Genomic DNA, 53,519 nt, shown 5'->3' on the forward strand with positions numbered 1-53,519 from the left:
GTGCTGGAGCGCATGGTCGATGGCCACCCCATCAACCGCCTCGACGAGCTGCTGCCTTGGGCCTGGAAGAGCGGAAATCACGTCAACACCTGACCGACGTGCAGCGGCCGGACGCTTACCTTCCTTCCCCCTCCCGTCCCTGCAACCCGACCGCCATCACGGCGTCTCCCGGCCCCGCGCCGACCGGGGGACAAACAGCCCGGCCGACGGCGCGGGCGCGGCGTCCGGTCCAGCCGCTTGCAGCGGGAAGAACAGCCGCGTTCCCGACAGCACGGCGGGCGGCAAGGCCGCTTCGCCGGGGATCTGGGCGAGGGTTTCGATATAGCGGCGGGTCTCGGCCGGAAGCGGCGCGCCGGTCTCCAAGTGGGCGGCGTAGCGGGCGGGTCCGGCGTTGTAGGCGGCCAGCAAACCGGGGTAGCCGAACCGCGCGCGCAAGGCGGAAAGATAGGCCGCGCCCGCCAGTATGTTGTCGCGCGGATCGTAGGGATCGGGACCCAGACCATGGGTCTTGGCCAGCTCCCGATAGGTCGCGGGCATCAGCTGCATGAGCCCCATCGCCCCCGCCCGCGAGGTGATCGGCACGCCGTCCAGGTGGGTTCGCCCGCCGCTTTCGGCGCGCATCACCGCCACGATCCAGGCCTGCGGAATGTCGAACCGCCGGGCCGCTTCGGCGATCCACGGACGCCATGGCTCGATGCGCGCGGGCGTCGCCGGGCTCGCCGCGACGACCGCCACGACGGCGATCAGGGCAGCCATAGCGGGGTCGCCCGGCCGATGATCGCGCCCTTGCTCACCGGCCCGAAATAGCGCCCGTCGAACGAGTCCGGCGAGGGATTGAGCAGCAGGACCGCGCCGCCTGACAGCCGCTGGCACCCCGACCACCATGGCAACTTCCGTCCCCGCCGATCGGCCGCGCGGCGCATGGCGACGGGCCGGTCATTGACCGCGATCGAGGTCCCGACCGCGCAGACCTTGTCGCCCGACACGGCGGCCACGGCCTTGATCATCGGCACATTGGCGGGGAGATAGCGGCGCTGGGCGGCCAGGCGCCGCGCGGCGGGCGGCGGCTCGGCCAGCACGTGATCGCCGACGCGGATCGCCGCGCCCGGCCTGATCCGCCACAGTCCCACCGAGGCGCTGGCGCTGGCGTTCCAGACCAGGCGCGGGGCGGGATCGAAGACCAGCGGCGCGGCCAGGGCGACCAGCGCGCCGGCGGAAAGACCGGCCAGGATCTGGCCGCGCGTGGTGAGCCAGCGGCTAAACATGGCGGTCCCCGCGCTCGGCGTCGCGGCGCGAGCCGTTGCGCCGCGACCAGGCGTCCAGCTCGTCAATGTGGTATCGGATGAACCGCCCGTGGCGCCGGAAGGCCGGGCCTTGGCCCTGACCGCGCATGGTCTCCAGCGTGCGTTCGGCCAGCCCTATATAATGCGCGGCCTGGGCGGTATTGAGGAACGGGCTGCCCTTGCGCGCGCGGGCGGCCCGGTTGATCGCGTCGTCTTCGTCCATCATCGCCGTGCTCCCTTTCTCGGAGGGCGCGGCGGTGGCTGGATCGGGTTGGGCCGCGCTGGAGCGAGCAGACCGCGCCCAGCGCGCGGGCGGGACGTACGCAAACGCGCCTTTGAATTTCGTTCCCCCCTCTCCTTGGGCGGGCGGTGGCCCCCGCGCCTGGCGGCGCGAGGGCGGGGCCGGTCAGTCCTCGGGGTTCCAGATCAGGGCGAAGACATCGTCGTCGTCCTGGCCGGCGGCGCGACCGAGTTTGACCTTGTAGGTGCGCGGGCCGATGTCGGGATGGGCCAGGGTCAGGCCGACATATTCCTGGCCCTTGACCTGACCGACGTTGTTCCAGCCGGCGCCGATCTCGATCCCGGACGCCACGACCCGGTAGTCGGGATAGGCGGGCGAGGGCTTGTCGCGGACGGGCACGATCTCGATGTCGGCGCGGATGTTGAGCGTGCGGAGCTGGCCCTTGAAGGCGCCGGTTTCCGAGCGGGTGACGTGGCCGAGGGTGGCGGTCATGGCGGGGGTCCTTTCAGCGATCCGCCGGGGCCGATCCCCGGCGACAGGCGCCCGTCATGGGCGGCCCGGCCCGCCTTGACCCGCAGGACCCTTGAGGGTCCGGAGGGCCGCAGCGCAGCGCAGGACCCGAGCGACGGGCTTTTTTGCAGCGAAGCGGGCGCGAGGAGCCGCGCCCTCTTGTCTTGGGCGCGGCGGGGAAAAAAGTTCGGCGCGACGGTTCGAGGCGGGACGGGACGCCCATAGGGTCCAAGCCATCGTCGTGGGGTCGTGTCCGGCGGTTTGCTGCAAGGCCCCCCGCCATGACCGCCCGCTCGGCCACGCCGCCCGCGCGGGAAACCGGGGCCCTCAAGGGCCGGCGCCGTCACCCTCACGGCCTCGCCGCCATCGAGATCGCCCGGCCGCGACAAGTCCTCGCCCGCCTATCGCCGCGCACGGGACGGGGCGTCCGGGATCGAGATCGGCGCCGGCTGGCGCGGCGGCGGCCAGGTCACGGGCCAGGACGATGTCGGCCTGATCCTGGCCCATGCCGACATCGGCCCGCCCGCCTGCAAGGCCAGGCTACGGCCACGCCGTCGGCCAGGACGACGACGATGTCTTCGCCCTGATCTAGAACCTTCGAGGCCTGACCGGCCCCGCCTTCGCGCCGCCCGGCGCGGGGGCCACCGCCTGCCCAACGCCATAAGAAAAACCCCGCGTCGCAAGACGCGGGGCGCAAGGTCTTGAGGGATCGGGGCGAGCCGCCGCCCGCCCCGCCGGCTCATTCGGCCGCGAGGATGGCCGGGTTGGGATCGCTGACCAGGGCCACGGTCGGAGCCGGGACCTCGCCCGCGCCGGGGACCTTGACCCGACGCAGCAGGGGCGCGACCGCCTTGCTCCGTTCGGCGGTGGCGAAGCGCCGCTTGGTGTAGGCGCCGGCCGGGAAGGTCAGCCAGCGCGGCGTCCAGCGCGCGACCTTGGGACGGTCGTTCGTCCCGTCGAGGAAGTCGCGCAGGATGGCCTTCTGGGTCTTGACCTTCTCGGCCAGATTGCCGTCGGCGACCTTCTTGCCGCCGACCTCCTTGAGCATGGCGTTGACTGCTTCGCGGTCGCGGATCAGCTCGAAGAAGGCCGCGTCCGGGCTCCAGAACGTGGCCATGTCGACCTTCATGTGCAGGCCCGCCGCCTCGACCTCGGCGCTCCCGGCGGCCAGCGCTTCGCCCATGACCACGGCGGCGATCGCCAGGACGTCGGCGTCGGGCAGGGACAGGAGCTTGGCGAAGACGCCCGCCGCGCCGCCGTCGCCTCGCCGTCCGACCAGGGCGCCGCCCGTTTCGACGCCGAGCAGGGCGGCGGCGCCCGCCTGCTTGGCCCGAAACCGCGCCTCGGCCGGGCTGGCCTCAACGCTGGCCGACACCGCCTCATGGCCCGCCCGCCGGGGATCGGCCTCGACGCGCCACAGCGCCGACCCGGCCACGGCGTGGGCCACCAGCAGCCGCAAGGCCACGCCCGCATGGTCGGCCAGGACCGCGCGGACGGCGGCATGGCGGTGCAGGTCGATATAGGTCTGCTGAGCGCTGGTGACTTCGGCGCGGTCGGTCTTCGGACCGTCGCCATCGCCCTCGCCGCGCGCGGCTTTCGCGGCGGCGGCTTCGGCGCGCCGGGCCTCCTTGGCGCTCAGCCAGCCTTCGTGCGTCGTCACTTCGCCGCGCGAACTGACGGCCAGGAAGACCTTGCCGCCCTTGGCCTTGGAGACCCGCTCGTGCTTCCAGGACTCGAAGGCCTTGCCGGTCTCCAGCACCTCCACCGCGCTCCAGCCGTCGGCCAACAGGGCCTCGCGCCGGGCCGCCAAGGCCTGGTTCTGGCTGGTCCAGAAGAGATTGGGGTCGGTGAAGTAGCTGTCCTCGCCGAACAGGTCGGCGATGATCTGGCCAGGATAGTCGTCGAGGCTGAACAAGGCGTTCTTGGCCGGGATAGAGGCGCCGCCGAACAGCCAGGTCTTGAGCTGGGCGCCGGTCGGGGCGCGGCGCTCGGGATCGTCCAGCATGGCCAGCCACTCCTTTTGCTGGCTTTTGGTGGCCAGGGTCAGGGCGCGGACGGTGGCCACGTCGATGGCCTCGCGCCGATAGAGACCCCGGATGCGCGGCAGGAGGTTGCCCAGCGCCAGGGTGCGCCGGACCACCGCGTCGGTCATGTGGAAGGTGGCGGCGATCTGTTCGGGCGTGCGGCCCTTGCGGATCAGCTTGGCGAAGGTCTCCCAGCAGGTGACCTCGTCGGCCGGGAGGCGCGCGAGATTTTCGATCAGCGAGGCCTCGATGGCGGCGGCGTCGTCGCCGGGCGCCAGGATGCCGATGGGCACCGGATCGATCTCGACGCCCTGGGCGATGGCGGCCATGGCCGCGAACCAGCGCCGCCGCCCGGCGACGATCTCGAAGTGACCGGGGACGACGGCTCCGTCCTGGGTCTTTTCCTGCACCAGCATGGTCAGGAGAACCCCGCGCTGACGGATCGACGGGGCGATGTCGGCGGTGTCCGGATCGGGCCGCCCGTAGTTCATGTTGAGCGGTGAGATGGTCATGTTGCGGGGGTCGGCGAAAGCGAGTTTCATGACGGTTGCTCCTGTTGTTCAGGGGTGGAACCGGCCCCGTCCGTGTTGCTGTCCAGGCTGCGGGCGGGGCCGGGGATGCGCCGGGATTGGCGCAGGGCGTCCGGCGCCGGGCTTGATCCCGGCGCGCGGAAGGGCGGGATCAGGCGGCCATGGCCCATTGCGCCAGGGCGCTAGGCTGTGGCGACGGCGCGGCCTGGAAGGCCAGCAGGAAGTCGGCGGCCTTGGAGGCCTGGGACGCGGCGCGGAAGATGGCGCGATTGTCCTCGCGCAGGACCTCCAGCCAGGAGCCGATGTAGTCGGCATGACGCACGGTGGGGACGATGCCGAGGGTGGCGCCGACGAAGGCCGCGCCCATTTCGGCGACCAGCTCCTCGCGCGCATAGGCCTTGCCGCCCCGGTGGCCCGACTGGTCGCGATCCAGGCGCGCGCCGTGGCCCGTCCAGTGCGACAGCTCGTGGAAGGCGGTGCGATAGTAGTTGATCTGGTCGGTGAAGGCCGGTTGCGGCGGGACCTGCACGTAGTCGAACAGGGGATCATAGAAGGCGCGCGGCCCGCCGACCCGGAAGTCCGCGCCCGTGGCGGCGATCAACGCCTCGGCATGGGGGACGGCTTGGCGCTCGGGCAGCGGCGCGGGTTCGGGATCGACGCCCGATAAGCCTTCGCATTGGGCGAGATTGAAGACGGTGAAGCGCTTGAGGAAAGCGACCTTGCCGGGCTCGTCGCCGTCACGCGCGGCGCGTTCCTGCTCGGCCTTGGGCGTGAAGCGGTCGGCATAGACCACGCTCGTGCCGCGCTCGCCGCGCCGCACGCAGCCCCCGGCGGCCAGGGCCTGCTTGAAGGTCAGCCAACCCTGGGACGGATAGCCGTGCTCGATGACCGCGCCCCAGAGCAAGAGGATGTTGACGCCCGAATAGCGCCGCCCGGTGATCCCGTTGCGCGGCAGAGACAGGGCCGCGCGCCCGGCCGTTCCCCACGGCTGGACCCAGGGCAGGCGCCCGGCCTCCAGCTGGTCGATGATCCGCTGCGTGACCTCGTCATAGAGGCTGGCTTCAGCTTGTCGGGACGGCTCCCGCCGGGAGGGCGAGGCCTTGGCGGCGGACTTGCGGCGTTGACCGGTCGGGCGCATGAGCGGGCTCCTTCCCCGCCCCAAAACCCCGCATCCTTTCGCCGGAAAGGGGGGTGGGCGGCGAAGAGCGACCGAAAAGGCCCGTCGCCGGACGGCGGCACCCGAAGGGCCGAAACGAGAGTGAAGGAGCCGGCCCCTGGCCGGCTTGCCGCCGCCCAAGGCGGGCCTAGAAGGGCGCGCCGCCCACCCCCGTTTCAGGGGAAAGGAAAACCAGGAAAGTCATCGCGCGCAGCGCGATGGCCGTCCAGGATCACGACTGATCGACACAGGACCATGCGTCCGAGCGATGGAGGACGTCTTGGACATCGATCCGGAAGAGCATACCGACGAGCACGACGACCGCGGCTACCAGCCTTCATCCGAAATCGATCCCGCAACCCTGCCCGCCGCGCTGCGCAGCCTTGAACTGCTCGATGATCCCTACCTGTCCATGCAGGCGACGAACCTGGGCATGGTCGACATGTTCTGCATGAGTTTGGAGGATCAGCTGCTGGCGACTTATTGGGCTACCGACCGCACCCCTGTGATGGACGCCACCTTCGTGTCGGCCCAATCGCAGATGTGGATCTTCGCCGCCTACGAGTTGCTCAGGACCTGGCGCCAGCGCGCCAAGGACTCGATCAAATGGGCCGAGAACGGCGGCTTGCCCACCAAGATCGCCGACCTAAGCAAGGATGTCGGGTTCCTGCACACCGGACGCTTGATGCGCGCCGCGCAGCTGGAGCGCCTGCTGGCCGAACCCGCGCGGGTGGACAAGCTGCGCGAGGATTTGCGGCGAATTCACATGCCGTACGCGCGGATGCACTTCCTTCGCATCGCCCTGGCCAAGCATGAGGTCAGCGGCCGCAAGAACGCCATCGCCTACGCGCCGGGCTATGGGCGGATCAACATGTGGTGCGGTGCCATCGATTTCGAGCTTTCGAACGGCCGCTACATCCTGGGGAACATCAATCGGCGCGACATCGCCAACGACATCCGCTCGATCATGCTCAATCCAGACCCGCCTTCGCCCGAGCATCTGGCCGAGTTCGACGCCTTTATGAAGGGCCCTCCTGGCGGATCGGAGGCTTAGAACCTGGCGCTGTCCGCAGGCAGGCCCTGATGGACCGATGTCCAGGGCCATTCAGGCCTCCGACGCGTGCTCGGCCGGCCGGGCCTTGCTGGAAAGCATGCGAGCCCCGTCGCGTTCGATCACCACGATCACCGCTTCGTCCCGCCAGACCTCCACCGACACGGCGCTGGCATGCTCGCGAAGCAAGCTCCACGCGTGAGCGACATAGGCGTCGGGCGCAAGCGCCTGAACGTCGACCGCCGTGGCGACCTGATTGTCGGCCAGGCAAACGAAGGTGTAGGTGTCCATTCCGGCAAGCCTAGCATCGATTGCGAGCGGCGCTGGAGGGAAAGGACCGCCGCTTCCGACTTGCTCGCCGTTCGATTCGACCTGTCTCTAGACTGATCGACCGACGGAGCGACCACCTTGCCGACCGATGTTGAGGCTCGTCAGCACTTGATCGCCTCCGATCGACTGGAGCGGCTCGCCGCAGCCATGGACGTCTGGGACTTCAACGCGTTCGACACCTGGCGCCCGACGATATGGCGCCTCATGGAAGACGTGCTCGATGCTCGGGTGTGTCGGGAGTTTGAACGCCATCCACCGGAGTATTTGGTGGGCGACGACCTTTCATGGCTGGACGCGATCATCGCGGACGCCACGGGCGCGCACACCGACATCAAGACGATGGCGGCGGACCGCATCGCCCGTCATTTTCGGGCCTTCCGGACCTGCCACGCGACCCGGACGGCCGATGTCGAGGCCTTCTATCGCGACGGCCTACGGCCGCTGGATCCCCAGACGGCCCACGCGCGCGCCGCCAAGATCTTCTTGGGTGGCCAATTTCCGGAACTCTCGCAAGACGATCTCGACCAAGCCATCCGCGCTGTCGGCACGGACACCAGGGAGGGCCGCGTCTATTTCGACGCTAACGAGCGAGCCCTGATCGATCATGCCGGCCACTACCTCCTCTATGGCGGCGAGTACCTGGTCGCGATCGCCGCCCACCTGCCGCGCTATCGGGACTATCGACAGTGCCTCAAGGCTTTCGGAGCGCCGACCCTGTTCGTCTGCGATGTCCCGTTCGCATCGATGCACAGCTACACGCTGCTTGAGTTTGCCGGCGTGGCCCTGGAGTACATGTTCGAGCGCTTGGCCGACGACGACTTCGAACCCGAGCGCTTTCGCGGCGCGGGGTTCTCCATTCGCCGTCCCCTGCCGCCGGAATACATCGTCGGCCACTACCATCCCACCTGCATCCGCGACCCATTCCTAGGCTATGCGGTGTTGGCGGAACCGGCGCCCGCCGGGCCTCAATGATGAACCGTCAACTTCGACTCCGTACCCGTCATCGATCGGATGCCGACCATGCCGCATGATACTCCAGCGTCCAGACCCGCACCACGCATGGCAAACCCATCGCTCTACAAGAATTCAGATTCCGATCCTCAAGGTCCATGGATGGCATCGGACCTGACCATCGCGAGCGTCCGCCCCCGTCAAATTTATGAGTTGATGGGGAGCCTCCCACCGGAGGGCCGCAGCTGGCGATATACCCGCCAGCGCATGCAGGAGTTCGAAGCTGAAGGTCGTCTCGTCTTGCGAGCCGGCGGCCGCCCGTTCCTGAAGCGCTACATGGCCGATGCGGCCGGCGTGGCCGCCCCGTCGCCAGACGAGGTGGCGCAGCTACCGCCATTCGCCGCGTTCATCCGGGAGTTCTCGGCCGACTTGGCGCGCCGACTGGCCTTGCGGCCCGGCGATCTCAAGGACCTGGAATGGCGCGATCTCGAGCGGGCGTTGGCCGAAGCGTGCGAAGGTCTCGGCTTTCAAACCCGTTTGACGCGCCCGGCCAAGGACGGCGGTTTCGATATCGAGCTAGTAGCCGCCGGCGAGACCTACTTGGTCGAGGTCAAGCACTGGTCGGCGCCGTCTCGTGTGGGAAGCCCCGAGGTCACGCAGTTTGCGGAAATCGTCGTCTCTCGTGCCGCCGCCCGGGGTTTGTTGCTCTCCACCTCGGGCTTTCGATCCGCAGTGATGGCGGAACGGCTCGAAGTGGCGCCCCAGCGGGTCGCCTTGGGCAACGGACAAAAGATCATCGGCCTCTGTCAGCGCTATCTTGAAACCACACAGGGCATGTGGTGGCCGCAAACGCAGCTGCCCGAGGTGCTCTTTCTCGACACCTTTTAGCGATGAACACGCGCTTCTCCACGGACCTTCGATATTGAAGCGCGGAGGCTCGACCTCTCACGTCAACTTAAGCCCTAGGTGGCGACTTGCGGACAAGCGGATCTCCGTAGACGCTCATCGCGAAATGGACATCCGCCGTGTCGCCGAGACGCTCGCTGACCGCCGCATTGCCGGCGGCATTGGCGTCGATCACTGGCGCTCCGACGCTCCACGCCGCGAGGAACCCAGGAAGCCAGTAGACGGGAACGCTGGCGCTCAGCGGCCAAGGAGAGCCGATCACTGTCGAACAGCCGGCGTTCAACAATTGCTTGGCCAGACCCATTGTCGTCTGCGCGCCGGGCATGGCGTCGACGCGTCCGCCGCTGCAAACCAACAGCACGACGACCTTCACGTCCGACAACGCCCGGGCCAGGGCGCGCGAAGGCTCGGCCAGCCCGTCCTCGTCGCTGATCCCCTTGAAGAACCGGCCGTCGGGTAGATGCAATCCGCCATGAGCGCCAACGATGGCTAGTTCGGCGCCGGCGAAATCGGCAGGGATCGTTGGTTCCTGATTTAAAGGTATCGCGTGCAGATCGAACGTCGGCTGCAGGCGTTCGGCCATGACGCCCAATGTCGGCATCTGCTCCGGCGCGGACGCCGTCGAAATCCAGGCACGCGGCGGACTTGCGGCGCGATCGCGTCGCGCGGCGGCATGAGCGAGCCAAGTTAACGACGGCGCCATCGCTATTGCGCGATGGCGCGCTGCAAAGTCGCCGTCCACGGGGATCAAGTTCGCCGGTAAGGACTGGAGCGCGGTGTCCATGATCATGACCGCCCGGCGGGGAGGCAGGCTGCTCACGCCGACCGAGCGCAGACTTGTTAGGAAGGCATTCGCTTCATCGCGATCAAAGCCGTAGTTGTAGGGATACCGTCGCGACCATTGCCGGAACGCAGCTATCGAGAAGGTCCGCTCGTCTTCGACCTGCACGGTTTCACCGGCTTCTTCGTCGACTTCGACCCGCACCAGACGACTTTGTTCGTCGAGGCCCAATAGGGTGACACCCAACCCAGTCCGCGCGATATCCCTGGCGATGCGTAGTGGTGTCTCCGGGCGCGAAGGCAGGTCGACCGGCTCAGCGTCACCTATTTCGTCCCATCGCGTCACGGCCTGGTCAGCGAGCAGTTCGATGGCGAAAGCGACATCCTGTACCGCTCCCACGGCCGCCCCATTCAGGAATCGACGAGCGAGAATGGCCAGGTTGCGCATGTCGAATCCCGCGTCGCCGGCAAAGCGAGCGTTTTCCGTCCGGCCCGCCATTTGCGCCAGCGCGGCCGCATCAGGGCGATCTGCGGCAAAGACGCGAACCTGGTCGGCGATCGCGCCACCGAGCCGATCGATGGCGCTCGCCATGAGATCATCGACGCCCGCAGGCGTCTGAACGGCTTGAGCTCGCGCCAGACGCACGGCCTGAACCAGCAGCGTGGCCACCGGACCAAGTTCATCCCGTTTCTCCAAGACCACGCGGCAGTTGTCGGCGATCCGCTCGACCAAGGCTTCTAACCGAGCCGGATCATCATCGTGCGAACCCAGGTCTGAGAAATCGAGCAGCAAGGTCACCGTCTCGAGCCGATGCGCGTAGCGCTCAGCAAATCCGCTTTCCGTCAGCATGTCACTCGCCTGGCCGAGGAGACGACGCGACAGCACGCTCAGACCCAGATCTCGGAACACCCGGATCAGCGATTGAATCTCGTACCAGACCTCCGCGGCTAAGACTGGTACGCGGCGTGCGGCGCCGCATGACAACGCCAGCAAGGCTTCGAGCAAATCACCTGTCCGATGGTAGACATCGCCATAGGCGAACCAAGCAGCCCGCTGCCGCGCCGGGTCGGTTCCGCTGAGCTCAAGAACCCCCTCGATCAGGTCACGCGCCTGTTGACGACGCCCCGCTGCCACAAGCTTGCCCGCTGCCAGCCTCATGGCGGTCAGATCAAGATTTGGCTCGTTGGTGTAAGGCGCAAGAGCCGCCGCAACGGCGGTCGTTACCTTGAGCGCGCGCTCGTCGGCGTCATCGACCAGCGTGTCGCCCTGGACCTCGACCATCTCGAGAAGATCGCTGGCGATCCTCGGCTTGAAGTCGCGGGGCAACAACTGCGGAGGAAAGGTCAGACGACCGATCGAAACAACGGGCTCACTTTCAATCCAAGCCCGGGCGGCGGAAATGACGGCGCGCAGGTCCTCTTCAGTCGGTAACGGCCCCACGACGGGCGGCGTTGGACGGATCTCGGGTTTGAGACTGGCAAGGGCGAAGAGCGCATGGGCTGCCGCCAATCTGCCGCTACTGCCACTGGTCTCGACCGAGACTAGTCGGGCCAGGGACCTTCGAATGGTGACGTCCCCAGGTACTACGCCCAGGTACCAGGCGGTCGTTTGGATAACGAGCGACAGGTCATCCTCGATCTCGTCGTCGTCAGATCGGCGGCGCAGAAACCTCTGGCTGGCTAAATGAAGCAGATGCTTGATTTCGGTCGCCGTTCGCCGATCGTCCCCCCCCGTCGATATGAGGATGTTCGTGGCCAAGGGCAGCAGATCATGCCGTTCGGCATGTTGGGCCAGCGCGACGCGGCCGATGTCGGCGAACGCGGCCCAATCGGCGTCGAAAGCCTCGTAGACCGCATCGTAGTCGACATCGGCGGAGCCCAGGCTGGTTGCGAGCCATGTGTAGAAATTCGCCTCGTCCGCGCGGTCGGCGATGTCCCGCAGCAACGCAGCTGCGGCGGCGTAGTCGCCGTCGCGCCGGCGCTCCATCAAGCGATATTCCAGCAAGGCCGTGGATTGGGGGAAGCGACCACCCATCCTCTGCACACAGGCTTCCACGACATCGGCGACGCCGACTTCGTGGGCCAACCGCATGGCGGTTTCCAGGTCCTCTTCGCGTTCGAGTGAGGCAACGGCCGGGCGCAAGAGTCTGGCCACGAGGTCCCCGTCATGGGCCCGGTGAGCCACGCGGGCATAGGCGATGGCGACATCCGGCGGCAGGACCGACGGGCCGGCCAGTTCGGCGTTCAAAAGCTGCACGGCCGCTCCGTGCAGGCCGGCTTGCGAGAGCAGCTGAATCTTCATCCGCGACTTGACGAGATCGGAATAGGCCAAGCGATCGATTTCGGTGATTACGTCACCGACCCGTCCGGACTGGATCGCCTGCAGCCAGGCGACGGCGCGCTCGGCGACGACGGCCTCCGGTGAGTGCTCGGGGCCGCCGCCGATGACCCCGCAATCGTCGTCGATCTGGTTCAGACGCAGCTGGTTTTCCGGACGGAACGGGAAATCCTCTCCGGCGTCTACCAAGACGTAGATGGCGGTTTGGCGCGCGCGCTCCACGCACGACTTCGCCAGACGCGCCAGGTGCTGGCTCCAGATCGTCTCCGGCTGTCCAAGACCATCGGGGCGGTCAAGCTGCAAGGCGGCGTCGCGATATCGAGCCCCATAGGGCACCATGACCGCCTGCTTGGCAGCCGGTGCGGGAAACGCGGCCAGCACGGACGTCTGATCTAGATTTGATGTACTGACCACTTTGAGCGCGCGAGCTAACCAGCCGGGAAAATGCGGGTCGTCCGTCGGGACGGAAGCGGCGGTGAGCGCCGCGGTCACCGCTGCTCGCAGTTGCGCCTCGTCAGGATCGCTGGCCTGTCGCGGAGCGAGAACGACCGTGACGGTGTCGACTAGGTTGGCCTCACCATCACTGATCCCCAGCAACACGGCCACCTGCTCAGCCAGGCGGCCAAGCTCTGCGGGACCCATGCAATAGAGGTCGGCCTTCCCCATAATGGGCGCATTTCGCAACATCATGTCCTGCAAGGTCATGGCGGGGCTGTCCTCGTTGGACATGAAGGATCTCCATGGACGGTGACGCGACCGAGATTGACGGGCGACAAGGGTCGGCCCGACGCCCTTATCGACTTGCGCGCTAGCCCTGGCTAGGCTCCCGGAAAAGGGGCGCTCCATGACCAAGAAGACCGGCAAGAAAGCCGCCAGCGACGCGGCCAAGGTGCTGTCGGACCCGACGTCCACGGCCGCCGAAAAGAGCGCGGCGGGCGCGGCCCTGACCCAGCGCGCCGGCCCAAAATCGTCGGCCGCCAACGAGACCACGAGCCCCGCCGCCGCCAAGAAGGCCAGCAAGGTCCTGTCGGATCCGAAGTCCACGGCCGCGGAGAAGACGGCGGCGGCCTCGGCGCTGGCCCAGGCCGCGCCGAAGGCCAAGCCCGCCAAGCCGCCGGCCAAACCCGCGTCGAAGCCGGCGGCGAAACCGGCCGCGCCCAAGCCCGCGACGGCTAAGCCTGCCGCGCCCAAACCAGCCGCCAAGCCGAGCGCACCAAAGCGCAAGTAAGCGGGGCGCGCCTTGGCCATGGAAGCCATCACGCGAGGCTGGGCGACTGTGCGACGTGGCCTGATCGGCGCCGTCGCCCTCGCCGTACTCGCTCAGCCCGTCCAGGCCCAGACCCCCACGGCCGGCGACTGGACCGGCCACGTCGGCGATGGCGCGACGGCCCTGCGCCTGAACCTCCACCTCGCCGCCCAGGGCGGCCTTCTGTCGGGCACGTTCGACAGCGTCGACCAAGGCGCGATGGGCCTGCCGCTGGCCAATGTCGAAGCGCGGGACGGCCGCCTGTCGTTCGACTTGCCGGTCGCCCATGGCCGCTATGTCGGCGCCTGGGACGCGGGCGCGAAGGCCTATGTCGGAACCTGGAGCCAGGCCGGACAGACCACGCCGCTGACCTTGGTCGCCGGCGCGGCCGCGGCGCCCGCCGCCGCGACCTTGACCCCGGCGCGCTTCGACTATGTCCCGGCTGCGCCGGCGCGGCCCCGCGTCGGACCCGCCCTTCCAGTCGGGCGTTGCATCAATCTCTCCAACATGCTCGAGGCGCCGACCGAAGGCGCCTGGGGGCGCCCCATCCAGGACGGCGACTTCCCGTTCATCGCCAAGGGCGGGTTCACGACGGTGCGGATCCCGGTCCGCTGGTCGGCGCACGCGGCCAAGACGCCACCCTACGCGATCGATCCGGCGTTCATGGCTCGCGTGGCGCACGTCGTGAAGACGGCCACGGATCATCGGCTCAACGTCATCCTCAACGCCCACAATTTCGATGAGCTGACGGCCGATCCCCCGGGCCAGACCGAACGCTTCGCCGCGCTCTGGCGCCAGATCGGCGCGCGGTTCGCCCAGGTGCCGGACACCGTCTGGTTCGAGCTGATCAACGAGCCGCACGACAAGCTGGACGACGCCAACCTCGGCGCGGTCCTGGTGCCGGCCCTGGCCGCGGCGCGCAAGCGCAATCCGCGCCGGCCGGTGCTGATCGGCGGCGGCGACTGGAGCGGCCTTGGTAGTCTCGCCACTCTGGTCCTGCCCGACGATCCCTATGTCGTGCCGACCTTCCACTACTACGACCCCTTCGCGTTCACCCATCAGGGCGCGACCTGGGTCGAGCATCCGCCGCCGTTCGGCCGCCGCTGGGGCTCGGCGGCGGACAAGGCGTTGCTCGACCAGGACCTCACCAAGGTCAGCGCCTACATGGCGCGCACGGGCCGGGTCCCGGTGATGGGCGAGTTCGGGGCGCAGGATGATCCGCGCGTGCCGATCGAGGATCGCGTCCGATACTACGGCGCGGTCAGCGCCGCCTTCGCCTCGGTCGGCGTCCAGGGCTGCGCCTGGGGGTACGCGTCGGGATTTCGCCTGCGCGACGGCGCCGGCTGGTTGCCCGGGATCGCGTCGGCGATCGTGACGACCAAATAGGGGTCCGCGACGGCGCGTCCGACTTCCTTGACGGCGCCGAACGCGACTAGAAGCGGGCATGATCATCGCCGCCGCGCTCACCGCCATCATCGCCTGCAACGCCCCCGCCGTTCATGACGGCGACACCCTGCGCTGTGGCGCCGAGCGCGTGCGCCTGTTCGGAGTCGATGCGCCGGAGGTTCGCCGCGGCAAGACCCCCGCCGAGCCGCTGGCCTACGAAACGCGCGACGAACTGATCCGCCTGACGCGCGGTCGCGTCGGGTGCCGCTTTGTCGATCGCGACCGCTATGGCCGTTTCGTGGGCCGTTGCTGGTCGGACGCCAGCCCCGACATCAACGCCGCCCTGATCCGATCGGGCCTCGCGACGGAGTATCGACGCTACAGCAAGGGCGCCTATGCGACGGCGGAGGATGAAGCGCGCCGCGCCGGCCGCGGCGCCTGGCGGCGTCCCTAGTCATCCACACGCGGCCCACAGGTGCGACGCCGACGCGCGATGAGTCCGATTGACTCTCTTGGCCCCAAGGAGAACATATAAGGAACATCGGAGCCCCCCATGCCATCCCAACCCGCGATTTCGCGTGCGACGCCGCACGCCTGTGCCTCAGTTTACGTTCCCTTCGAGGCCGACATCGAGACCCTGGCCGAGTGCGTCGCGCCCGACCGTCACCTGCGGACGATCTGCGGCTGCGGCGAGATGGCCGAGTTCGACGCGACAGCCTGGCTCGAGCGCCGCCTGGGCGACTTCTCCATCATCAATTTCACCGACCGGCTGCGCTGTCCCTGCGGTCGACGCCAAGGCCGCTTTGAGGTCTGGCCCGGACCGGCTGGCTGCTCGGGCCTGAAAACCCGTTTCGCCGCCTCGCTCTACGACTGAACCATGTCGATCCCACCACCATCTCCGCCCGTGACGCCGACCGCGCCGCGCGCCGATCGCCGCGTCATGAAGCTGACCCGCGTCCGGGTCGACACCACCGACAAGACCTCCAGGACCCTGCACTTCCTTCATCCCGACGGTACGGGCCGCGGCAATTCGCGGGTCGGCTTCGTCTCGCCCGAGCACGTGCCGGCGTTCGAGGGCGAGGAAGGCTGGTTCGAGATGGAGCGGGTCAGGGCCAAGCCCTGGTCGTACTGGCGCGCCGTTCGGCGTCTGGACCCGCCGGCCCATGCCTGAGCCCAGCGACGCCGACCGGCGCAAGGCCGCGCAGCTCGATCCTGCTTTCGCCGACGCCCGGCTGATCGACGCTCTGGAGCGCGGCTGGGAGATCGGCTTTCGCTGCCAGTACTGCGGTACGGGCAAGACCTGGCGCCGGGACACGATGCTGGGCCGGGCGCGGCGCTATCTCAACTGCACCATGGCCCAGATCCAGGCCCGCCTACCCTGTCCGCGATGCCCCGGCCGCATGCCGATCATGACGATGTCCGGCGTGGTCGACCCCGGCGACGCCGAACGCCGTCGCTGGGCCACCATCTCCCTGCTGCTCGATGCGGGCTTGAACCCCACTGACTACGGCTACGGCTGGACACCGCCGGGTCGGCAAGCTGGCTGACGAGTATCATGGACCTGCAACCCAACCTTTTCGACCTGCCGCTGGCCCCGCGCCGACCGATGCCCGACGGCTTCCGCTACCAGCCTGACCTGGTCACCCTCGACGAGGAGCGCGCCCTGGTCCGCCAGTTCGAGGACCTCGATTTCAAGCCCTACGAACACCTAGGCTATCTGGGCAATCGCCGCGTGGCCGCGTTCGGCTGGCGACGCGGCGCCGACGGCGCCATGGTCGAGACCGGCGAAGGCGTTCCGGATTTCCTCACGCCCCTACTGAACAAGGTCGCGGCGTTCACGGGCCTGTCCGCCGGAAGCTTCCGCCACGCCCTGGTCACCGAATACGCGCCCGGCGCCGGCATCGGCTGGCATCGCGACCGTCCGCCGGCCGTGGCCATCGCCGGCGTCTCGCTGCTGTCGCCCTGCACGTTCCGCCTGCGCCGCAAGGTGGGCGACAGATGGGATCGCGCCTCGATCATCGCCGCGCCGCGCTCGGCCTATCTGATGAGCGGCTCTTCGCGCAGCGACTGGCAGCACAGCATCCCGGAGGTGGAGGCCCTGCGCTACTCGGTGACCTTCCGCACGGTTCGCGCCTAGAGCCCCGAGCGCCAGAGCGGCTCTGGCCCGCCCAAAAACCGGAAAACGTCTGCGTTAAACCGACTGTGCCGCACTCTCCTCCTTCATCCATTCCGAGATTTTGGCCTTATGATAAGTGCATGACCAACCAACGGCGGACGCGACACGCCTTGCAGCCGCTTCGCTCGGGTCGACGATGACGACCCGCGCCCGACCGGTCGGACGGGCGCGGTTGCCATCCGATTTTAGCTCGCCGTATTCTTGGCTGTGAAACCCGCACCGCAAAATGAACCGCGCGTGGAAATCCGCCTCTGGAAGCGAATAGCCCAGAAAGGTCACCTCCGAAGCGGTGCTAAGTACATCGACTGTTCTTCGCCATAGGTGCTGGGAGATCTCATCTTCAAAATGCTTGCTGTACACAGGCGGCACGATGAAGGGCATGTATCGTCGGCGGCTAGAGATCGGGGCCCGAAAAGGCTTGAAGGCGTACATGCCTGTTTCCTTGTCGCCGAAGAGCGAAAAGGTTTTGTCTCCCTGCAGGTGCTTTCCCGTATCGTGGAGATACCAATTGAGAGAGCCGTGAGGCTTAATCAGTTGCGGCCCTTCGCACTGGACGCCCAAACCATATGAATCAGGACAAACGTTCTCGCCAAATAGAAGTTGATCCAAGACCAAATCCCAATTGAAAGAAATGACTATCGCCTTTTCATTTTGAATTTTTTCGACTAATTTTTTCAGCCAAGGCGGACTCTTTTTCAGCGATGACTGCTGAAGTTCATGGAACCACTCCGACAGCTCCAGAAGAAGCTCTTGCTGACGCTGATCGAGCTTTTCGGATGTGAACTTACCTGTCGCGGGACGACTAGAGCTGAATAGCTGACTATTCGCCTGCATCTCCGATAGCAGCGCTTCGATGTTCGGGAAGCTGTCAGGCAGCGCCGCGTTGAAATTTGGATGGTGGAAACGGATGACATCAGCAAGGTCTTGCGAGAGACCCTTCGCGTCCAAGCGTGCCCACATCTTCACGAGCAGGTTCGCGATGGTTGGAAAGCCCAACCCCGCCGACAGTCCCGCACCGACGACGTAAACCGATTTTGCCTTCACCGGCGCCCCCCAAAAGGCCTAGCCCGCCCAGCCGCGGTAACATCGAGGCAGGAGAGCGAAATAGCGCCGGCGACGCAATGTCACGCTGTATGTCCAGCGATTTACACGCCTATGAAATCATGATTTCATGATTTCATGACCTATGAAGCCGCGGCGACTGGACGCGACGAACATCTGCAGATCCAAGTGCCGTCGACGACCAAGCATGACTTGGCGGTCAAGGCGGCCAGCGCACGCGAGCCGATACGCGTCCTAGTATTGAAGGCGCTGCAGGCCTACGGCATCGATGTTCCTGACGAGGCCATCCAGGATCGAAGGAAGGGCCGTCGCTGATGACTGACGACTTCAGTCCCCTCACCGTCGCGAGCTATGCGGCTCAGGCGGGCTCGACCGACCAGCGCTCAGACGGAAACTCGATGAGCTTTCCGCTTCTCGGCCTATTCGGTGAAACTGGGGGCCTGTTGAGCGTCGCAAAGAAGAAGCAACGCGACCGCAATTCGTACCTTGGCTACTCAAGCGCAGTGGTCGAGGAATTTGGCGACGTACTATGGTACCTCGCCGCCGTCGCGGCACGCGGCGACATTCGTTTGAGCGCCATCGCTGCGAACGCCCTCGAAGGGTCGTCAGATTGGGGACGGGAACGCCCGGACCTCACGTTCGAGCAGTTGCAACCGGACGATCTGAATCACACCGTCAAGCGTAATCCTGCCTTCGAAACCACGCTGCTTCAGTTGGCACAGGATGTCGGCACCCTGATCGAGGACCATAACGCCGGTAATCTATCCGACAACCGCGACCTTCTCGCCCGCCGGCTTGCGACTATCATGGGACGACTACTCCAGTCGACCAAGGAAGCAGGCGTCACGCTTGAGGCTGCGGCCGTCAAGAATCTCAGCAAGAACTTCGACCGTTGGCCCCAGGAGCGCGCGTACCCGACCCCCTTTGACGAAGCGGCCGACCCGAACGAGCGCCTCCCTCGTTTTCTGAAGATCGAGATCTTCGAGCGCGAGATCGGAGAGCAACGGTTCGTCTATCAGCGGTGCAACGACATCTTCATTGGCGACCGCCTCACCGACAACGCCGCCGTCGCCGACAACTATCGTTTCCATGATGTCTTTCATTTCGCCCACATGGCAGTTCTCGGATGGTCTCCGGTCATTCGGGCGCTGCTTCACCTGAAGCGAAAGAGCACCCCCAAGATCGATGAGGCTGAGGATGGCGCCCGCGCGATCCTGATCGAGGAAGGGGTCACCACCTGGATTTTCGGCCAGGCGAAGGAGCTTCATTTTTTCGATGGTCTCGGACCGGGCAAATTGCCGCTCGACATGCTCAAGCACGTCAGGCAGTTCGTCGCCGGCTACGAAGTGGGCGAGCGTCCCTTGTGGCTCTGGGAAGAGGCGATCTTGCAGGGTTACGAGGCGTTCCGCTTCCTCTGCAAGCACCGCTGCGGTCGCCTGATCGTCGACATGAACAATCATAGCCTGAAGATCGAGGCGCTGCCCAAATGACTCCTGATCAGTTCGTCGACACGCTTGCCGCGACCCACCTGCCCGCCGTGTTCAATCCCTGGGGTGAACAGTGCGAGATCCACGATCTCAAGGATGCCGCCGAGACGCGACGCGGCAATTTCGCGAAGTTCCTACAGGCCTCTCTCGATGGTGGGGTCAAGACGATGTGGATTGCGCGCGACCTTGGCTACCGCGGCGGACGTCGCACCGGCATTCCGCTGACGGACGAGGTCCATCTCGGATCCTGCGGCGCCCTGCTGGGTGGGGTGAACCTTGATCGAGCAACCGACGGCCCGGTGGTGGCCGAACGGACCGCCGCCGTTATCTGGCGGGTACTCTCGCGGATCGGGGAGCCCGTAATGCTGTGGAACGTGTTTCCTTTCCACCCGCATGTGGACGGCGATCCGATGTCCAACCGTTGCCATACGCGGCAAGAGCGGGAGGCCACCTGGCCCCTGCTCGAGGCACTCATCGAGATGATCGAGCCCACTCGGATCGTGGCCATTGGCCGCGACGCGAACCTCGCCCTGGCGGAACTGGGCGTCGAGACCATCGCCGTCCGGCACCCAAGCTACGGCGGACAATCGGAGTTCATCGCCAGTATGTACGACCTCTACGGCGTCGATGAGGAGGCGTCGGCGCCACCGCTTCCATTCGGCGATCCGCCCACCGCACGTGAACTGCGAGTCGCCTAAGCGCAGGCCTCGAGAAGAGCAGCAATCTCGGCGGTCGAGGTCGAATCAGGCCTGTCGACCTGCGCGTGAGTCGAGACCAGCGTCATCGCCCCCACCGTGACGCGCCCTTCCTTCGCGATGAAATCCATCAGCTGACCCAAGCCGATGATATTCCCCAGAAGCTTCTCGATATAGAAGTGGTTGCGATACATCGCCGTCAGATCGAGAACGTCTACGCCGTTTTCCTTTCGCAACTTGAAGCTAGCGAAGCTCAGGCACTGGCCGCCATACGGCGAATTGTCGACATCTCTGATCGGGTCGAAAATCTGCAGCTCAAACTTGTTCCGCGCCCTCACGTTCGGATTTTTTATCCTGGCAACAATGTCGGCCAACTGATTGACGGGCTTCCCCTGACCGTTGGGCAGACGGATCATGCGCTCAAAATAGTAGCCCGACCAACGGTCCGACTTGCCGACCACCGGGAGGACGTTCTCCTCGAACCGCTGGTAGAATTTGGGTGCTCCGTGACGACGGTAGAGCCCCGCCGGAAATAGCGTGTTCGCGACTGTATCGACGCCCTTCTTGCCCTTAGAGCGCAGAAACGCATCGACCGCCTCCACAGCCGGATCGGCAAGCGAAGCTCGTAGAAGTGGGTTCTCCACGCCAATGATCACGTTGGATGCGTGGTGACCCTTCTGTCCTTCGACAGTCTTGGTCGCCTCACGCCATGCCGACACGCAATCAGGCTGCGGCTCGATGGGCATATACATCGACATCATCCGTCAAAATCGCCGCGCCAAACAGCCTCGGCCCCATGTATTCCTCGGTAATCCAGGCGTGGCCGGCCTTCCCCCAAGCCGCACCCCAACTATTACGCACAAGTAGCGCCGACCGCCCTCCGACGTCCCCTTCGGCCACCACCACGACAGCGTGACGGACTGGTGTGTCGATTGGCTCACTGGGCTTTGCGTGAACCACGCCATCCAAGTCGGGTGAGAAAAAGCTGTCCGACAACCTGAGCAGTGCGACGACGGCACGGCCGGACGCGAGCTCGGACCTGATCGCGGCGACGCTAACCGGCAGAGCTGAACCTCTGCGCCCAAATAGCGGTGTCGCGCCTGCCGGCGGTCGCCATTCCGCTAGATCTGACGGCAGCGAGACCAAGTAAGGCCATCCGGCCTCGATAGGCTGTCCGTCTTCCCGCAGCGCGTTCAGCATGTGCGGCAACGTTGCGCCCTGTGTGGGAAGACGCCCGCCCCTTCGCTGGGCGTGGTAAAAGGCGAACTCACACGACAAGGCGACCCGTTCACCGCGAACCTGAGCGTGCGCATCGCTGGCCGCGAAGGCCAAGCAAGTTGGACGTTGCCCCTGATCGCGAACTGGTCCTAGCGCCGGTCGGAGATCATGCTGGATCGAAACGGTGAGCGTCACAGCTCCTCCAAAATTCGACGCCGCTCAAACCGCGATAGCCCAGCTTCTTCCGGGCCGCTCAGATCGAACTCAAAGTCCAGGGAACCTGCCGCGTCGCCAGACCAAGGACGGCGCTCGTCCATCCGCAGATGTCCGCGGGGCGCATCCACAGGTTCGACGGTCAGTTTCCGCAGAACGGGGTTGCCAATGCCCTCGTCGTCAATCGCTTCTCGTTGATCGCGAACGATCGCGAAACCGCTCGCCGCAAGCTGATCGACATTCCAGACGTAACCGGCGCTACTGCGCTCTTCTAGCTGGAGAACGAAGAGGTCGTTTCGGCTTCCGGCAATGTGACCACCTTGATCGCGTGCGGTCAGTCGCCATACGTCACCACGATAGTTTGGCGGCTGATAGTCGCCCAGGAGAGCCACTTTCAGTTCCCGTGGCTTGACGCTGAGGAGCCGTTGACGCTGAGCTCCCGTGATCAAGTTGTGGCGCTCAAGAGACCTGCAGGTGGCCTCGTAACTGGCGCCCAGGCGAACCGACAACTGGTAAGCAATGGCCGGATGGATCAGATCGTCAGTTCGCCACCCTTGCCGCTGGCAATGCAAAATGACCAACCATCGCGGCATCATGAACGCCGTGGCGAATGCGTCTGCTTCCGTCTCCTGGAATTCGATGTCTTGAGCTCTGGCCAAGGGCGCACGCCGTAGGATGTTGTTCTCGTCATCCAGGCTTGGCCGATGCCCCATCGCGAAATGCCCAAGCTCATGGGCAGCGGTGAAGCGTTGAATGCTCATGGGACGCTCGGTAGTGACCAGAATCCCGGGCATCGGCGCGGGCAGGAACACCCCAAGTAGCCCCTGCAGCGGTCGCAGCATCAGCGGCAGGCCGAGCTGGTAGATGGCTCCGAATACATCGACTGGCTCACCCGAACTCTCGACGAGTTCACGAACACCAAGGTCCCGAAGCATTCGCCCCGCCGCCATCGTGCCGGCCCGCACCGCGCTGGCGTAGTTGTCCGCCACCGCTAGACCTTCGGCGCTTGGGAACGGGCGCGAAGAAACTCTGCGAAGCGCCCAACTTCCTCGCGGTCGGCCTCCGACAAGGCGGCGACCTGACGGGCCAGATGGGCGACGTCGGCCGGTAGCGTCGCGGCTCCCTCGTCCTCGCCCGTGAGATAGGCGACCGACTGCCGATAGAGGCGCGCCAGTCGCGTCAACTCGATCGCCTCAACGCGCCGCTGACCACTCTCGATGTCGGACAGCGCAGTCCTAGGCAGCTTGAGGTAACCTGCCACCTCCTCCTGCTTGAGGCCCAGATAGCGCCGTGCGTCCCGCAAGCGGGTTCCGAGGCGACGCCGCGCCAAATCGTCCGCCGCGTCCGCGTCGTCGCTCACGCCTTCACTCCGTTGGCCTTGTTCCATGAGCGCTCGATACGCGGGAGCAAATGCTCGATCGCCGCATCGATCGACTTGTACCCGCCGGTCTGCACAACGCTGTCGCGCAGCTTGTGGCCGAGAATGGGATCGAGTTCGCAGAGCACGTCGACCACCGTCAGGGAGTCGAAGCGGATAAAGGTTCTCATCGCTGCCGCAGGCGCCTTGGGTAATTCAATGCCCTGCACCGGCGCCTCGTTCTCCGCGAGCAACAGCAACTCCTTACGCAGCGCCGCCTCGACAGCCACTGCCGGGAAAACTTTCTGCTCGGCCTTTTCCTTCACCTCGGGATCCATTTCACCACCCCTGAGAACACATAACGACGATATAATGTCTGAAATTCCAACATGCAACCCTGAGAGCAACAAGCTTCACCTAACCAGGTGAAGCCCCAAAGGCCTGGAATCAAAGGTTTGACCGTTGAAAAACGCGTCAGCGATCGTCACCCGAAGGGCCGAGACCGCTAAGCGGGCTCGGCGGCGGCCGGCGTAGCCGACGGCGTAGAGCGCGATCGCGCGGAACGCGCGAGACGCCCATCCTCCGCTTAGATCTCGAAATGGTCAGGCACCGCAGCGACGATCTTGGCGAACAAGGCAACCGGATCTTCGTTCATCGCTCGCGCCAGAGCGATGAACTCCAAGATGTCAACGCGACGTTGGGAGCGCTCGATGGTTGAGATGACCGTCTGGTCTCTTCCGATCTTTGTAGCAACCTCAGCTTGGGTCAGACCTGACCGTTTGCGAGCGCCAATCAAAGCCTCGACGACACAAAGGTGCGCTCCGTCGAAGATTGATTTGGGCATGATCGCCGACCGAAATTGGACCGGCAATCCAGATATATGGAAAAATCTCTTAGGTGATTTTCCCATAATTTATTAGGATTCACCCCGCGCGCCGCTCGGCTCGGGATGATTTATGTCTCCGCTCGATGGTCAAATCACCGCCCCGGACACCCCGCCCTCGGAGGGCGGGACGCCGCCGCTCGCCGACGCCTATCTGCGCCATCGCGACTGGCTGACGGCGCTCCTGGCGCGCCGCTATCCGCAGGACGCCGACGACATCGCCCAGGACACCTGGCTGCGCGTCCATGACTACCAGCCGCCCCGGCCCGTCCGCAGTCCCAAGTCGCTGCTGGCCCGCATCGCCCTGAACCTGGCGGCCAGCCGCTTCCGCAGGGCCGCGCGCGAGGTCCCCACCGATCCCGCGCTAGAGCCCCTGGCCGACCAGACGATCGACGCCAGCCAGGAGCAGGCGATCCTTTTCGAACAGATGTTGCTCGCCTTACCGCCCAAGTTGCGCGATGTTTTCGCCCTGAACCATGTCAGGGGCCTCACCTATCGGGAAATCGCGCAGCTGCGCGGCATCTCGGTCAAGGCGGTGGAAAAGCGGATGACCCAGGCTATCGCCCGATGCGCCGACATGATCCGGAGCTAGGCGGATCACGTCATGATCGATGACAAGACCCAGGCCGCAAGCGCCCAGCCCGGCGGCGGGAAGCCCCGCAGCGCCGACGACAAGCGCGCGCGCGACGAGGCCGCCGTCTGGTACGCCAAGTTCAGCGGCCAGCGCGCCAGCAACGCCGACGTGAGGGCCTTCTTCGCCTGGCGCGAGGACAGCCTCAATGACGCCGCCTACACCCGCATCGAGGCCCTGACGACGGGCGTGCGGGCCCTGGCCGACGATCCGAGACTCCAGGCCATCGCCGAGACGGCCGCGCGCCGGCCGCGCGGGATCGGCGCGCGGCTGCGAGGCCTCGGCCAAGGCCGCGGCGTCCGGACCATCGGCGTCGGCGCGGCCCTGGCGGCGGCCGCGGTGATCGGCGCGGTGCTGTTCAGCCAGACGGGCCAGCAGACCTATCGGACCGAGATCGGCGAGCGGCGGGCGATCAGCCTGGCCGACGGCTCGACAGTCGAACTCAACACCAACAGCCAGGTGCGCGTGCGCCTCTCCAAGGCCCAGCGCAGCCTGATCCTCGACAAGGGCCAGGCGATGTTCGTCGTCGCCCATGACGCGGGGCGCCCCTTCGTCGTCACGGCCGGGGACACGGCGGTGCGGGCCATCGGCACGCGGTTCGAGGTCTATCGCGCCGACGGCGCGGTGCGGGTGACCCTGACCGAAGGCCGCGTCCAGGTCAGCCAGACCGGCAAGGCCGGGGCGCAAAACGCGACGCGGCCCGCGCCGGTGATCCTGACGGCGGGGCAGCGGGTCGACGTCGCCCGCGCCGCGCCGGTCAAACCGGTCGCCGTCGACGTGGCGGCGGCCACCGGCTGGACCAGCGGGCGCCTGACCTTCAAGGACGTGCCGCTGGCCGAGGCGGTGGCGGAGGTCAATCGCTACAGCCGTCGCCAGGTGGTGCTGGGTCCGGGGGCGCCGGCCGACCAGCGGGTCAATGGCGAGTTCGACGCCGGCGACACCGAGACCTTCGCCCGGGGGATGGCGGCCCTGCTGGACCTCAAGAGCGTCCCGCGCCCGGACGGCGGCGTCGAACTGACCGCCGAACGCTCCGGCCCCGCTTGACGTCATAAATCTTTCGCATCCCGGTAGGGTGTGACGCCCTCCCAGGAGTCTTACCCCCGCCGCGCCCCGGCGAGAGACCGCCATCGTGGCGGCCCCGTGCGCGCGGCGGGGGGATGTGAACGATGCGCGCTTATCGTCAAAGCCTGTTGGGGCTCAGTTGCCTGACGCTGGCCACCAGTTGGGTCGGCCCGGCCCTGGCCGCCCCAGACGTCGCGGGAATGGAAGGTGTCCAGGCCAACGCGCCCGCCCGGTCGAGCAAGGCCAGTCAGGCCGCCGATCCCGTGGTCGAGGTGCGCCTGGCCAAGGGACCGCTGGGGGCGGCCCTGTTCGCGCTGGGCCGCCAGACGGGAACCCAGATCCTGTTCACCAGCGAGATGGTGGCCGGCCGCAGCGGGCCGGCGGTCAGCGGACGCATGACCGCCGCCGAGGCCCTGGACCGGCTGCTGGTCGGGGTCGATCTCGAGGTCCAGCGGATGACCGGCAAGGTGTTCGTGTTGCGGGCCCGCGCCCAGCTGATCTCGACGGCCGGGCCGGCGCGCGTGCAGGACACCGACGTCGACGGCCAGCCCGTCTCTCCGCTGATCCAGGCCGCGCCGGAAGACCCGACCCTGTTGTCGGAGATCGTGGTCGGCAGCCATATCCGGGGCGCCAAGGACAGCGCCTCGCCGGTGATCATCCTGGATCGCGAGAGCCTGGACCGGGCCGGCCGCACCAGCGTGGCCGACGCGCTTTCGGCCTTGCCCCAGGCGTTCGGGGGCCTGGGCAACGAGGACGCCAGCTCGACCGGCGCCGACCCGACCGGCACCAATTCCAACAAGGCCACGGGCGTGAACCTGCGGGGCCTGGGCACCGACGCCACCCTGGTGCTGGTCAATGGCCGACGCCTGGCTGGCACCGGCCTGCGCGGCGACTTCGCCGACGTCTCGTCGATCCCGATGGCGGCGGTGGAGCGCATCGAAGTGCTGCTCGACGGGGCCTCGGCGCTCTACGGCTCGGACGCGGTGGGCGGCGTCGTCAACATCGTGCTGCGCAAGCGCTTCGACGGCGCGGAGACCCGGGCCCTGGTCGGCGGAACGACCCAGGGCGGGGCCAGCCAGTGGTCGTTCGGCCAGACGGTCGGCCATGACTGGGACAGCGGCAATCTGGTGGTCAGCTACGAGCACAGCGCCCGTGACCGGCTCAAAGGGCGCGACCGCGACTATACCGGCCAGGCCGACCTGCGCGCCCTCGGCGGCACGGATCATCGCCGCTACTACGGCATGCCGGGCACCATCCTGCGCGCCAACGCCGCCGGGGTGCTGGTCCCGGCCTATGCGATCCCCGCCGGTCAGAACGGCACGGGGCTGACGCCCGCCAGCTTCCAGGCCGGCACGGTCAATCTGGAAAACCAGCTGGGCGCCTATGACGTGCTGCCGCGCCAACGCCGCGACAGCCTCTATGTCGCCTTGGCTCAGGATTTGACGGCGGGCGTGTCGCTGTCGGCCGACGCGCGGGCCACGCGCCGGCGGTTCACCAACCGCAGTGTCGCCTCCAGCCCCACCCTGACGGTCAACCGCAACAACCCCTATTTCGTATCGCCGACCGGCCAGACCTCCGAGCGCATCGCCTATTCGTTCCTCAACGAACTGGGCGGCCAGCGGGTCAACGGCGTGGCCGACACCCTGGGCCTCAGCTTCGGCGGCCAGGCCCGCCTGCCGGGGACCTGGCGGCTGGACGCCTACGGCGCCTATGGCCTGGAACAGGGCCGTTCGCGCACGGACAACCTCGTCAACACCAGCTACCTGTCCGAGGCCTTGGGAACCACCGCCAACAACGCCGCCACCCCGTTCAGCACAGCGGCCAACGGCTTCTTCAACCCCTTCATCGGCCAGGGCTCCAATCCCAGGACGATCCTCGATTTCATCAGCGGCGGCTACCTGACGCGCAAGACGCGCGGCGAGACGGCGTCGGTCAATCTCAAGCTCGACGGCGAACTCTTCACCCTGCCGGCCGGGGCGGTCGGCCTGGCGGTCGGCGGCCAGATCCGGCGCGAGGCCCTGAAGACCGGCGGCGTCAGCCTGACCTCGGGCTTTGTGCCGACCGAGGTGGCGCGGCGCGATGTCCACCGTACGATCGACGCGGCGTTCGCCGAAGTGCGTGTACCGATCTTCGGCGGCGGCTTCGTGCGGCCCGGCCTGCAACGGCTGGAGCTGTCGGCGGCCGTCCGGCGCGAAGACTATGGCCAGATCGCCAGCACCGACCCGAAGGTCGGGGTGATCTGGTCGCCGGCCGCGGGCCTGACGGTCAAGGCCAGCTACGGAACCTCCTTCCGGGCCCCGGCCTTGATCGAGCTGAACGAGCCGCAGATCTATGCGCCGACCACCCTGACCCGGAACGGCCAGGACACCATCGTGATGATCCTCTACGGCGGTAATCTCGATTTGCGCCCCGAGACCGCCACATCCAAGACCCTGACCGTTGACCTAGCGCCGGCGCGCTGGCCCCGGTTCAAGGCGTCGGTCACGGGCTTCGACACCCGCTTCACCGACCGCATCGGCCAACCGGGCCTGGACAACCTCTCCACGGTGCTGACCGCACCGGAGTTCGCCCCGTTCGTCAGCCTGGTCTCGCCGGGCAGCAACCCCGCCGATCTCGCCCGCATCCAGGCCCTGATCGACGATCCGCGCTCCCTGGCCCAGGGCATCTTCCCCGCCCAGTCCTACGCGGCGATCATCGACGGGCGCTGGGTCAACACCGGTCAGCTGCGGGTGCGGGGCTTCGACATCTCGGCGCGCTACGCCGCCCAGCTCGGCAAGGATCCGCTGGCGCTCACCGCCGACGTCACCTGGCTCGTCGACTACCAGCGCAAGATCACGCCGCAGGCGCGCGCCGTGCAACAGGCAGGAGTCGCCGGCCAGCCGGCGGACCTGCGCCTGCGGGCCGCCGCCAGCTGGACCCACGGCGCCCTGACCACCACGGCGGCGCTCAGCCATGTCGGTGATCTGCGCACCGAGACCGGCGGCCGGATCAAGCCGTGGACCACCGCCGACCTCAACCTGACCTACGGCTTCAAGACCGGGCCAATGCGGGGCCTCTCGCTGGCCCTGAACGTCCAGAACCTGCTGGACGACGATCCGCCGTTCTACGACTCCAACCTTGGCGTCGGCTACGACCCGGCCAACGCCGATCCCCTCGGCCGCACCGTGACCCTGCAGCTGACCAAGACCTGGTAGCGGCGCGCCCGCGCCCCTGACCCCAACCCTGTAATCCGGAGCCTCCCCATGCGCCGCCTCGCGCCGCGCCTGCTCGCCTGCGCCCTGTTCGGGGCAGGCGCGGCGCAGGCCACGCCGTTCACCGTCGACCAGCTGCTGAACCAGCAGCGGCTGGGAACGGTCAGCATCGACCCCTCGCAGCGCTGGCTGGTCGTCCCGACCACCGCGCCCTACCGGTCGGCGACCTCGTGGGCGCTGGAGTTCGACACGCCGATGACCATCACCCGGTTGTCGGTGGTCGACCTGCGGGCCGACAGTCCGCCCCGGTTGTTGCTGGGCGAGGCGGACGGCGGCGCGGGCGATAGACCCGACGCCTACGGCTATACGCCGGGGCCCTTCGCGCCGTCGGGCGCTCGGATGGCGGTGATCCGGGCGCGCGGCGCCAGCCTCGAAGTCGGGATCGTCACCCTGGCGACGGGCGCGGTCGTGTGGACGGGGCTTTTCCCGACCTCCGACGTCTGGGGCCGATCGATGCAGTGGGCGGAAGAGGACCGGCTCGTCGTCCTGGCCAAGGATCCGGCCTCCCCGGCGATGGGCGCGCTCACCGGCGCCCAGACGCAAGACCGCCTGATCGACAAATGGCGGGAGACGCAAAATGGTCGCCCCGGCGTGACCCTGCTCGGGGCCGGCCGCTATCTCGACCGCACGCCGTCGGCCGCGCCGGGGCGGCTGGTGGCTGTCGACGCGACCACCGGCCAGGGCCGCGTCCTGGCGCAAGGGGCGTTCATCGACTTGGAGGTGGCGCCGGGCGGGTGCCGGGCGGCCATGCTCGCCGAGGCCGAGACCCTGCATCCGGATCCCTCGCGCCCGGCCTACACCACCGATCCCTACCGGCGCCGGCGGGTCGTGGTGGTCGACCTGACCAGTGGCGCGACCTGGTCGCCGTGCCCGACCTGCGAGGTCGCCACCGATCTTTTGGCCTGGTCCCCGAGCGGCCTGCAACTGCTCGTCTACGCCAAGCCCGACACGGGTGATTGGGCGGCGGCGCGCTACTGGCGCCTGAACGCCGCGACCCAGCGCGCGCAGTCCCTGGAAGACCCGGCCGTCGAAGCCAGCGCCGAGACCACGCGCTACGGCTCTCGCGTGCCGCGCGCCGACTGGATGGGCGAGGATCCGCTGATCCTGGCGCGAGCGCCGGGCGCGCCGGCGGGCCAGACCGACTGGCTGCGCTGGACGGCGAACGGGCCCCGTCCCCTGACCCTGGGCCTGCCGCCGGGCCCGCGCGCGCTCGAAGCGACCGCCGCCAACGCCATCATCGTCTCCCAGGCCGGCAAGCTCTGGCGGATCGACGGCCAAGGCCGGGCCAAGCTGCTGGGGATCGGCGCCAGTGTTCCGGGTCCCGGCGCGGCGGGCGGCGAGCGCCTGGCGTTCAACAATCGCCCCGCCGTTGACGCCCTGGCCCTGGCCTTGCCGGCCCCGGACGGTCAGGACCTCGGCCAAGTGCGCGATCATCGCCTGCGGCGCCTGGGCCTGACCACAGCCCCCGGCGAGAGCGTGCTGGCCGCCGCTGGCCAAGCCGGCGCGGTGGCCAGCCTTGGCCGTGACGCCCATGGCGTCGAGCGTGTGATCGTGCGCCGCCGCGACCGCTCGCCCCAGACCGTCGCCACCCTGAACCCTCAGCTGGCGCAGGTGGATTTCGCGCGGCCGCGGGCGATCACCCACCTGGGGCCACGCGGCCAGGCCCTGACCAGCTGGCTCTACCTGCCGCCCGACCTGCCGGCCGGCCGCAAGGCGCCGCTGGTGACGATCCCGTATCTCGGCCGCGACTATCCCGGCCCGCCGGCCAGCCAGAGCGCCCCGGCTCGGCAGGTGTTCCTCAACGCCCAGATCCTGGCCGGGGCCGGTTACGCCGTCCTGCTGCCCAGCCTGCCGATCGATCCGGACCGCGAGCCGGCGGAGGGCCTGGCCGACCAGATCCTCAAGGTCGTCGATGCGGCGGCGGTCCAGGAACCGGCGATCGACGCCGGCCGGCTGGCCCTGATGGGCCACAGCTACGGCGGCTACACCGTGCTGACCGCCGCCACCCAGAGCCCGCGCTTCAAGGCGATCGTCGCCAGCGCCTTTTCCGCCGACCTGATCGGCCACTACACCCGCAAGAGCCTGTCGGCGACGGTGCTGCCCGAGGCCGGGATGAGCCTGATGGGCGACGCCGGCTGGGCGGAGCTGGGCCAGGGACGGATGGGCGCGCCGCCCTGGCGTGACCCTCAACGCTATGTTCGCAACAGCCCTGTCCTGGCCGCCGACAAGATCACCGCGCCGGTCATGTTGATCATGGGCGACCTCGACGGCGATCCGGCCCAGGCCCTGACCATGTTCGGGGCGCTCTTCCGGCAGGACAAGGACGCGATGCTGCTGACCTATCATGGCGAGGGCCACGTCGTGCTGACGCCCGGCAACATCGCCGACGAGTATCGCCGCGTGCTCGACTTCCTCAGGGCGCAGATCGGCGATGCGGAGACCGGTCCATCCGCCGGCGCGGCGCCGGCTAGACCGTCCTGATCTTCCGCTCCCAGGCCCGGACCCAAGCTTCGAGCGTGGCCGCCAGCATCACTTCGCCCACGCAGTCGCGCCAGATCATCGGCTCGGGATGCAGCAGCGGTTCGAGCCGGTCGATGTCGATCAGGCCCTTGGCCGCCAGCCGCCCGTCGAGCAGGAACGGCCGCAGGGCCGGCAGGCTGGTGGCGACGCTCTTGGAGAAGAACACCGTGACGTCACCCTTGGACCTACGTTGCAGGCTCTCGGACGGCAGGCGATCGGCGAAGGCCGCGCGGGCGAACGGCCGATCGACCGCGCCGAGCGCCAGGATCGGGGCGGGAATGGCCAGGCACGCCTCGATGATCGGCTGGGCCATCAGCGGATGGATCAGGTCGGCCGCCCGGCCTCGCAGACTGTCGCCATAGGCGGTCTGGATGTTGGTCAGGCCGCGGATCTGGATGCGCTTGGCCGGACTGACGCCGCGATGGTCGGCCACCCAGGGATGCGGCGGCGGCAGGGCCACGCCCTCGGCCAGGAAGCTCGGCGGCGGTATGCCCGGCGACAGACGCGCCAAGGGCTGCATCGCGCGTCCCATCAACGACCACACCGTGGTGCGGGTCCGCCGGGCCAACATGGCCAGGGAGGCGGCGCGACCGGCCGGCGTGGGACGCCCCCGAAGGATGTCGGCCGCCAGGGCCGGGTGTCCCATCTGGTAGAAGACGCCGTCTCCGCCCTGGCCGGTGAACAGCGCCTGCGCCCCAACCTTCGCCAACTGCTCGGCCAGGTCGCGATCGAGGTCGGGGTCCTGGGCGTTGAGGCCCGGCCGGGCGGCGCCGGCGGTCTGATCCAGCATGGCCTCGTCCACCGCCATCAGGCCCCGCGGGCTGGTCACCAACGAAAAGCCGAAGCGATCGGCGATGCGCTGGGCCCAGACCCGCTCGTCGCCTTCGCGCTGCGGCCAGTAGGCGTTGATCGCCGCGACCACCGGCGCGCCGCACCGGGCCAGACTCGCGGCGACGATCGCCGAATCCAGGCCGCCGGAGATTTCCAGCAGGATGGAAGATCGGTCCTTGGCCAAGGCCGCCACGCAGGCGTCGACCAGATCGGCCAGGCCCTCGGGATCGAGCCAGGTGCGAGAAGGCCGCGCATGATCGGCGGGTCGCCACAGCCGGGTCGCCTGGCTCGCGTCCCAGCCCGCCCGCATCACGCCGGGGCCGACGGCGACCACGCCCGCCAAGGGGCAGATCTCGCTCCAGAGATTGCCGCGCGCCAGGATGTCGCCGACCTTGCTCCAGTCGACGGCCAGCCCCTCGGGGGCGCAAGGGCCGTGCGCGGGCGGGGTGGAAGCGATGAAGGTCACCTCGTCGCGAACCCAGGTCAGACAGTCCAGCGCCCCGGTCGGGTCGCGCAGCAGCGTGGGCGGCGCGTCGCCCGCCTTGAGGATCGCCACGTAGCGCCCCCAGGCATGACGGATCAGGAGCCGCGCGGCGTCAGCCGGCGCCGCATTGACCATCAGGTGGAGCGGGAAATCCTGGGCTCGCCCCTCACGGGTCGCGGCGGTGTCGAAGAGGTCGCCGATCACGGCCCCGCCCTGGTTCGGCGCGGCCCTGACCTTCGGCGGACGGGCGCCGCGGACGTAAACGGCGATCTCGTGGGCGCGATGGGCCAGGGTCCAGTCCCCCTCGGCCTCGATCGCGGCGCGCTTGGCCTCGGCCGCCTGGCTCGGCACGCCTCGGGGCCAGACCATGGCGAGATACTCGCCCATCAGACCGCCAGGATCGGGGTGTAGGCGATGAGGCGTTCGACATCGTCGTCCAGCGCCACCGGCCCGGACTGCAGCCAGCAGTGAGCCATGAACGGCCAGGTCCGCACCCCAATCACCCAGTCGGCGTCGAGCCCGAGGCGCCGCAGATAGCCCAGGAGGTGATAACTGCGCTTGAGGCAGGCGCCGCCGACCAGCGACCAGGGCCGCAGGACCGCGAAGACGGCGGCGGCGTCCAAGACGGCCTCATGGTGCGCGACGTCAGCGGACTCATTGACCGGCGGGCGGCCTCGCCGCGCGTGCTCCAGGATCCGCGCGAAGTCGAGGCGGCGGAAATCGCGCGCCGCCGCCCCGCTGGCGAGCAAGCCGGCGGCGATTTCGCGCGAGCTTGGACGGCGGGCGGCGCCGCGCAGATCGAGGGTGGGTTTGGGCGGGATCGCCCGGACCGCCGGCCTGGGCATGTGCGTCACCAGGCCCGCCTCGATCAAGGTCTGGGCGGACGTCTCGTCGCGCGGGCTCACCGCGCCGCCGTCATCCAACGCCACCAGCAAGCTGGCCTGGACGAGGCAGAGGTAGGCGTCGGCGGCGACATCGAGAAAGACGATGTCTTCGTCGATCACGGTTGCATGCACATCGCTGGCCAACCACAGCGCCATCGCGGCCTCCCAGCCGATTGCCCTGTCGCGCGGCGCGGCGGCCGCGCGGCAGGACCGATCGCTCAGAACCAGGCGAGCTGGGGTTGCATCGGCTCGCGCAGGCCCTCGTCGTCGACCGAGCGGGTCAGATCGAGCGCGCCGCCGAGGCGGATCACCCGAAGGATGGTGGTGGAGTTGGACATGGCTTTGACTTTCGCTGTGGCCGCGTCAAAGACGCGGCGGCGTTACGGATCTCGCCGGCAAGGACGCCGACGAGGCGATGGGCGGCGCGACCGGGCGCGTCGCCGCGGCCGGGTCAGACGAAGTAGTACTGGCTGCTGCCGGCTTCCTTGATGGTGCCCTCCTCGATGGACAGGGTCAGGGACTTGGCGGCGCCCAGACGCAGCAGGGTGATGCGGGGGGTATTGGGGGTCATGGCAGGTTCCTTTTCGAAAACGCCGCCGATCGCGGCCCCTCAAGCCAGCGCCCCGACTGTTTGATATTCAAACGATATCCGGTCGATATTTTCCGCCCCCGGCCAGGCGCGCGATGGCGGCCGCGGCGCCCATCCGGCGGCGATGGTGCAAGCGCACCGCGCTCCTGAGCGCCACGCCATTGCCAGTCTCGAACGCCGCCACGACGCTCAGGGCCTCGGCCGCCAGATCGCTAAAGAGCTGCGCCTCGATCGGCTGGAACGGCGCCAACCGCTCAGCGGTGCGCTGGTAGGCCTGGGCGAGCATCAAATCGTCCGCGCCGAGCACGACTTCGAGGAACAGCGCCTCGAGAGTCGCGGCGGCGTCGCGCCCAGGCGCGGCGAGATCGGCGGCGAAACTGAACGGCGCGCGCGACGGCCATTGACGGTGCTTGGCGCGCCGCTCGGCGTCCGGCGCCAAGGCCGCCGCCAGATAGAGCAGGCGCAGATGATAGAGTTCGGCCAAGGCAGGGCCGTCCAGTTGAGGCCGGGTGTAGGCGGGTCCCCGTTTCTCGACAAGGTCTTCGCCCGCCAGCCGCGAAAGCGCCTCGCGCACCGGCGTCGGCGAAAGGCCCAGCTCCGCCGCGATCAGGTTGATGGGCAGGGCCGCGCCTGGCGCGTCCACGCCCAGGCGAAGACGACGTCGCAAAGCGCCCAGCGCCAGGCCAAAGGAGTCGCGCGATGGAGGCAAGGTCTTGGTCCGCGATGCCGCCTCGCCAGTTTCAACTCTGACGGCGACGGGTCGACCCTTCGACGCGGGCGAACACGTCGGCGAGCGCATTTCTCGGCGACTTCCGGCGTTTGACGCCGATTTCCGACGTCGGGACGCCCTCTGGCTCGCCGCCGAACCGCCAGCCTGCATGAACCGTGCAGGAATCCGGTACGGCCTTCCGGAAAATTCGCACGGACACGGATGAACACGCTTGGTGGTCGGCCAGGCGACATTAAATGTGGCCCAACAGCCCGGAATACGTAGGGTTGTGCTTTGACCATGGGTTCGCGTGAGGACTCATGTCTGTAGCCAGTGTCGAGTACAGCTTTGGTCAAACGCGCATCCGAGGACCTGGAGCGTCAGCGCCAGCTCCTGTCAAAGACCCTGAAACTGATCCGCGGCTTACGCCACATGAGCGCCCGCGCGGTCGCCGACGCCATGGGCATGCCGCTGCGCAGCTATTACAGCTTCGAAGCTGGCCAGGGTCCGTTGGACATCGCCAAGATCTGGCGGTTCGGCGAGGCCACCGACAGCGATCCGGCCGGCATCATGGACACGCTGATGCTCGGCTCGCCTGACCACGCCCTGCGCAGCATGGACAATAAGATCGTCTCCATTCAATTGGCCTCGTTCCGTCGGTTCAGCGACAAGGTCGGAGACCGGATGACCCACATCGGCCCGGCCATCCTGATCGAGGCGTTCAAGCGCCCGTTCGACAGTCTTGAGGATCATCTGGACAAGCGCGACGAGAACACCGAACGCTGGTTGGCGGAGAATCTGCCAAGGATGCTGCCGCCGGACGAATAGTCCTGGCCCGCCGCTGGCGGGGAACGTCGAGGATTGGCGGGCCGCGCCAGATCGCATCGACGGCGATGTCGACCGCGTCCGGATCGACCGGCGCCCGCAAGCCCCAGTGCCCGGGCAGGGTCTCCATCGCGCCGGCTCGCAGGCGCGCATAGTCCGCGCGGTAGCGAGGATTTCGTCGCAGGAACTCCCAGGCCAGACGCGCCAGGCACAGGGCGACGCCGGCGGCTTCCACGGATGCCGGGACGAGCGGGGGCGGGACGGCGGCGACGAGGGGCTTGGCCATGGCTTTATTGAAGCGCCTGATCCGCTCGACCCGGAATCACCGTCGCCGCGAGGCTCGGCGGTCGCTTCGGAAAATTGGCGCCGTCGTCCGGTCCGCGCCGGATTGCCGTCCACGCCTACCGGTTTCCTGCACGACGTCTACCAAAGCCGGCACAGGCCGTGCAGATCTCCCGTCAGCGCACACGATGTCCCCAGGAAAGATCCCGACAGCAGCAGGATGACCGCGCTCCCGCCCCTCCAGGCGGCGGAGCGCCAGACCTCGACGGTCTTGGGCGGATCGGTGCGGGCCGGCCGCAGGCCGCAGAGCGCGCGGTAGCCGCCCGCGACGAGATCCTCGGCGGCGCGCAGCAAGCGCTGGACGCGCATGCGCATATAGTCGGATCGGCCGCCCCAATCCTCGTGAACCCGAGCCTCCCCGAACAGCAGCATGGCGATGTCGCGCTGGCTGGCCCCCGCGCGCCGGGCGTCGTGCGCCCGAAGCATTTGAAGCCAGCGCGCGGCCTTCGAGCGCGAACCCCGTCCAACCGATGAAAGTCGTCCGGTGTCGCGCAACGTGATCAGCGAACGCAGGCCGTCCATCGACGCCACGCCGACGCTATAGGCGGGCAGATGGAACCGGCAACGCACGGGTCCGGCCAGGACGTCGCCGTCGGCCACGGCGAAGCGAAGACGCCGCGCGCCGTCGCTGACCATCACGTGTTGATGGCCATCCTGGGTGCGCACCACGATGACGGCCAGGTCGAGCCCGCGCAGATCGAGGGCGTCTGGATCCTCGACCATCGCCGGTGTCAGGCTCAGCACCGGCACCGAACTGTCGGCTTGCCAGCGCCAAAGCACCGTAGGAACCGGGTCGGCGCCTGGGCCTTCGCCCACGAAACAGAGACCCGGGACGACGCCGGCCAGATCCTGCGACTCGGTCACGGTCTGTCGTCGCCCAAATTCCCAGGCCCACACCGACGGGTCGGCCGCGAGCAGGGGGCGATAGGCCTCTTGGGACCTCCAGGGCGGCAATGGCGTCCGATCCGCCGACATGGCGACCCGCTCATCATGGCGCAGACTTAAAAGTCTGGCTAAAGGTCCAAGGGCTGTCGAGGGGCGGACCGGCGTCGGCGTCGGTTGCGCCTGGGCGGAAGCCGGGTCATTCATCGCCGGGTTGGACGGCCCCGACAGGCTGTGGCGGGACCGTCCAGACGAAGACGAAGACCAGACGGAGGACGCGCATGGCGCCCGTGCTCGATCCTGAGATCGCCGACCTTGCGCCTTGGTCCGAGAGCCTGACGGACTACGACCTACAGCATCTGGTCGTCTATCTGCGCCTGCTCGACGCCCGCCGGGACGAGGCTGACTGGCGCGAAGTCGCGCTCTTGGTGCTGCACCGCGACGCCGCCCAGGATGAGGCCTCGGCCCGCGCCTGCTGGGAAACGCACTTGAAGCGGGCCGAGTGGATGACGACGACCGGCTACAAGGACCTCCTCACGGCCAAGACGGGCCAAGCCTAGTGGAGGCGCTAGGCGCCGCCCTCTGTTCGGAAGCGCGCCTTGGCCGGATAGACGACCCCCACGCCGACGTCGCTGGTTGAGGTCCGGGCGCCGAGCGCGACCCATGTCTGCAGATCCGCGATGCGGTAGACGACCCTGCCCCCGAGCTTCGAATAGGCCGGTCCCGTCCCATGGGAGCGATGCTTTTCCATGGTCCTGGGCGAGAGGCTGACAAAGCGCGCTGCCTCCTTCGTGCAGAGCAACAGGGGCGGGGGGAGCAGATCCTAGCGCCTGCGTGACCCGTGACTGGCGAGCCGGAAGCGGCTCGCTCTGCAAGACACCTGGGACGCTCGTTACCCTACCTTCCGGACGCCGCGATCGGGCGCCGTGAGGGCCGCAACCGTATCACCAGCCTCCTGTCTCGCACGGGCGGGGCGCTGTTGGCGCGGCCTGGACGCGGTCTGGCCCCGGACCACCTTGCCGAGATGTTCCGCCTCGCCAAGGTGAAGACCGATGAGCCCGCGTGGACGGACAGCCGCGATCCCCGGCGGCTGTCGACGCGGATGACCGGAGCCAGACCCATGGCCGACGAGAAGTTTCTGACCACCGATGAGGTCGCCGAGCGTTATCGCGGCGAGGTCTCGGTCGGCACCCTCGAAAACTGGCGCGCCCAGCGCATCGGTCCGCCGTTCGTCAAGATCGGCAAGGCCGTGCTCTATCCGATCGAGGAACTGGACGCCTGGGACCGGCGAAACCTCGTGGCCTGCGACGACGCCAAGGTCGTGGGACGTCGACGTCAGAGTCCACCGAGCAACCAACCCGGCCTGGTTCCATGACCGATCATGCTCAAGATTTCCGACAGGTTGATACGTCGCAATGAGGGAAGCCGTTTTGAGATGCGTAGTGCCCAGCGTGTCGTAGCGCGCGGAAGGCAGACGGATGAGCGGTTCGAACTCGCACCAAGGCCATCACCCTGACCCTGGCGTCCCGGTCGGCGAGCATCGCGATCCCGTCTGCGGCATGAGCGTGGATCCGGCCACCGCGCCGGAGCACCGCCAGCACGCGGGCCAGCATTACCACTTCTGCTCGGCCGGCTGCGCTCGCAAGTTCGACGCCGAGCCTGAACGCTACCTGCAAAACCCCGCCACGCCGACGGCAGCAGCGTCCGAGGCCACGCCGGGCGCGATCTATACCTGCCCGATGCACCCAGAAATCCGGCGGTCCGGCCCGGGCAGCTGCCCGATCTGCGGCATGGCCCTGGAGCCGCTGACCGTCACGGCCGACAGCGGACCCAATCCCGAACTGCGCGACATGACGATCCGGTTCTGGATCGGCCTGGCCCTGGCCTTGCCGGTCTTCGCGCTGGAGATGGGCGGCCACGTCGGACTGATGGCGCCGCACCTGGCGCCGGGGGTGTCCAATTGGGTCCAATTGGCCTTGGCGACCCCCGTGGTGCTGGGCTGCGGCTGGCCCTTCTTCGAGCGTGGCGCCCGCTCGCTGGCGACGCGCCAGCTCAACATGTTCACGCTGATCGCCATGGGCATCGGCGTAGCCTGGGCCTACAGCGTGGTGGCCACCCTGGCGCCCCAGCTCTTCCCGGCTGCCTTCCGCCGACCCGACGGCTCGACGCCGATCTATTTCGAGGCCGCCGCGGTGATCACGGTTCTGGTGCTGCTGGGCCAGGTGCTTGAGCTGCGCGCCCGCGAGAACACCTCCGGCGCGATCAAGGCGCTGCTGGACCTGTCGCCCAAGACCGCGCGCCGGATGTTCGACGGCGAGGACTTCGAGATTCCCGTCGAGGACATCCAGGTCGGCTTCCACCTGCGCGTGCGCCCCGGCGAAAAGATCCCCGTCGACGGCCGGGTGCTGATGGGCGAGGCCTCGGTCGACGAGTCCCTGGTGACCGGCGAGTCCATGCCGGTCCACAAGTCTCCGGGCGACAAGGTGATCGGCGGCGCGCTGAACAAGACGGGCTCCTTCCTGATGATCGCCGACAAGGTCGGCGCCGACACCTTGCTCTCGCAGATCGTGGCGATGGTGGCCGAGGCCCAGCGCAGCCGCGCGCCCATCCAGCGGATGGCCGACCGGGTATCGGGCTGGTTCGTGCCGGCCGTCATGCTCGTCGCCCTGATCGCCTTCGGCGCCTGGGCGGCGTTCGGCCCGCCGCCGAGCATGGCCTTCGCGCTGGTGGCGGCGGTCTCGGTCCTGATCATCGCCTGTCCCTGCGCCCTGGGGCTGGCCACGCCGATCTCGATCATGGTCGGTGTCGGCCGCGGCGCGGCAGCCGGCGTGCTGATCAAGAACGCCGAGGCCCTGGAGCGCTTCGAAAAGATCGACACGCTCGTCGTCGACAAGACCGGCACCCTCACCGAAGGCCGACCGGCCGTCACGGCGATCCGCCCGGCGGCGGGGTTCACGGAGGAGGAGATTCTGCGCCTGGCCGCCAGCCTGGAGCGGGCCAGCGAGCATCCGCTGGCCGACGCGATCGTTCGAGCCGCGGCGGCGCTGGAGCTGCCGCTGTCGCATCCCGAAGACTTCGACTCGCCCGTGGGCAAGGGCGTGGTCGGCAAGGTCGAGGGGCGCGTCCTGGCGATCGGCTCGGCCCGCTTCCTGGACGAGCAAGGCGTGGCGTCGGCGCCGCTCGCCGACCAGGCCGACGCGCTGCGCCAGGACGGCGCCACGGCGATCTATGTCGCCATCGACGGAGCGGTCGCCGCCGTGCTGGCCATCGCCGACCCGGTCAAGCCGACCACCCAGAAAGCCGTCGAAGCCCTGAAGGCGGACGGCGTGCGCGTGGTCATGCTGACCGGCGACAACCGCACGACCGCCCAGGCCGTCGCCAAGCGGCTGGGCATCGACGAGGTCGAGGCCGACGTCCTGCCCGACGAGAAGGCCGCCGTGGTCAAGCGCCTGCGGGCTGAAGGCCGCAAGGTCGCCATGGCGGGCGATGGCGTCAACGACGCGCCGGCCCTGGCGGCGGCCGAGGTCGGCGTCGCCATGGGCGCGGGCTCGGACGTCGCCATCGAGAGCGCCGGGGTCACGCTGCTGCACGGGGACCTGGAGGGCCTGGTCAAGGCGCGTCGCCTCTCGCGAGCGGTGATGGGCAACATCCGGCAGAACCTGTTCTTCGCCTTCGCCTACAATGTGGCGGGCGTGCCGATCGCGGCCGGGGTGCTCTATCCGGTGTTCGGCTGGCTGCTGTCGCCGGCGATCGCCGCGGCGGCCATGGCTCTGTCCTCGGTCAGCGTGGTCGGCAATGCGCTGCGCCTGCGGGCGGTGCGGCTTTAGGCGCTGACTGGCGCGGGCGTTGTTGAGGGGTTGGGCCGCCGCCCGCGTAGGAACTTAGGACAAAGTCGCCTTTCAACAGGACCGCCCCATGACCTACCGCGCTTTCCTCGCCACCGCCGTTCTGTCGGCCTCGATCCTGGCCGGCGGCCAGGCCAGCGCCCACGCCAAGCTGGTGGCCTCCGACCCCGCCGCCAACGCCACGGTCGCCGCGCCCAAGACCATCCGCCTGACCTTCAATGAAAAGCTCGCCCCAGCCTTCTCGAGCTTCGAGCTGGCCATGGCCGACGGCATGAAGGCGCCGGTCAAGACCACCGTCTCGGCCGACCGCAAGACGATCACGGGCGTGCCCAAGGGCCGGCTGATGGCGGGCGCCTACAAGCTCACCTGGCATGCGGCCGCCGCCGATGACGGTCACCGCATGGATGGGACCCTGGCCTTCACGGTGAAGTAGCCGATGGAGACCGCGGTAGTCCTCGTTCGCTGGGCGCAATATGTGACGTGCTTCGTCCTGGCGGGCGGGGCGCTCTTCGCGCTCTACGCCCTGCCGGCCGCGGGTCCGTCCAGCGCCGTGGCGCTGGGCTGGCCGCGTCGGCTCCTGGCGGGCTGCGCCGCGCTGCTGGTCGTGGCCAGTCTCCTGGGTCTTGTGCTGCAAACGGCCGTGGTCGCCGGGTCGCTTTCCGCGGCGCTGGATCCCTCGATCCTGACCTCGGTGATCAGCGAGATGGCGATGGGCGCGGCCTCGCTCGCACGGGCCCTGGCCGCGGTCGTGGCGCTGCACGTGCTTCTGCTCGCGCCGCCCGGCCGCGCCGCCTGGATCGCTGTATCAACGTTGGGGGCCGTGGCTGCGGCCAGCATGGCCTGGATGGGCCACGGCGCGGCCACCGAAGGTTTCGGCGGGAGCCTGCACCTGGCGGCCGACATCGCCCACCTCGCGGCGGCCGCCGTCTGGGTCGGCGCCCTGGTGTTCTTTCTGGGGCTGGCCGGGGTCAGTCGGCGTGACGCGCGACAGGCGCCGACCTTCCATGCCGCCCTGGCGGGTTTCTCGGGCATCGGCTCGGGCGTCGTCGCCGTGCTGGTCGCCAGCGGCCTGATCAACAGCTGGTTCCTCGTCGGGCCCATGGGCGTTGCGGCCCTGGTCCGCACGCCCTACGGGCTTCTTCTGCTTCTCAAGCTCGTTCTCTTCGGCGCCATGGTCGTGCTGGCCGCCGCCAACCGGTTTCGCCTGACCCCGGCCCTGCGCGAAGCCCTGGTCGAGCCGGCGCCGCCCAGCACGGCGGTCAAGGCGCTGCGCCGCAGTCTCGTGCTGGAACTGAGCGCGGCGATGGCGCTCGTCGCCGTGGTCGCCTGGCTAGGGCGTCTCGCGCCGATCAGCGCGCAATAGCCGCAACGTTCAGAGCACCGGTTCGTGCGCCGGCTCGGGCGTGGGGCGCCGCGCGAAGGGATCGCGCGCCCGCAACCAGTTACGCGCAGGCCGTTCGACAAGATGGTAGGCGACCATCGCGGCCAGCTGACAGGCCACGAACGCTCCTGCCCAGGCCAAGGCGATCCCGGCGCCGGACAGGTCTGGCGCCAGCCTTTCCAGAGCGTGGAAATAGACGATGTCGGCCGGAAGGTGGACCATGTAGAGGCTGTAGGAGACCTCGCCGAGATAGACGAGCGCCGGCGCCGACATCGCGCCTGGCTTCGCGGCCTTGGACGTCTCGGCCAGGCAGAAGATCAGCATAGCCAGACCCGGCCAGATATAGAGATCGCTCAGTCGCAGGTTGGCGGCGATCGCCACCCAGACCGTCGCGGCGAGCGCGCCGAATCCGGCCATGCCGGCCGGCAGGCTCAGGCTCGATCCCAAGCGATGCAGGGCCGCGCCCATCAGGAAGGCCGGGATGATCCGCAAGGCGCCGATCTGGGCGCTCATGTCGGTGAACAGCACCCCGCGCCCCTGGGCCGTCAGGAACATGGCGACGAACAGGGCGAGCACGGCGAGGACGAAGAGGCGTGGCCAACGCCTCAGCGACACCGAGGCGATGGCCGCGACCGGAAAGCCGAGGTAGGCGAACCACTCAGCCGAGATCGACCAGGAGGGGAAGTTCCATTGCACGGTGGGCGTCGTGCCCCAGGCATGCACTAGCAACAGGTGCTGGGGGAGCATGCGCGGGTCGAACGCCTGGGGATCGAAGCGGACGCCCAGCTTCAAGGCCGCGAGCCAGATGGCGATCGTCGCGGCCAGGGTGACCAGATGGACGGGATAGACCCGCGCCAGGCGCGCCCAAAGGAAGGAGCCGTAGTTGAACCGTCGCTCGGCCCAGGCCCGCGTATAGACGTGGCTGAGGATGAAACCCGACAGGATGAAGAAGAGGTCGACGCCGAGGTAGCCCTTGGCGGCCAGGCCAAAGCGCTCGAGACCAAGGTCCAGGTGGTTGCGGAAATGATAGACGAGCACCCACAGCGCCGCGCAGATGCGCAACGACGTGAGCGGACGGATGTCCGACGGATACATGGCCCCTCCCCCGAGGCAATGGTTGGAGCCGGCGAGCGCCGGCCCGATGGGCGCTAGACCGCGGTCAGGCCGACGATGGTCTGGCCCCGCAGCTTGAAGCGCACCTTGGTCCCGACGCTCAGGCCCTTCAGGAGGGTCGGATCAGCGACCTTGAAGGCCATGGTCATCGGCGGCCACTTCAGCGCCGGGATCGCTTCATGGGCCAGAGTGATCTTGGCGGCCTTGGCGTCGATGGCGCGCACGACGCCGACCGCCTCGACCGGCGCGCTCGCCTCAACCGCATGCGCCGCAGGGTCCATAGCGCTCATCTGGGCGGCCGCCGGCTGGGCCAGCAGGGTCAGGGCGCTCGCAAGAGCGAAGCATCTTCATGGAAGCCTCGCTAGGATCGATGGTCAAAACCAGGCCCTCAGGCCGAGCACGAAACTGGTCTCGGTGACCTCGTCGCCGCGCAGCCGGGCGAAGTCCGCGGCGCGCCCGAACCGCTTGGATAGGGCGACGCCGACATATGGCGCGAATTGGCGCCGAACCTCATAGCGAAGGCGCAATCCGAGCTCGCCGCTCGAGAGCCCCGAACCGATCGCCGCTGCGGGGATGTCTTGGGCGGCGAAGTTGAGTTCGGTGCGCGGCTGCAGGATCAGGCGCTGGGTGAGGCGCCAGTCGATCGCCCCTTCGGCGCGCGCGAGGACATCGCCCTTGCTGGAAACGAACACCGCTCCGCCCGCCTCGATCCAGTAGGGCAACAGGGTTTCGAACCCGACGGCGGCATAGGTGCGCGACTTGGGCTCGACATCCTGGCGCAAGCCCACCTGCAAGTCGGTATAGAGCGCCACGGGCCTGGAATAGAGCGCCTGCACCTCGCTGGCCTGAACGCCGTGACGGCCGCCCTCGCCCTCGGATTTGATCACCAGGCGATTGAGGTCGCCGCCGAACCAAGCCTCGCCGTCCCAGTGATAGCCGTTGCCCCCGGCCTGGGCGCGGTATTCCAGGAGGTTGGCCATCACCTGCGAGACCTGGGCGCCGCCATGCTCCTGCCGGAGCACGGCGCGAGCCCGGTCCATGGCGGCCGGATCGAAGACCCTGTCGGCCAGATGGTCGGTGGGCGGCGCCGGCGGAGCTGTTTCGTGATCGGGCAAGGGCGGCGGTCCCATCGCTTCGGCCGGGCGTTCCGATTGACCGGAGACAGCCAGGCCGGGCATGGCGCCCATGTCGTGGCCGGCGTGGGGGTCGGTCGCCGGCGCGACCTGCGTCTGAGGCATGGCCATGGCCGGCATGGCGCCCATGTCGTGTCCGGCATGGGGGTCGGCGGCTGGAGGCGGGGCCGCCGGCGCAGGCTTGGAACTGGGCGCGGCTGGCGCGCCGGCGTGGCCGGCGTGCTGGGCCAGGGCCGGCGCGGCCCACAGGACCGGCAAGAGGGCGATCAGCGAGGCCTTCATCGCGCGCCCTCCGCGGGGGTGTCGCGCACGCTGAAGACCTGAAACATCCCCGCGTGCATGTGATAGAGCATGTGGCAGTGGAAGGCCCAGTCGCCGGTCTCGGCGGTGAAGTCGAAGCTGACGCGGCCGCCGGGCAGGACGATGACGGTGTGCTTGCGCGGCATGTGGCCCGCCGGTCCGAAGGCCAGTTCGAAGAAGTGGCCGTGCAGGTGGATGGGGTGGGCCATCATGGTGTCGTTGACCAGGGTGACCCGGACCCGCTCGCCGTGGCGGAAGGCGTAGGGCGGCGGCCGATCGCTGAACTTGCGCCCGTCAAACCCCCACATGAACCGCTCCATGTTGCCGGTCAGGTGGATCTCGAGGGATCGCTCCGGGGCGCGCGGGTCGGGATTCGGCTCGAGGGCCACTAGGTCGCGATAGACCAAGACCCGGTGGCCGACGCTTTCGAGGCCCTGGCCAGGCTCGCCGGTGCGATCCATCGGCATCGGCGCGATCGACTGCACGCCCGGACCGAGCCTGACCTGAGGCGCGTTGTCCGGATTGCGCATGGACATGTCCATGCCGCCCTTGTCCATCTTGCCCATCACGTCGCTTCCGCGCTGGCGCGGCGGCGCCATGCCGGGCGCGGGGGTCGCGGCCTTGGCGCCCATGGCCGCGTGATCCATGCCGGACATGTCCGTGGAGCCATGGTCCATGCCCCCCATGTCCATTCCCTCCATATCCATGCCCATGTCGCGCATGGTGGTCAGCGGCCGCTCGCGCGGCGGCGGGACCTCGGCGCTCATGCCCAGCCGCGGCGCCAGGGTGGCGCGGCCCAACCCAGAGCGGTCGACCGACTCCGACACGATCGTGAAGGCCTTGTCTTCGGCGGGCTGGACGATCACGTCATAGGTCTCGGCGTTGCCGATCTGGAACTCGTCGACCTCGACGGGCCGCACGTGCTGGCCGTCGGCGGCGACCACGGTCATGCGCAGCCCCGGGATGCGGACGTTGAAGACCGACTGGGCCGCGGCGTTGATGAACCGCAGGCGCACGCGCTCGCCGGGCGCGAACAGCGCCGTCCAGTTGTCCGCGGGGCCATGGCCATTGACCAGGAAGGTGTAGGCCGCGCCGGTGACGTCGGAGATGTCGGTCGGGTCCATCAGCATCTTGGCCCAGTCCAGGCGCTCGGCCAGGGTCTGGTCCTTGCCGGCCAGAAGCCCAGCGAGGGTCTGGCGCTGGTAGTTGAATGCGCCGCTCTGCTGCTTGAGCTTCTTGAAGATCTGGTGCGGGTGCAGGCGGCTGAAGTCCGACAGCACCACGACGTGCTCGCGGTCGAAGGCCACCGGATCAGGACCGACCGGATCGATGATAATGGGCCCATAGTGGCCCATCTGCTCCTGCAGGCCCGAATGGCTGTGGTACCAATAGGTGCCCGCCTGGCGGACCTGGAATTCGTAGGTGAAGGTCTCGCCGGGCTTGACGCCCGGGAAGCTGACGCCGGGCACGCCGTCCATCTGGAAGGGCACGAGCAGGCCGTGCCAGTGGATCGAGGTGTCCTCGTCGAGCGTGTTGGTCACCGACAGGCGGACATGCTGGCCTTCCTTCAGCCGGATCAGCGGGCCAGGAACCGTGCCGTTGATCGTCACGGCGTGGCCGGCCTTGCCGTCGACCGTGATCGGCGTGTGGCCGATGGTCAGCTTGATGTCCTCGCCCGAAAGGGCGGCCGGCGCGCGGCCGGGATCGCCCGCCGCGCGCGCCCAGGACGGCAGCAGGCTCGCCAGGGTGGCGCCGCCGCCGAGGACGGCGAGCGATTGGAGAAAACGACGGCGATCGAAAGCCGCGCTGGATCGAAGCATGACAGCCCTTTGACGATGACGCGCCGGCGGCAGGCCGTGAGGGACGGCCGCGACGCGATCTCTAGGTGGCTACGCGCCAAACCGTCGCCCCCCTCGCCGGCGGGCGAAAAAAGTCAGGGATCGACCAGCCAGTCGGCCAGCCGCTTGCGGGCGCGATAGGCGCGCATCTCGATGGTCTTGACGCTGACGCCCAGGACCGCCGCGGCGTCCTGTTGTGAATAGCCTTCCAGATAGGTGAGGATCAGCGGCTCCTTGAGCTGGTCGGGCAGGCGCGCGATCGCCGCCTCCAGGCGCGACAGTTGTTCGGCGCGCAGACTCGCCGCCTCGGGGCCCGGCGCGGGGTCGGCGGGATCGGGCGCGCCTGGCGCGTCGATCGACCGCTCGCCCAGGATCAGCCGCCGAACCAGCAGGCGACGCCCCCGGTCGCGGCACTTGTTCAGGACGATGGCCCGCATCCAGGCGCCGAACGGCCGGGTCGGATCATAGCGATCCAGCGCCTTCCAGGCGGCCACGAAGCTTTCCTGCACCACCTCGTGGGCGGCTTCGGAGTCGCCGACATGGCGCCGGGCGAAGGCGTGCAAGGCGCCCTTGTGACGCCGCATCAGCGTGCTGAAGGCGCGCTCGTCGCCGCGCGCCGCGCGCCTGGCCAGCGCGCCGTCCTCGTCCTCGCCAAGGCCGGCGGTCACGGCGTCTCGTTCGTGAGCGCCTCGCTGACGCGGCGGTCGAATTTGGCCGCCTGCTCGGGGGTCAGCACCTTACGCATCGCCAGGACGTGCTGGACCGTCTCCAGCTGCAGCGCCCCCATGGCGACATGGAAACGCTCGACCGCGGCCTCGACCTCGGGCCCGTATTCGTGGCGCGCCTGGATGGCGGCGGCCAGTTGGGCGTTGGCCGCGCGCAGCTCGGCCTCCCGGGCGCGGCGACGCACGGCGAAATCCTGTTCGAGCGCCTCGAGCCGGCGATCCTGATCCGGGCTGAGCTTCAGCTCGTGGTGAACCATCTCGTGCAGCGACTGGGCGTGATGCATCGGCAAGAACCGGCCCGAGCCGAGCCAGCCGCCGGCGATCCCGGCCAGCAGCGCCAGGACGACGGTCAGGGCCGCCCCGCGCGAGATCCGGCGCATGTCAGCGCCCGCCGAGCAGGGTCGACGGCGCCAGGTGCGCGTCGACCGAAAACGCCGAGATCTCGGAGGGGGCGCGCGCGGCGGCGTTGGCCGCGAGACTGCCGCCGACCATGCCCAGGCCCAGGGCCGCCACCACCGAGGCCGCGCGCAGCGGCACGAGCGCGTTCGCCGCGCGCCGGCCGTCGCGCCAGCTGTCGATCCTGGCCCACACCTGGCCTTCCAGGCCGGGCAGCTGGGCGTGCGGCTGGCGCCGCAACGCCTCGAAAAGTTCGTCGAGCTGGTCGCTCATCGTCGATCCCCTGACTCTGCACGCCTACATACGCGGCCCGCGGTCCAACCCCTCACCTCAGGCGCGACGCGCCCCCGGGCCGGCCGTGCGTCCGGCGCACGACGCGGAGAAAAACCATATGCTGAAAACGTCCGCACGGATCCACAGGTGTTGGGCCGCTGGCGACGCTCGGGTGCGGGTGAAAGCCACGCACGCCCCGGCCCCGCATGGCGATCGCCCCCCGGGGGGACGCGCCCGCGCCCAGGACGGCCGAGGTTCGGAGCGGCGCGATCGCCGCCGCGGCCTGGCGCCCCGTCGCGCGAGACGAGGGCCAAAACCTGCGCTTCGGAATCTACGTATTCCGACCCGGGACGTAGGACCCTAGTCCTGGACTCGAAGAACAACTTCTTCCCGTCGAAGATCAAACGGCGGCGCATCTACTCATCTTCAAACCTATTCATCTAAGGAGTCAAAGATGATCAAGACGTCCGTCATCGCCGGCTTGGCCGGCATCGCGATGCTCGTTGCAACGCCGGTTCTGGCGCAAGGGATCGGCCACACCTTCTTCATGAAGGGCTCGATCGTCGCGAACGACAGCAACGGCACCGTGATCTGCATCGGCAAGGCGGACGGCGCCGAGGTCGGCCAGACCCTGGAAGTCTACCGCGTCAAGCAGCTGCCGGGGCCCAACAAGGCCCCGCCGTCCTATCGGCGCGACCTCGTCGGGCACGTGAAGATCGACCACGTCTTCGACGACCACTTCGCCCATGTCACGGTCGCCGACGGTACGCCGGCCAAGCACGACATCGTCGAGCTGCGCAAGAACTGAGCGGGCGATCGGTTCGCCAGCGGCGGGATGGCCCACGCCGTCTCGCCGGAGCGACCGGCGCGCGCGCCCCTCCGCTGACCTTGGGCTTTCGTCCAACGAGCGAGGCGACGAGTATCATGACGACCTTCAAGATCGGCGCGTTCGCCGCAGCCGCCGGCGTGCGGCGCGATACGATCCGGTACTACGAGCGCACCGGCCTGCTGCGCGATCCGGGCAGGACCGGCGCCGGCTACCGTGTCTATGAGGACGCCGACCTCCTGCGGCTCCATTTCATCCGGGCCGCGCAGGAGCTCGGCTTCACGCTCGCCGAAACCGCCGACCTGCTCGCGCTTCAAGCCTCCGACACCGCCAAGGCGTCGGCGGTGCTGGAGATCACCCGCGAGAAGATCCGCGACGCCGAACGCCGCATTCAGCGGCTGTCGGATATCCGTGACGTGCTCAGCGCGCTGGCCGACGATTGCCCGATGGACGTGGCGGCCTCGGACTGTCCGATCCTGGCCTTCCTCGCCGAAAGACGGGTCCGGCGGTCGGACGCCCGCGGCGACGCACCGCGGGAGGCGCTCTGACCCGCCCGGGCGCGCGGCGACACGTCAATCCTTGGCCGGCGACCTCGCCGGCTCCACCGCTCGCCCCTGGCGCGCCCGTCCGCGGCGAAGGCCATCGGTGTCGAGCCCATGATCTCCAGGGAGGAACTTGCCATGATCGACATCCGCCACACACTTCGCGCGCCCATCCAGGCGCTTGTGATCGGCGCCGCGGCGCTCGCCCTCACCGCCTGCGGCGACAAGGGCGCTGAGCCCCCGCCGCCCGCGGCCTCGGTCCAGGCCCCGGCCCCGTCGCCCGCCGCGGCCCCGGTCCCCAGCGCCGCCGATCCGGATCCCGGCGTCGGCGGCTCGACGGCGCCTTCGAACAACGCCGCCGGGCAACATGACGCCGATCACGACGCGGCGACGATGGAACGCCATCATCGTCAGGAGATGGATCACCACGCCATGCGCCAGGGCGGCGCGGCCACGGGGACGACGCCCCAACCCGACGCCGCGCCGATGAGCCCATCGGCTCCGATGAAGGACATGTGAAGACGAGGGCAAGCCCGATGCGCGGGACGACCAGCCGACAGGGATGGAGCTTGGGTCTGGCCGCCGCCTGCCTTCTGCTTTCGACGGCGGCCATCGCCCAGGAAGGCGACGAGCACGCGGCCCACCATCCGGGCGCGCAAGGCGGCGCGATGGCGGACGCCGGCGTCATGGGCGCCGCGCCGAGCCCCGCGGCAGCCGGCATGAGCGGAATGATGGACGAGATGATGGAGGGCGAAGGCGAGCATGGCGCCCGGCGCACGCCCTTCGTCTCACAACTGCTCGCCGCCCCGTCGCTCAGCGCCGAGGGGCGCAACCGGTTGATGGGCGAGGCCCAAGCGCGCGTGGAGCGCGGACTGGCCATGGCCGCCGAGGCCTCCGCCGCCGCGCGGTCCGAAGATCCGGCCGCCCGGGCGAGCGCGGCGCGGCGCCTGCGTGAAGCAAGCGACCTCTTCGCGAGCGGATCGGCCGCGCTCGCCGCCCTCGACCGCGGCGCGTCCCCGCAGCCGGCGGCGATCACCTGGTTTCGGGATCAGATGAGCCTGGGCGCGCCGCCGCACGCGGCGCCGATCCGGTGGCTCGGCGTCTCGCCGCCCCATTTCATGCTGATGTTCGTCCTGGCGATGGTCAGCGCGATGCTGCTGGGCCTGCAGGTCGCGCGCCTGCGGCGGGTCCGCAAGATCGTCGACGCCGGCGGGTCGACGGCCCCCGCGCCCGCCCCGGCGACCGCGACGGCCTCGCCACGCCAGGCGGCGGCCGTTGAGCCGGGCGCTGAAACGCTCACGCCGAGCAACGCCGCGCCGCCCGCCGGGGCGTCGCTGCGCAAGCCCAGGAGCTGGTCTGGCCCGTTGCGGGTGGTCCAGATCGTGCGGGAGACGCCGACGATTCAGACCTTCCGGCTGGCCGACCCGGCCGCCGATCGGCTGCCCTTCGATTTTCTGCCCGGCCAGTTTCTCCAGGTCGAGGTGGAGCCGGTGGATGGCAAGCCCTCGCGGCGATCCTACACCATCGCCTCCTCGCCGACGCAGCGCGCCTATGTCGAGCTAACGGTCAAGCGCGAGGAGCAGGGCGTCGTGTCGTGCTTTCTGCACGACAAGGTCGCCGTCGGCGACCTGCTGAAGACGACGGGCCCCTTCGGCGCGTTCACCTTCACCGGAACCGACGCCGACAGCATCGTGCTGATCGCCGGCGGGGTCGGCATCACCCCCATGATGTCGGTCCTGCGCTACCTGACCGACACGGCTTGGTCGGGCGAGATCTTCTTCCTGTACGGCGCCCGTTCGACCGACGAATTCGTCTTCCGCGAGGAGCTCGAGCGGCTCGAGCGGCGGTTCTCCAATCTGCACGTGATGGCGGCCATGCGACGCTCGGCCGGCACGGTCTGGCTGGGGCCGCAAGGCCCGCTCACCCGCCAGATGCTGCTCGACGCGGTCCCAGACATCGCCCGCCGCCGCATTCACATGTGCGGGCCGCCGGGCATGATGGCCGCGATGCGCCGGGAGCTGGCCGCTCTGGGCGTCCCGGACGCTCAACTTCACACCGAAGCCTTCGGGCCCGCGTCGCTGCCCGCCGACGCGGCCGAGCTCGAGGTCAAGGCGCCGCCCCCCGCGCCGTCATCCCCGAGCGTCGTCGCGCCCCCCACGCCGGCGGTCGCCGCGGCCACCATCACCTTTTCCGTGGCGGGCGTGTCGGCCCCGCTCCCCGCCGGCCAGACCGTCCTGGAAGCCGCGGAGGGCGCGGGGGTGGAAATCCCCTATGCCTGCCGCTCGGGTGAATGCGGCGTCTGCGTCACCCGGCTGATTTCGGGCGAGGTCACCATGGCGGTGGAGACCGGCCTGGATCCCGCCGACAAGGCCAAGGGCTACATCCTGGCCTGCCAGGCCAAGAGCACGGGCCAGCCGCTCGTGGTGGAGGCCTGATGCGCGAGCGCGGCGACATGGCCGTCGGCCTGCTTGTGGCCTTCCTGCTGCTCTTTCCGCTGGGCTACGTCCTGCACGTCGCGCCGCGCTTTCCCGGCAGCCTGGTCGGCGGCGTCATCGGCGTCGTCGCCGCCGTCCTCATGCTGCTGACCCTGCCCTATGTGGTGGTCAAGCACGTCAAGGCGGCGGAACGGTGGACAGGCCGGTTCGTCAGCAAGCCGACGCTGCTGGCCCTGCATGTGTATGCGGGCGTGCTGGCTCCGATCCTGGGGTTGGTTCATGCCGCCCACAAGTTCGGCAGCCCCGTCGGCCTAACGCTGACCGGCCTTGTGCTGCTGACGGTCCTCAGCGGCTTCGTCGGCCGCTACCTGCTGGCGCAGACGGCGCGGGCCCTGCGCGGCCGCCGCTCCGAGCTGGCGTCCCTGCAAGCGGCGTATCTCCACCTGCCGGCGCCCCCGGCGCCGACGGCGGCGGCCGTTGCGCTTTCCCGCTGGAAGCGGCTGTTCTTCGTCGCCGGCGAACCGCCGGCGCCGCCGCCCGATGGGGCCGAGGCCCTGGCCGCGGCCTTGGCCGACACCGAGTTCGCCATCCGCGCGGAGGGTGCGACCAACCGGCTGTTGTCGCGTTGGCGGTGGCTGCACGCTGTCCTGGGGGCGCTGGTCTACCTGGTGCTGCTTTTGCACATCGCCGCGGCCATCTATTTCGGGCTGCGCTGGCTATGATGCGGGACCGCCTCCTCTACTGGATCTTTGTCGCCGCCGGCCTGGCGCTGCTGGGCGTCGCGGCGATGATGCAGACAAGCGCGCCGCCCGGCGCCGGACCGGTGGCTCAGCTTGTCGCGCCAGGCCCCCTGTCGCCGGCCCACCAAGCCTTCGGCGCGCAGTGCGCCAGTTGCCACACGCCTCTCAAGGGCGTGGAGAGCAAGACCTGCGTCGCCTGCCACGCGAGCACCGATTTCGGAAACAAACAGTCGACCCAGTTCCATGCCCAGGCTAAGGAGTGCACGGCTTGCCACGTCGAGCACGAAGGCGCGCGCGCCATCGTGAAGATGGACCATCAGGCGTTGCTCGATCCGGCGGTGTGGCGAGGGCCGGCTGTTTCGCCACCCAATCCGCACGCCTTGCCGCCCGAAGCCGCGCTCAATTGCGCAAGCTGCCATTCCGTCCGCGATCCGCATCTGGGACTCTTCGGCCAGGACTGCGCCAGCTGCCACGCGACCAGCAGTTGGAAGGTTCCCAACTTCCGGCATCCGTCGGTCAGCTCGACGCAATGCTCGGAGTGCCACACCGCGCCGCCCAGTCATTTCATGGAGCACTTCAGCATGGTCTCCCAGCGCGCCGCCGGCTCCAAGGCGCGCGTCGAACAATGCTACGCCTGTCACACCACCGACAGCTTCAACAACATCCGCCGCCGAGGCTGGTATGATCACCATTGAGTCCGGCTGGCTCAGCGCCTTCTTCAGGCTCGCGGTGATCATCCTCGAGCTGGCGGGCACGCTGACCATCCTCAGCGGCGCGGCGCTGGCGACGATCCTGTTCGCCCTGCGGGCCCGATCGGGCGACCGGGCCAAGGCCTATGGCGCGTTCCGGTCCGCCCTCGGCCGAAGCATCGTTCTTGGCCTCGAATTCCTGGTCGCCGGCGACATCGTCAAGTCGCTCGTCATCAACCCGACCTTGGACGATCTCATCGTCCTGGCCGGTCTGGTCTTCGTGCGCACCTTCCTTAGCATCTCGCTCGGCGTCGAGATCAACGGCCACTGGCCCTGGGAGGACACGCGCATGGCCAGGGCCACGGGCCGCGAACCTTCCTCACCGCGGGTCTGACCAGACCCGCCCACCCGCCGGGAGATTGACATGCTGCAACGACGAGACCTGCTCAC

At 68.5% G+C, this 53,519-nt stretch carries 60 protein-coding genes (1 of these 60 running past the window's edge); 31 read left to right on the forward strand and 29 right to left on the reverse strand.

Annotated features, from left to right (window positions below):
* Positions 1–156: 156 nt before the first annotated feature.
* From ABDW31_RS24190 to ABDW31_RS24215, 6 genes are all read right to left on the reverse strand, one after another.
* The gene (locus ABDW31_RS24190; protein ID WP_184717349.1) at positions 157–756 is read right to left on the reverse strand and encodes a lytic transglycosylase domain-containing protein; all 600 of its coding nucleotides are present in this window, start codon (positions 754–756) and stop codon (positions 157–159) included.
* A complete protein-coding gene (locus ABDW31_RS24195) occupies positions 744–1,265 on the reverse strand; it encodes a S26 family signal peptidase (protein WP_184717347.1) in 522 nt (173 codons plus the stop codon). The genes ABDW31_RS24190 and ABDW31_RS24195 overlap by 13 nt, the downstream gene beginning before the upstream one ends.
* Positions 1,258–1,506, reverse strand: coding sequence for a helix-turn-helix domain-containing protein (locus ABDW31_RS24200; protein ID WP_184717345.1), 249 nt, complete (start codon positions 1,504–1,506; stop codon positions 1,258–1,260). The genes ABDW31_RS24195 and ABDW31_RS24200 overlap by 8 nt, the downstream gene beginning before the upstream one ends.
* Before the next feature lie 183 nt (positions 1,507–1,689).
* Positions 1,690–2,016: a DUF736 family protein gene (locus tag ABDW31_RS24205; RefSeq protein WP_099538427.1), complete on the reverse strand. Its 327-nt coding sequence runs from the start codon at positions 2,014–2,016 to the stop codon at positions 1,690–1,692.
* Between the two features lie 757 nt (positions 2,017–2,773).
* On the reverse strand, positions 2,774–4,600 hold the full coding sequence (locus ABDW31_RS24210) for a ParB N-terminal domain-containing protein (protein WP_184717343.1): 1,827 nt from the start codon (positions 4,598–4,600) through the stop codon (positions 2,774–2,776).
* Positions 4,601–4,739: 139 nt separating this feature from the next.
* Positions 4,740–5,726 carry a zincin-like metallopeptidase domain-containing protein gene (locus ABDW31_RS24215; protein ID WP_184717340.1) on the reverse strand — a complete coding sequence of 329 codons (987 nt, stop codon included), beginning with the start codon at positions 5,724–5,726 and terminating at the stop codon, positions 4,740–4,742.
* A 298-nt stretch (positions 5,727–6,024) separates the two neighbouring features.
* Between ABDW31_RS24215 and ABDW31_RS24220 the strand changes: the two genes are divergently transcribed.
* Positions 6,025–6,798, forward strand: a complete 774-nt coding sequence (locus tag ABDW31_RS24220; protein WP_184717338.1) for a hypothetical protein — start codon at positions 6,025–6,027, stop codon at positions 6,796–6,798.
* A gap of 51 nt (positions 6,799–6,849) precedes the next feature.
* Here the strand turns inward: ABDW31_RS24220 and ABDW31_RS24225 are convergent, their stop codons facing one another.
* Positions 6,850–7,086, reverse strand: coding sequence for a hypothetical protein (locus ABDW31_RS24225; RefSeq protein ID WP_184717336.1), 237 nt, complete (start codon positions 7,084–7,086; stop codon positions 6,850–6,852).
* Positions 7,087–7,203: 117 nt separating this feature from the next.
* Between ABDW31_RS24225 and ABDW31_RS24230 the strand changes: the two genes are divergently transcribed.
* Together ABDW31_RS24230 and ABDW31_RS24235 are read left to right on the forward strand one after the other, a co-directional pair.
* Positions 7,204–8,097: a hypothetical protein gene (locus ABDW31_RS24230; protein ID WP_184717334.1), complete on the forward strand. Its 894-nt coding sequence runs from the start codon at positions 7,204–7,206 to the stop codon at positions 8,095–8,097.
* Between the two features lie 141 nt (positions 8,098–8,238).
* Complete coding sequence (locus ABDW31_RS24235) at positions 8,239–8,964, forward strand: restriction endonuclease (protein ID WP_343699765.1); 726 nt, start codon at positions 8,239–8,241, stop codon at positions 8,962–8,964.
* Positions 8,965–9,031: 67 nt separating this feature from the next.
* On the opposite strand, the gene ABDW31_RS24240 is transcribed toward ABDW31_RS24235, so the two are convergent.
* Complete coding sequence (locus ABDW31_RS24240; protein WP_343699766.1) at positions 9,032–12,829, reverse strand: hypothetical protein; 3,798 nt, start codon at positions 12,827–12,829, stop codon at positions 9,032–9,034.
* A gap of 115 nt (positions 12,830–12,944) precedes the next feature.
* Between ABDW31_RS24240 and ABDW31_RS24245 the strand changes: the two genes are divergently transcribed.
* From ABDW31_RS24245 to ABDW31_RS24275, 7 genes are all read left to right on the forward strand, one after another.
* Entirely contained in the window at positions 12,945–13,328 is a 384-nt protein-coding gene (locus ABDW31_RS24245) for a hypothetical protein (protein WP_221444631.1), read from the forward strand.
* Positions 13,329–13,346: 18 nt separating this feature from the next.
* A complete protein-coding gene (locus ABDW31_RS24250) occupies positions 13,347–14,732 on the forward strand; it encodes a glycoside hydrolase family 5 protein (protein WP_221444630.1) in 1,386 nt (461 codons plus the stop codon).
* A 58-nt stretch (positions 14,733–14,790) separates the two neighbouring features.
* Positions 14,791–15,186 (forward strand): thermonuclease family protein, encoded by a 396-nt coding sequence (locus ABDW31_RS24255; RefSeq protein WP_184717328.1) that lies wholly within the window; start codon positions 14,791–14,793, stop codon positions 15,184–15,186.
* A 99-nt stretch (positions 15,187–15,285) separates the two neighbouring features.
* Entirely contained in the window at positions 15,286–15,606 is a 321-nt protein-coding gene (locus ABDW31_RS24260; RefSeq protein ID WP_184717321.1) for a hypothetical protein, read from the forward strand.
* A gap of 3 nt (positions 15,607–15,609) precedes the next feature.
* Entirely contained in the window at positions 15,610–15,903 is a 294-nt protein-coding gene (locus tag ABDW31_RS24265; RefSeq protein ID WP_184717319.1) for a hypothetical protein, read from the forward strand.
* Positions 15,896–16,279 (forward strand): hypothetical protein, encoded by a 384-nt coding sequence (locus ABDW31_RS24270; protein ID WP_184717317.1) that lies wholly within the window; start codon positions 15,896–15,898, stop codon positions 16,277–16,279. The genes ABDW31_RS24265 and ABDW31_RS24270 overlap by 8 nt, the downstream gene beginning before the upstream one ends.
* An 8-nt stretch (positions 16,280–16,287) precedes the next feature.
* Positions 16,288–16,869, forward strand: coding sequence for an alpha-ketoglutarate-dependent dioxygenase AlkB (locus ABDW31_RS24275; RefSeq protein ID WP_184717315.1), 582 nt, complete (start codon positions 16,288–16,290; stop codon positions 16,867–16,869).
* 54 nt (positions 16,870–16,923) lie between these two features.
* Here the strand turns inward: ABDW31_RS24275 and ABDW31_RS24280 are convergent, their stop codons facing one another.
* Complete coding sequence (locus tag ABDW31_RS24280; RefSeq protein ID WP_184717313.1) at positions 16,924–17,952, reverse strand: hypothetical protein; 1,029 nt, start codon at positions 17,950–17,952, stop codon at positions 16,924–16,926.
* A 135-nt stretch (positions 17,953–18,087) separates the two neighbouring features.
* Between ABDW31_RS24280 and ABDW31_RS24285 the strand changes: the two genes are divergently transcribed.
* The 3 genes from ABDW31_RS24285 to ABDW31_RS24295 are packed head-to-tail and all read left to right on the forward strand — an operon-like array spanning position 18,088 to position 20,155.
* Positions 18,088–18,285, forward strand: a complete 198-nt coding sequence (locus tag ABDW31_RS24285) for a hypothetical protein (RefSeq protein WP_184717311.1) — start codon at positions 18,088–18,090, stop codon at positions 18,283–18,285.
* Positions 18,285–19,460 carry a nucleoside triphosphate pyrophosphohydrolase family protein gene (locus ABDW31_RS24290; RefSeq protein ID WP_184717309.1) on the forward strand — a complete coding sequence of 392 codons (1,176 nt, stop codon included), beginning with the start codon at positions 18,285–18,287 and terminating at the stop codon, positions 19,458–19,460. Before ABDW31_RS24285 ends, ABDW31_RS24290 begins: the two co-directional genes overlap by 1 nt.
* Positions 19,457–20,155 carry a uracil-DNA glycosylase gene (locus tag ABDW31_RS24295; RefSeq protein WP_184717307.1) on the forward strand — a complete coding sequence of 233 codons (699 nt, stop codon included), beginning with the start codon at positions 19,457–19,459 and terminating at the stop codon, positions 20,153–20,155. Before ABDW31_RS24290 ends, ABDW31_RS24295 begins: the two co-directional genes overlap by 4 nt.
* Here the strand turns inward: ABDW31_RS24295 and ABDW31_RS24300 are convergent.
* The 6 genes from ABDW31_RS24300 to ABDW31_RS24325 all read right to left on the reverse strand — a co-directional run bounded on the left by ABDW31_RS24300 (position 20,152) and on the right by ABDW31_RS24325 (position 23,784).
* Positions 20,152–20,904, reverse strand: a complete 753-nt coding sequence (locus ABDW31_RS24300) for a hypothetical protein (protein ID WP_184717305.1) — start codon at positions 20,902–20,904, stop codon at positions 20,152–20,154. The genes ABDW31_RS24295 and ABDW31_RS24300 overlap by 4 nt on opposite strands.
* The gene (locus ABDW31_RS24305; protein WP_343699767.1) at positions 20,876–21,352 is read right to left on the reverse strand and encodes a C1 family peptidase; all 477 of its coding nucleotides are present in this window, start codon (positions 21,350–21,352) and stop codon (positions 20,876–20,878) included. Before ABDW31_RS24305 ends, ABDW31_RS24300 begins: the two co-directional genes overlap by 29 nt.
* Before the next feature lie 209 nt (positions 21,353–21,561).
* Positions 21,562–22,572: an ImmA/IrrE family metallo-endopeptidase gene (locus tag ABDW31_RS24310; protein WP_184717301.1), complete on the reverse strand. Its 1,011-nt coding sequence runs from the start codon at positions 22,570–22,572 to the stop codon at positions 21,562–21,564.
* 2 nt (positions 22,573–22,574) lie between these two features.
* On the reverse strand, positions 22,575–22,943 hold the full coding sequence (locus ABDW31_RS24315; RefSeq protein WP_221444628.1) for a helix-turn-helix transcriptional regulator: 369 nt from the start codon (positions 22,941–22,943) through the stop codon (positions 22,575–22,577).
* A complete protein-coding gene (locus ABDW31_RS24320; protein ID WP_184717290.1) occupies positions 22,940–23,278 on the reverse strand; it encodes a hypothetical protein in 339 nt (112 codons plus the stop codon). Before ABDW31_RS24320 ends, ABDW31_RS24315 begins: the two co-directional genes overlap by 4 nt.
* Before the next feature lie 248 nt (positions 23,279–23,526).
* Entirely contained in the window at positions 23,527–23,784 is a 258-nt protein-coding gene (locus tag ABDW31_RS24325; protein ID WP_184717288.1) for a helix-turn-helix transcriptional regulator, read from the reverse strand.
* Positions 23,785–23,896: 112 nt separating this feature from the next.
* Between ABDW31_RS24325 and ABDW31_RS24330 the strand changes: the two genes are divergently transcribed.
* The 4 genes from ABDW31_RS24330 to ABDW31_RS24345 all read left to right on the forward strand — a co-directional run bounded on the left by ABDW31_RS24330 (position 23,897) and on the right by ABDW31_RS24345 (position 31,248).
* Positions 23,897–24,415, forward strand: coding sequence for an RNA polymerase sigma factor (locus ABDW31_RS24330; RefSeq protein ID WP_184717286.1), 519 nt, complete (start codon positions 23,897–23,899; stop codon positions 24,413–24,415).
* A 12-nt stretch (positions 24,416–24,427) separates the two neighbouring features.
* A complete protein-coding gene (locus ABDW31_RS24335) occupies positions 24,428–25,498 on the forward strand; it encodes a FecR family protein (RefSeq protein WP_184717284.1) in 1,071 nt (356 codons plus the stop codon).
* 122 nt (positions 25,499–25,620) lie between these two features.
* Complete coding sequence (locus tag ABDW31_RS24340) at positions 25,621–28,710, forward strand: TonB-dependent receptor (RefSeq protein WP_184717282.1); 3,090 nt, start codon at positions 25,621–25,623, stop codon at positions 28,708–28,710.
* A gap of 48 nt (positions 28,711–28,758) precedes the next feature.
* On the forward strand, positions 28,759–31,248 hold the full coding sequence (locus ABDW31_RS24345) for a prolyl oligopeptidase family serine peptidase (RefSeq protein ID WP_184717280.1): 2,490 nt from the start codon (positions 28,759–28,761) through the stop codon (positions 31,246–31,248).
* On the opposite strand, the gene ABDW31_RS24350 is transcribed toward ABDW31_RS24345, so the two are convergent.
* The 5 genes from ABDW31_RS24350 to ABDW31_RS24370 all read right to left on the reverse strand — a co-directional run bounded on the left by ABDW31_RS24350 (position 31,235) and on the right by ABDW31_RS24370 (position 34,874).
* Positions 31,235–32,992 carry a lasso peptide isopeptide bond-forming cyclase gene (locus tag ABDW31_RS24350; protein ID WP_184723695.1) on the reverse strand — a complete coding sequence of 586 codons (1,758 nt, stop codon included), beginning with the start codon at positions 32,990–32,992 and terminating at the stop codon, positions 31,235–31,237. The two genes, ABDW31_RS24345 and ABDW31_RS24350, sit on opposite strands and share 14 nt — an antisense overlap.
* Positions 32,989–33,642 carry a lasso peptide biosynthesis B2 protein gene (locus ABDW31_RS24355; protein ID WP_184717278.1) on the reverse strand — a complete coding sequence of 218 codons (654 nt, stop codon included), beginning with the start codon at positions 33,640–33,642 and terminating at the stop codon, positions 32,989–32,991. The genes ABDW31_RS24350 and ABDW31_RS24355 overlap by 4 nt, the downstream gene beginning before the upstream one ends.
* A gap of 62 nt (positions 33,643–33,704) precedes the next feature.
* Positions 33,705–33,824 carry a hypothetical protein gene (locus ABDW31_RS24360; protein WP_184717270.1) on the reverse strand — a complete coding sequence of 40 codons (120 nt, stop codon included), beginning with the start codon at positions 33,822–33,824 and terminating at the stop codon, positions 33,705–33,707.
* 113 nt (positions 33,825–33,937) lie between these two features.
* Positions 33,938–34,057: a hypothetical protein gene (locus tag ABDW31_RS24365; protein WP_184717268.1), complete on the reverse strand. Its 120-nt coding sequence runs from the start codon at positions 34,055–34,057 to the stop codon at positions 33,938–33,940.
* Positions 34,058–34,124: 67 nt separating this feature from the next.
* Positions 34,125–34,874, reverse strand: a complete 750-nt coding sequence (locus tag ABDW31_RS24370; protein ID WP_184717266.1) for a GntR family transcriptional regulator — start codon at positions 34,872–34,874, stop codon at positions 34,125–34,127.
* A 258-nt stretch (positions 34,875–35,132) separates the two neighbouring features.
* On the opposite strand from ABDW31_RS24370, the gene ABDW31_RS24375 reads away from it, so the two are divergent.
* Positions 35,133–35,612 carry a helix-turn-helix transcriptional regulator gene (locus ABDW31_RS24375; protein ID WP_066685886.1) on the forward strand — a complete coding sequence of 160 codons (480 nt, stop codon included), beginning with the start codon at positions 35,133–35,135 and terminating at the stop codon, positions 35,610–35,612.
* 420 nt (positions 35,613–36,032) lie between these two features.
* Here ABDW31_RS24375 and ABDW31_RS24380 read toward each other — a convergent pair whose 3' ends face one another.
* Positions 36,033–36,815, reverse strand: a complete 783-nt coding sequence (locus tag ABDW31_RS24380) for a DUF2285 domain-containing protein (protein WP_343699768.1) — start codon at positions 36,813–36,815, stop codon at positions 36,033–36,035.
* Between the two features lie 299 nt (positions 36,816–37,114).
* Between ABDW31_RS24380 and ABDW31_RS24385 the strand changes: the two genes are divergently transcribed.
* On the forward strand, positions 37,115–37,393 hold the full coding sequence (locus ABDW31_RS24385) for a DUF2285 domain-containing protein (RefSeq protein ID WP_066685885.1): 279 nt from the start codon (positions 37,115–37,117) through the stop codon (positions 37,391–37,393).
* An 8-nt stretch (positions 37,394–37,401) separates the two neighbouring features.
* Here the strand turns inward: ABDW31_RS24385 and ABDW31_RS24390 are convergent, their stop codons facing one another.
* Entirely contained in the window at positions 37,402–37,653 is a 252-nt protein-coding gene (locus tag ABDW31_RS24390; RefSeq protein ID WP_343699773.1) for a helix-turn-helix domain-containing protein, read from the reverse strand.
* A gap of 300 nt (positions 37,654–37,953) precedes the next feature.
* Here ABDW31_RS24390 and ABDW31_RS24395 point away from each other — a divergent pair, with 300 nt between their 5' ends.
* The 4 genes from ABDW31_RS24395 to copD all read left to right on the forward strand — a co-directional run bounded on the left by ABDW31_RS24395 (position 37,954) and on the right by copD (position 42,041).
* A complete protein-coding gene (locus ABDW31_RS24395) occupies positions 37,954–38,208 on the forward strand; it encodes a helix-turn-helix domain-containing protein (protein WP_184723692.1) in 255 nt (84 codons plus the stop codon).
* A 103-nt stretch (positions 38,209–38,311) separates the two neighbouring features.
* Positions 38,312–40,660: a heavy metal translocating P-type ATPase gene (locus ABDW31_RS24400; protein ID WP_343699769.1), complete on the forward strand. Its 2,349-nt coding sequence runs from the start codon at positions 38,312–38,314 to the stop codon at positions 40,658–40,660.
* Between the two features lie 88 nt (positions 40,661–40,748).
* Positions 40,749–41,111 (forward strand): copper homeostasis periplasmic binding protein CopC, encoded by a 363-nt coding sequence (copC, locus tag ABDW31_RS24405; protein ID WP_066685876.1) that lies wholly within the window; start codon positions 40,749–40,751, stop codon positions 41,109–41,111.
* A gap of 3 nt (positions 41,112–41,114) precedes the next feature.
* The gene (copD, locus tag ABDW31_RS24410; protein ID WP_184717258.1) at positions 41,115–42,041 is read left to right on the forward strand and encodes a copper homeostasis membrane protein CopD; all 927 of its coding nucleotides are present in this window, start codon (positions 41,115–41,117) and stop codon (positions 42,039–42,041) included.
* 9 nt (positions 42,042–42,050) lie between these two features.
* Here the strand turns inward: copD and ABDW31_RS24415 are convergent, their stop codons facing one another.
* The 7 genes from ABDW31_RS24415 to ABDW31_RS24445 form a co-directional block, all read right to left on the reverse strand.
* On the reverse strand, positions 42,051–43,154 hold the full coding sequence (locus ABDW31_RS24415) for an acyltransferase (RefSeq protein WP_066685874.1): 1,104 nt from the start codon (positions 43,152–43,154) through the stop codon (positions 42,051–42,053).
* 53 nt (positions 43,155–43,207) lie between these two features.
* The gene (locus ABDW31_RS24420; protein WP_082769426.1) at positions 43,208–43,462 is read right to left on the reverse strand and encodes a copper-binding protein; all 255 of its coding nucleotides are present in this window, start codon (positions 43,460–43,462) and stop codon (positions 43,208–43,210) included.
* 84 nt (positions 43,463–43,546) lie between these two features.
* Positions 43,547–44,587 carry a copper resistance protein B gene (locus ABDW31_RS24425; RefSeq protein ID WP_066685871.1) on the reverse strand — a complete coding sequence of 347 codons (1,041 nt, stop codon included), beginning with the start codon at positions 44,585–44,587 and terminating at the stop codon, positions 43,547–43,549.
* Entirely contained in the window at positions 44,584–46,425 is a 1,842-nt protein-coding gene (locus ABDW31_RS24430) for a copper resistance system multicopper oxidase (RefSeq protein ID WP_062098112.1), read from the reverse strand. Before ABDW31_RS24430 ends, ABDW31_RS24425 begins: the two co-directional genes overlap by 4 nt.
* A 113-nt stretch (positions 46,426–46,538) precedes the next feature.
* On the reverse strand, positions 46,539–47,111 hold the full coding sequence (locus tag ABDW31_RS24435) for an RNA polymerase sigma factor (RefSeq protein ID WP_066685867.1): 573 nt from the start codon (positions 47,109–47,111) through the stop codon (positions 46,539–46,541).
* Complete coding sequence (locus ABDW31_RS24440) at positions 47,108–47,548, reverse strand: periplasmic heavy metal sensor (protein ID WP_062098114.1); 441 nt, start codon at positions 47,546–47,548, stop codon at positions 47,108–47,110. Before ABDW31_RS24440 ends, ABDW31_RS24435 begins: the two co-directional genes overlap by 4 nt.
* A gap of 1 nt (position 47,549) precedes the next feature.
* The gene (locus ABDW31_RS24445; protein ID WP_066685866.1) at positions 47,550–47,837 is read right to left on the reverse strand and encodes a hypothetical protein; all 288 of its coding nucleotides are present in this window, start codon (positions 47,835–47,837) and stop codon (positions 47,550–47,552) included.
* Positions 47,838–48,291: 454 nt separating this feature from the next.
* On the opposite strand from ABDW31_RS24445, the gene ABDW31_RS24450 reads away from it, so the two are divergent.
* The 8 genes from ABDW31_RS24450 to ABDW31_RS24485 form a co-directional block, all read left to right on the forward strand.
* On the forward strand, positions 48,292–48,645 hold the full coding sequence (locus tag ABDW31_RS24450) for a hypothetical protein (RefSeq protein ID WP_172274915.1): 354 nt from the start codon (positions 48,292–48,294) through the stop codon (positions 48,643–48,645).
* Positions 48,646–48,761: 116 nt separating this feature from the next.
* The gene (locus ABDW31_RS24455) at positions 48,762–49,211 is read left to right on the forward strand and encodes a heavy metal-responsive transcriptional regulator (RefSeq protein ID WP_062098120.1); all 450 of its coding nucleotides are present in this window, start codon (positions 48,762–48,764) and stop codon (positions 49,209–49,211) included.
* 132 nt (positions 49,212–49,343) lie between these two features.
* Positions 49,344–49,724, forward strand: a complete 381-nt coding sequence (locus tag ABDW31_RS24460; protein ID WP_066730188.1) for a hypothetical protein — start codon at positions 49,344–49,346, stop codon at positions 49,722–49,724.
* A gap of 50 nt (positions 49,725–49,774) precedes the next feature.
* Positions 49,775–51,640 (forward strand): 2Fe-2S iron-sulfur cluster-binding protein, encoded by a 1,866-nt coding sequence (locus ABDW31_RS24465; RefSeq protein ID WP_241736216.1) that lies wholly within the window; start codon positions 49,775–49,777, stop codon positions 51,638–51,640.
* Positions 51,640–52,362 carry a hypothetical protein gene (locus ABDW31_RS24470; RefSeq protein ID WP_062100026.1) on the forward strand — a complete coding sequence of 241 codons (723 nt, stop codon included), beginning with the start codon at positions 51,640–51,642 and terminating at the stop codon, positions 52,360–52,362. The genes ABDW31_RS24465 and ABDW31_RS24470 overlap by 1 nt, the downstream gene beginning before the upstream one ends.
* Positions 52,359–53,075 carry a hypothetical protein gene (locus tag ABDW31_RS24475; RefSeq protein WP_062100025.1) on the forward strand — a complete coding sequence of 239 codons (717 nt, stop codon included), beginning with the start codon at positions 52,359–52,361 and terminating at the stop codon, positions 53,073–53,075. Before ABDW31_RS24470 ends, ABDW31_RS24475 begins: the two co-directional genes overlap by 4 nt.
* Positions 53,062–53,463, forward strand: a complete 402-nt coding sequence (locus tag ABDW31_RS24480) for a DUF1622 domain-containing protein (protein ID WP_343699770.1) — start codon at positions 53,062–53,064, stop codon at positions 53,461–53,463. The genes ABDW31_RS24475 and ABDW31_RS24480 overlap by 14 nt, the downstream gene beginning before the upstream one ends.
* Positions 53,464–53,493: 30 nt before the next feature.
* Positions 53,494–53,519 carry the beginning of a four-helix bundle copper-binding protein gene (locus tag ABDW31_RS24485; protein WP_184717256.1) on the forward strand. 421 nt of this gene lie beyond the right edge of the window, so the window shows 26 of its 447 coding nt (coding positions 1–26); its start codon is at positions 53,494–53,496; its stop codon lies off the right edge, out of view.

It is taken from the genome of Caulobacter sp. (assembly GCF_039596335.1).
Taxonomy (GTDB): domain Bacteria; phylum Pseudomonadota; class Alphaproteobacteria; order Caulobacterales; family Caulobacteraceae; genus Caulobacter.

What these genes read in the sequence shown, in the direction of transcription:
- ABDW31_RS24190 (WP_184717349.1), bottom strand. Translation starts at nt 756, where the DNA reads ATGGCTGCCCTGATCGCCGTCGTGGCGGTCGTCGCGGCGAGCCCGGCG.
- ABDW31_RS24195 (WP_184717347.1), bottom strand. Translation starts at nt 1,265, where the DNA reads ATGTTTAGCCGCTGGCTCACCACGCGCGGCCAGATCCTGGCCGGTCTT.
- ABDW31_RS24200 (WP_184717345.1), bottom strand. Translation starts at nt 1,506, where the DNA reads ATGGACGAAGACGACGCGATCAACCGGGCCGCCCGCGCGCGCAAGGGC.
- ABDW31_RS24205 (WP_099538427.1), bottom strand. Translation starts at nt 2,016, where the DNA reads ATGACCGCCACCCTCGGCCACGTCACCCGCTCGGAAACCGGCGCCTTC.
- ABDW31_RS24210 (WP_184717343.1), bottom strand. Translation starts at nt 4,600, where the DNA reads ATGAAACTCGCTTTCGCCGACCCCCGCAACATGACCATCTCACCGCTC.
- ABDW31_RS24215 (WP_184717340.1), bottom strand. Translation starts at nt 5,726, where the DNA reads ATGCGCCCGACCGGTCAACGCCGCAAGTCCGCCGCCAAGGCCTCGCCC.
- ABDW31_RS24225 (WP_184717336.1), bottom strand. Translation starts at nt 7,086, where the DNA reads ATGGACACCTACACCTTCGTTTGCCTGGCCGACAATCAGGTCGCCACG.
- ABDW31_RS24235 (WP_343699765.1), top strand. Translation starts at nt 8,239, where the DNA reads ATGGCATCGGACCTGACCATCGCGAGCGTCCGCCCCCGTCAAATTTAT.
- ABDW31_RS24240 (WP_343699766.1), bottom strand. Translation starts at nt 12,829, where the DNA reads ATGTCCAACGAGGACAGCCCCGCCATGACCTTGCAGGACATGATGTTG.
- ABDW31_RS24245 (WP_221444631.1), top strand. Translation starts at nt 12,945, where the DNA reads ATGACCAAGAAGACCGGCAAGAAAGCCGCCAGCGACGCGGCCAAGGTG.
- ABDW31_RS24250 (WP_221444630.1), top strand. Translation starts at nt 13,347, where the DNA reads ATGGAAGCCATCACGCGAGGCTGGGCGACTGTGCGACGTGGCCTGATC.
- ABDW31_RS24255 (WP_184717328.1), top strand. Translation starts at nt 14,791, where the DNA reads ATGATCATCGCCGCCGCGCTCACCGCCATCATCGCCTGCAACGCCCCC.
- ABDW31_RS24260 (WP_184717321.1), top strand. Translation starts at nt 15,286, where the DNA reads ATGCCATCCCAACCCGCGATTTCGCGTGCGACGCCGCACGCCTGTGCC.
- ABDW31_RS24265 (WP_184717319.1), top strand. Translation starts at nt 15,610, where the DNA reads ATGTCGATCCCACCACCATCTCCGCCCGTGACGCCGACCGCGCCGCGC.
- ABDW31_RS24270 (WP_184717317.1), top strand. Translation starts at nt 15,896, where the DNA reads ATGCCTGAGCCCAGCGACGCCGACCGGCGCAAGGCCGCGCAGCTCGAT.
- ABDW31_RS24275 (WP_184717315.1), top strand. Translation starts at nt 16,288, where the DNA reads ATGGACCTGCAACCCAACCTTTTCGACCTGCCGCTGGCCCCGCGCCGA.
- ABDW31_RS24285 (WP_184717311.1), top strand. Translation starts at nt 18,088, where the DNA reads ATGACCTATGAAGCCGCGGCGACTGGACGCGACGAACATCTGCAGATC.
- ABDW31_RS24290 (WP_184717309.1), top strand. Translation starts at nt 18,285, where the DNA reads ATGACTGACGACTTCAGTCCCCTCACCGTCGCGAGCTATGCGGCTCAG.
- ABDW31_RS24295 (WP_184717307.1), top strand. Translation starts at nt 19,457, where the DNA reads ATGACTCCTGATCAGTTCGTCGACACGCTTGCCGCGACCCACCTGCCC.
- ABDW31_RS24300 (WP_184717305.1), bottom strand. Translation starts at nt 20,904, where the DNA reads ATGTATATGCCCATCGAGCCGCAGCCTGATTGCGTGTCGGCATGGCGT.
- ABDW31_RS24305 (WP_343699767.1), bottom strand. Translation starts at nt 21,352, where the DNA reads ATGCTGAACGCGCTGCGGGAAGACGGACAGCCTATCGAGGCCGGATGG.
- ABDW31_RS24320 (WP_184717290.1), bottom strand. Translation starts at nt 23,278, where the DNA reads ATGGATCCCGAGGTGAAGGAAAAGGCCGAGCAGAAAGTTTTCCCGGCA.
- ABDW31_RS24325 (WP_184717288.1), bottom strand. Translation starts at nt 23,784, where the DNA reads ATGCCCAAATCAATCTTCGACGGAGCGCACCTTTGTGTCGTCGAGGCT.
- ABDW31_RS24330 (WP_184717286.1), top strand. Translation starts at nt 23,897, where the DNA reads ATGTCTCCGCTCGATGGTCAAATCACCGCCCCGGACACCCCGCCCTCG.
- ABDW31_RS24335 (WP_184717284.1), top strand. Translation starts at nt 24,428, where the DNA reads ATGATCGATGACAAGACCCAGGCCGCAAGCGCCCAGCCCGGCGGCGGG.
- ABDW31_RS24340 (WP_184717282.1), top strand. Translation starts at nt 25,621, where the DNA reads ATGCGCGCTTATCGTCAAAGCCTGTTGGGGCTCAGTTGCCTGACGCTG.
- ABDW31_RS24345 (WP_184717280.1), top strand. Translation starts at nt 28,759, where the DNA reads ATGCGCCGCCTCGCGCCGCGCCTGCTCGCCTGCGCCCTGTTCGGGGCA.
- ABDW31_RS24355 (WP_184717278.1), bottom strand. Translation starts at nt 33,642, where the DNA reads ATGGCGCTGTGGTTGGCCAGCGATGTGCATGCAACCGTGATCGACGAA.
- ABDW31_RS24360 (WP_184717270.1), bottom strand. Translation starts at nt 33,824, where the DNA reads ATGTCCAACTCCACCACCATCCTTCGGGTGATCCGCCTCGGCGGCGCG.
- ABDW31_RS24365 (WP_184717268.1), bottom strand. Translation starts at nt 34,057, where the DNA reads ATGACCCCCAATACCCCCCGCATCACCCTGCTGCGTCTGGGCGCCGCC.
- ABDW31_RS24370 (WP_184717266.1), bottom strand. Translation starts at nt 34,874, where the DNA reads ATGCGCTCGCCGACGTGTTCGCCCGCGTCGAAGGGTCGACCCGTCGCC.
- ABDW31_RS24385 (WP_066685885.1), top strand. Translation starts at nt 37,115, where the DNA reads ATGGCGCCCGTGCTCGATCCTGAGATCGCCGACCTTGCGCCTTGGTCC.
- ABDW31_RS24395 (WP_184723692.1), top strand. Translation starts at nt 37,954, where the DNA reads ATGGCCGACGAGAAGTTTCTGACCACCGATGAGGTCGCCGAGCGTTAT.
- ABDW31_RS24400 (WP_343699769.1), top strand. Translation starts at nt 38,312, where the DNA reads ATGAGCGGTTCGAACTCGCACCAAGGCCATCACCCTGACCCTGGCGTC.
- copC (WP_066685876.1), top strand. Translation starts at nt 40,749, where the DNA reads ATGACCTACCGCGCTTTCCTCGCCACCGCCGTTCTGTCGGCCTCGATC.
- copD (WP_184717258.1), top strand. Translation starts at nt 41,115, where the DNA reads ATGGAGACCGCGGTAGTCCTCGTTCGCTGGGCGCAATATGTGACGTGC.
- ABDW31_RS24415 (WP_066685874.1), bottom strand. Translation starts at nt 43,154, where the DNA reads ATGTATCCGTCGGACATCCGTCCGCTCACGTCGTTGCGCATCTGCGCG.
- ABDW31_RS24420 (WP_082769426.1), bottom strand. Translation starts at nt 43,462, where the DNA reads ATGAGCGCTATGGACCCTGCGGCGCATGCGGTTGAGGCGAGCGCGCCG.
- ABDW31_RS24425 (WP_066685871.1), bottom strand. Translation starts at nt 44,587, where the DNA reads ATGAAGGCCTCGCTGATCGCCCTCTTGCCGGTCCTGTGGGCCGCGCCG.
- ABDW31_RS24430 (WP_062098112.1), bottom strand. Translation starts at nt 46,425, where the DNA reads ATGCTTCGATCCAGCGCGGCTTTCGATCGCCGTCGTTTTCTCCAATCG.
- ABDW31_RS24440 (WP_062098114.1), bottom strand. Translation starts at nt 47,548, where the DNA reads ATGCGCCGGATCTCGCGCGGGGCGGCCCTGACCGTCGTCCTGGCGCTG.
- ABDW31_RS24445 (WP_066685866.1), bottom strand. Translation starts at nt 47,837, where the DNA reads ATGAGCGACCAGCTCGACGAACTTTTCGAGGCGTTGCGGCGCCAGCCG.
- ABDW31_RS24450 (WP_172274915.1), top strand. Translation starts at nt 48,292, where the DNA reads ATGATCAAGACGTCCGTCATCGCCGGCTTGGCCGGCATCGCGATGCTC.
- ABDW31_RS24455 (WP_062098120.1), top strand. Translation starts at nt 48,762, where the DNA reads ATGACGACCTTCAAGATCGGCGCGTTCGCCGCAGCCGCCGGCGTGCGG.
- ABDW31_RS24460 (WP_066730188.1), top strand. Translation starts at nt 49,344, where the DNA reads ATGATCGACATCCGCCACACACTTCGCGCGCCCATCCAGGCGCTTGTG.
- ABDW31_RS24470 (WP_062100026.1), top strand. Translation starts at nt 51,640, where the DNA reads ATGCGCGAGCGCGGCGACATGGCCGTCGGCCTGCTTGTGGCCTTCCTG.
- ABDW31_RS24475 (WP_062100025.1), top strand. Translation starts at nt 52,359, where the DNA reads ATGATGCGGGACCGCCTCCTCTACTGGATCTTTGTCGCCGCCGGCCTG.
- ABDW31_RS24480 (WP_343699770.1), top strand. Translation starts at nt 53,062, where the DNA reads ATGATCACCATTGAGTCCGGCTGGCTCAGCGCCTTCTTCAGGCTCGCG.